The sequence below is a fragment of the Kocuria gwangalliensis genome (assembly GCF_039544365.1).
Classification (GTDB): Bacteria; Actinomycetota; Actinomycetes; order Actinomycetales; family Micrococcaceae; genus Kocuria; species Kocuria gwangalliensis.
In genome coordinates, this window is sequence record NZ_BAABLN010000001.1 from 230,687 (window position 1) to 282,338 (window position 51,652).

A 51,652-nucleotide genomic window follows, 5' to 3' on the forward strand; every position below is an offset into this window, starting at 1 on the left:
TATTTCTGCCTCGGTTCCGCGATATCTCGGTGTTCCAGCGGCTCGTGCACCGACACCTCGGGGTCACGGGATGCGGTTCCAAGCGTCTCGTTGACGGCCCGCACGAGGCTTTGCACGCGCGCCATCGCGTTGAGTTCCTCCAGCAGGACGTACTTTCCCTGCCCGTCCGCCAGCGGAACCCGCCAATTGGGATACTCGTCACTGGTGCCCGGCTGGTTCTGGATCCGCCGCTCCCCCACCGCGTCCACCAGGGACACGTTGAACAGCATGGACGGCGCTCGCCCCAGGTAGCGGTAGAGCGCCTCGATCTTGGCCTCTTCGCTGCTCTGCGCGCCGCCCGGGAGCAAGCCCTCGGCCTCCACCGCGGTGAAGAACGTTTCCAGTTGCTGCCGCGCCTGCCTACGCTCCTCCTCGGGGGAACGAGCGAGTAACCCCAGGTCCTCGCGGAGTTCGAGCTGCACACCCTCCAGATAACCTGCGGTGGGCGGCAAATCATGAGTGTTGACCGATGCCATACACAGTTCGCGGTACTGGGACGGGTCCAGGGGCTCGTCCTCGGCCATTTCGAACCACAGGATGGACGTACCCAGCACCCCTTTTTGTTCCAGGTACCGGCGCGCACTGGGTTCCACGGTGCCCAGGTCCTCACCGATCACCACCACGTCCGCCAGTTCGGCCTCCAGTGCCAGCACGCCCACCATGGCCTCGTGGTCGTAATAGACGTAGGCGCCCTCGGAGGCCTGGTTGCCGTCCGGGATCCACCACAGCCGGAACAACCCCACCACGTGGTCGATCCTGATGCCACCGGCGTGCCGGAAAATGTTGCGCAGCATGTCCCGCCAGGGTTGATAACCGGCCTCGGCCAGCCGCTGCGGGTGCCACGGCGGTTGGCTCCAGTCCTGGCCGAGCTGGTTGTACATGTCCGCGGGAGCTCCTACGCTCACACCGCTGGCCATGGTGTCCTGCAAAGTCCAGGCATCGGCGCCGTTCTTGCTCACACCGACCGCAAGGTCGTGCACCACACCGATGTCCATGCCCGCCAGGTGGGCCGCGCGCTGGGCGGCCTCGAGCTGTTCGTCGAGCAACCACTGCAGCCACACGTAGAAGTCGATGCGGCGCGCGAGGCGGGTACGCGCCTCGCGAGCGTAGGGCGCCACCGGTGAGGCGGCGCCGTCGCCCCATTCGGGAGCATCCTCGCCCAGTTCTTCACGCAGCGCGCACCACAAACCGAAGTCCTGCAACGTCTGTCCCCCGCGCGCCACGAAGGCCTCGAGTTGTTGCTGGCGGTACGGCGAGCGCCGCACGGTGAACAGCAGGTCCAGGCTCTTGAGCTTGGCCTGGTAGGCGGGGTCGCGATCGATCCGGTTGGGATCCAGCACGGTCTTGCGCTGCACGGCGGCCAGCCGCTCGATTACCTCGCGATCGTTGGGGCGCAGGTACGCGAACTCGGCCACGTCGGTGATCCGAAGGTAGAGCGGGTTGAAGAACCGTCGGCTGGAGGGTAAGTACGGGGACGGCTCGACGGGCGGTACCGGCTCCGCGGCATGCAGCGGATTGATCAGCACGTAGTCCGCGCCCTGTGTGCCGCTGATGGCCGCCAGCGAGGCCAGGTCGGACAGGTCACCCACGCCCCACGAGCGCGAGGACATCAGCGAGTAGAGCTGCGCCATGTAACCCCAGCGCCGCCGCCCGCGCAGCTTGTCGGTGGTGTTCAACCGCTGCGGGGTCACGGCCACGTGGATCGTTTCCGATCCGCCGTCATGGACCTCCGGGCTCTCGGCCTCCAGGAGGTACCACCCCAGCTCAAGATCCTCGGGCAGCTCGTAGCGGCGCCTCTCCCGCGTCACCCCGTCAATCTCGCGGGTGTCCGACGACGCCGCGGCGTCCAGTTCCCGCGCGGCCTCGGGGTGGCCCTCGGGCCACAACCGCACACGTGCATCGGCACCGGAGGGCACGGTCACGTCCACCGTGGTGTGCGTAGCGACCTCGGTGATCACCACAGGGGGCAGCATGCGCCGCCAGGGGGCCTCATCCCGAGCCCGGAGACTCTCCCGTGCCGCGGCCTCGGATGAGGCGTCCGCGCCCAGCGCGGTGAGCACCTTACGCAGGGTCTCGTCCGGCACGGTCTTGGATTCCCCGTCAAAACCTTGATAGTCGGTGGCCACGCCGCAGCGGGAGGCCAATGTTTGCAGTGGGGTCTCACCCGAGTGTGATGCGCTGTCCGCCATGGCACCACTCTAATCAGCCGGGTGACCATCTCCGGCCCACATGACCCGCCCTCGGTCGTTGCCGCGGGTTATGACGCGTCCCAGGCCTGGGCTGTGAGTTCGAAGCTGCGCGCGCGTACCTCCGGGTCGTAGGCGTAGCTGTTGAGCATCAACTCGTCCGCGCGGGTGAGCTCCACGACCTGTTCGAGCTGGTCGGCCACGTGCTGTGGGGTTCCCACGGCGGAGACCGCCAGGTGCTGCTCCACGAACGCGGCTTCGGCCGGGGTCAGGTCCACCTGATCCACCGGGGGCTGTAGCGGCCCCCGGCTGTTGCGGGCCATTCCGCGGACCAGTAGTTGGTGGGTGGTGAACTGCCTACGCGCTTCGGCCTCGGTATCGGCGGCGAGCACATTGGCGGCAACCATCACGTACGGCTCCTCCAGCGTGGCCGTGGGCGCGGACGCGTCGAAGGCCGTCCGGTAGGTCTCGACGGCCGCCATGATCATGGCCGGCGCGAAGTGCGAGGCGAACACGTAGGGCAGACCCAGGGACGCCGCGACCAGGGCGCCGTCGGTGGAGGATCCCAGGATCCACAGCGGCACGCGGGTGTTGCGAGCCACCGCGGCGCGAATGGGCTCGCCCTCCTGCCCTCCGAAGTAACGTTCGAGCTGGTGGATGTCCTGGCGGAAGGTGTCGTGACCTCCCTGACCACGGCGCAGCGCCAAGGCCGTGCGCATATCGGTTCCGGGTGCCCTGCCCAGCCCGAGGTCCACTCGCCCCGGGTAGAGACTTTCCAGCGTTCCGAAATTCTCGGCCACGGTGAGCGGAACGTGATTGGGCAGCATGATGCCGCCGGACCCCACGCGGATGGTGGAGGTGGCCGCGAGGGTCTGCCCCATGAGCAGGGCGGTGGCCGAGGACGCGAAGGACTCCGAGTTGTGGTGTTCCGCATACCAAACCCGTGCGTAGCCGGCGGCCTCCAGCCGCTGGGCGAGCGCCGTGGCATCGCGCACACACTGGGCGACCGGTCGATCTTGGATAATGGGCACCAGATCCAAGGCGGAGAGGTTCACGTGAGAATTCTGGGCTGCTACCACGGTGTGGTCCTTTCACCGGCCGTCCGCTGGGTCGTCGTCTTCGATGCTATTACCTGTTCCGTCCACCGCCGCTCCCGTCACGTGAGGATTACCCCATGAAACCGTCATTGCCCGCCCCGCCCGCAGACTGGCGCCCCACCGCCGCGGTATTCGACTGCGACGGCGTGCTCATGGACACCGAAACCGCATGGGCCGGCGTGCAGGAACAGGTCTGCGCCGATTACGACGTCGCATTCGGCGAGGCCTCGCTCAAGGAACTGATGGGACTCTCCGCCGCGGACGTCGCGCGCTGGATCACCGATCGTGCCGCCGAAGCCGCTGCCGAGAAGGGCCGTGAGGGGCCCGACCCGGATGAGGTCTACGAGCACCTGATCGAGGTCGAGGCCTCGGTGGTTTCCGGCATTCTGGAACCGTTGCCGGGCGCCCTGGAAACCGTGCGCGCCTTTGCCGAGCGCATGCCCGTGGCGGTGGCCAGCAATTCGACCGCGCAGGTCCTCCATCGCAAGGTGCATGCGCTGGGCCTGGAAGGGACCATCACCACGTGGGTCAGCTCGGACGATGTCACCCACGGCAAACCCGCACCCGATATCTACCGGGAAGCCGTTCGCCGCCTGGGTGTGGAGCCGGGGCAGGCCCTGGCCATCGAGGACTCCCCCGCGGGCACCACCGCGGCGTCTCGGGCCGGACTATGGGTCCTGGGGGTGCCCAACGGTCACGACGAACCCCTCTCCAGTCACTTCATTGCGGATTCGCTCGCGGACCCGCGCGTGCGGGAGTTCATGACCGGTTGGGGGCTGTGACCCGGTCGTGAAACGCACGGCGCCCCGCTCCCTGCCGCACGGCAGGAAACGGGGCGCAGCGGCGTCGTCGTGCTGGGGGCAGTCAGCTGTTCCAGAGACCGTAGGTCTCGGCCAGCTCCGAGACCTTCTTGGCCCGAGCCAGGCGCGGCAGGTAGGAACCGTCCGCACCGGTGTGACCGGAATTGGCCTTCTCGATCATTTCGCGGGCCCAGCGGATCTCCTGTTCGCTGGGGGCGAGCGCGTGGTTAATGGTGTCCGCCTGGTCGGGATACAGGGTCAACTTGCCGGTCATACCCATGGACTGAGTGACCTTGCACGCGTCTTCGAGCCCCTCGCGGGACACCCCGTTGCTCGGACCGTCAATGGGGCCGGGCAGCTCACCCACGCGAGACGCGGTGACCAGGGTGGAACGTGCGAACGCGAGCGCCATGGCATCACCCGAGGCACCCGTGTCCTTACGGAAGTCACCCACGCCGAAGGCCAGGCGGAACACACCGGGAGCACGCGCGATGTCATAGGCGTTCATGAGACCCACGGCCGATTCGATCAACGCCACCACCGGAGTGCCCGCGCGGCTCATCATGGCCGTCTTGGTGATGTGGTCCGGGTGCTCGGTCTTGGCCAGCACGATGCCGCGCAGATTGTCGACCTCACTCAGTGCGGCCAGGTCCTTCTCCCAGTGGGGGGTGGTGATGTCATTGACACGGACCCACGCGCTCGCGCCGTCCTTCATGGCCTGGATCATGTCGACCCGGGCGTTGTCCTTGTCCTCCTCCGGAACGGCGTCCTCGATGTCGAAGATCACCGAATCCGCCTCCGATGCCAGGGCCGGGGCGAACAAAGACGTGTTGGCTGCGGAGGTCAAAAGCCAAGAACGCGAGAGCCGAGCGGGCAGGTCTGCGGCGCGCTGATTACGGTACGGAGTCACTAACTCTGCCTTTACTTCAGGGAACTGTGCTGGACAGGGACTATCGCAGGGGCGTGTGCGCGGGATCAACCTCTTCACCGGAACGCACGGGGCCCGGCGCAGTAGCACCGTCCGCGAACGGGGAGCCACCCATATTTTCACGACCGTGCTCCGACAGCCAATTGCTCAGATCCGGGCCCACCGGAACGATCTGGGACGGATTGATGTCCTCGTGCACGATGAAGTAGTGCTCCTTGATCTGCTGGAAATCCACCGTGTCACCGAAGCCGGGGGTCTGGAACAAATCACGGGCGTAGCCCCACAGGTTGGGCAGCTCGGTCAGTTTCTGACGGGAGCACTTGAAGTGCGAGTAGTAGACCGGGTCGAAGCGGACCAGGGTGGTGAACAGTCGGACGTCCGCCTCGGTGATGTGCTCGCCCATCAGGTACCGCTTTTCGCCCAGGCGTTCCTCAAGCCAGTCCAAGGCCACCCACAAGCGCTCATAGGCCTTGTCGTAGGCCTCCTGGGAGCCTGCGAAACCGCAGCGGTATACGCCGTTGTTGACCTCGGTGTAGACGCGCTTCATGACGTCTCGCATCTCGTCCTCGAGCTCGGCGGGCCACAGATCCGGTGCGCCCGCGCGGTGGAACTCGGTCCATTCCTTGGCGAAGTCCTCCGTCATTTGCGGGAAGTCGTTGGTCACCACCTCGCCGGTGGGGATGTCCACGATGGCCGGCACCGTGATGCCGCGCGGGTAGTCGGGGAAACGCTCGAAGTAATTCTCCTGCAGCCGCTCGGTGCCCAGCACCGGATCCTTACCCTCGGGGTCCAGATCGAACTGCCATGAACGGGCATCGTGGGTGGGCCCGGGCAGGCCGATGGATATGGCGTCCTCCAGGCCCAGCAATCGACGCACGATCAGGGTGCGGTTGGCCCAGGGACAGGCGCGCGCGGCCACCAGGTGGTAGCGACCGGCCGCGACCGGCCAGGCTTGGGCACCCTCGCCGAGTTCGGCGTTCTCGGGCTCGGCCACGATCCGATCCTCGATGTACGTGGTGTCCCGATTGAATTCCTCACCGGCGTGGACATACGCCCCGGCAGTGGAGTGCTGATCTTTGTCCTGGTTCTTCGCGTCGGTCACGGCGCTCCTCACGTCTAAGATTTATTTTGATGATACGTCATCATCACCTTCACCTGCTATGACACAAACCACCGCTGTCGAAGACGATTGTCAGGACTACAGTTGCTGAATACAACCACACCTGATGTGGCGGCCCACCACTTCTTCCTCGGGGGTGAAGACCATGAGCACGACCAGCGATCCTTCCGAAAATTCTCGTCCCCACGAGACCGAACGTCCCCGGTACGGCGTGCGCGTCCCCGGAAGTGGGAACTCGGCACACCAGGCGTCACCACCGCCCGAGACGCCATCCCAGTACCGGGAGGTTTCGCCCAGGGCCGCCCGCCGCATGGGCCGCGGACTGTCCTTCACCGTGATTCTGCTGGGCGCACTGGTCGGCCTGGGGTTGATGGCCATTGGTTTCGCCGAGGGGTGGGTCGTGGGGGCCTCCTTGGCCCTGCTGGGTGCCCTGGGGTACATCATGGTCCAATTCCAGATCCTTACCGCCTTCAGGGACCCCGACGCCGTGGCCATCCGCAGGCGGTCCAAGCTCTGGCTGATCCCCGGTGCCCTCCTCCTGATCGGGCTGCTGGGAATCGGAGCGTCGTTCCTGGTGGAACCGGTGATGGGCAGTTCCATTCCGGAGGGCCTCGTGGATGATTACATCCTGGCGTTCATCGTGGCCGGTATGACCATGGTGGTGGGCTCGGGTCTGGGATTCGGGCTGGTGGCCATGGCCGTGTTGACCCGACCCGATGACGACGACTCCCCGCTGCGGCCCACCGATTACGCGGAGCGGGCCCGCGACCGCGATGCGCGGCCGAGCTACTACGATTTCGATTGGATCAAACACGGCCCGCGCGAGTAATCCGCAGCGCTCGACCCGTGACCCCGACCGGCCAGAACAGAAAGTTCTCCACATCATGCAGACGCCCTCATCCGCCAATTCCGTGCCCTGGTTATCGGAGCACGAGAACGCCGCTTGGCGTAGTTTCCTGGCGCTGTCGCGGAGCATGGAGCGCGCCATCGACAGGCAACTTCAACGCGACAGTGAGCTGTCGAGCTCGGAATACCACGTGCTCGTCCCCCTGTCCGAATCGAAGGACGGCAGCATGGCTTCGCGTGAGCTGCTGCGGCACTTGGACTGGGAACGCTCTCGCCTGTCACACATGCTGTCCCGAATGGAAAAGCGCGGCATGGTATGCCGCAAACCCAGCCCTCACGACGCCCGCGGACTCATCGTGGAAATCACCGACCACGGCCGTCAGGCGATCAACGCGGCCGCACCCGCTCATCTGGCCATGGTGCGCGAGGCGTTCGTGGACCATCTCAGCGCCGACGACATGCACGTGCTGGTGGCCATGGCTGACGATGTGATCCCCCGCCTGGAGAAGATGAATCTGCTCTGAGAAAAACCCCCTTAACAGGGGACGGGTCCTGTCGCTTGGGGGAATTGACAGGACCCGTCGGACATCCCGATCGGGGGAGATACGGGACGCCGGCCAGCCGGGGGAACGTCCGGACGCTCTTGGGGGGATGCATCCGGGCCACTTCGACTGACATCACCACTCTAGGGGGCAAATCCATCGAGATGCAAGTAACAAGTACGGTGATTTGCATGACTTCACATTATTGCTACCAGGAGATATGAGTACCGAGACCGGGTGCGGGAAACGGCACTTTCCCGGAACACTAACAGTACCGCCGTGATTCCGAGCCTCAGGGCCGGCCGACCCGCCCTGCGGCGCGCATGCGAAAGCGCCCCGATTCCTGCGAATCGGGGCGCTTTCGGCGTGGCTCAGCGCTCCGCGGGACCGGGATCGCCGCGGGCGGAGAGCTACTTACTTGCTTTCGTTTTCCTTGGCGAGCACGTAGTTGTACTCCACCTGGTTGCCCTGGCCGCCTTCGCGCTCCTTGACCTCCAGCATCAGCTCGGGTTTCACTGCCGAGGCAATGTCATCCTCGTTGTGCGGGTCGCCCGGGAAGTAGAGCTGCTGCGTGACCAGCTGGTAACCGGGAGCGGAAACCTTGATGTGGATGTGGGCCGGACGCCACGCGTGCCAACCTGCGGCGCCGATCAACTGGCCGCACGCGCCGTCGGTCGGAATCTGGTAGGGAGCCGGCTGCATGGTGTTGATTTCGAAGTAGCCGTTCTCGTCCGCCTTGACGGTGCCGCGGAAGAGCCACTCGGGCAGCCCGGGGGCGTACTGGGAGTAGAAGCCGGCCGCGTCAGCGTGCCAGATCTCCACCTGTGCGTCCTGGATGGGGTTGCCATGAGTGTCGGTGAAGTTACCGTGGAACAGCAGCGGGGTGCCTTCTTCGTCCTCGCGCATTTCCAGGGTTGCCGGGGTGGGCATATCGGGGGCGTTGGGAACGTAGTACGGGCCCTCGATGGTGCCCACGGTGCCGGGGCGTTCCTTGGAGTTGATGTCCTCAATGGTGTGTTCGAGCCACACGTCGAGGAACAGGGGCCATTCGCCGTCGGTGCCGACCTTGATCAGCCAGGCCTTGAGGGCGTTGTACTCCTCGTAGGTGACCTCGTGCTTGATGGCGATGTCGTTGGCGGCCTGGATCAGCTCACCTGCGAGCAGGGAGACGCGTTCCTTGGGAACTTCGAATTTGTTCAGCTTGCCGGACTGGGCGAAACGCTCGGTCGCGAGCGAGCCGGCCTCGACCGCGGTGCCTTCGTTTTCCTTGCGGGTATCAGTCATGGTGACCTCCACTTTCTCATCATTGAAAAGATGTACGCCCCGGGGGTGATGCGAGGACCCACCAAGAAATTTCACGCAACCCTGTGGTGGGTGACACACCCTGACGCTTGTCTCAAGCCTACGAACCGAATCCATATCTAACAAATATGTAATTGGCCGATATTGATTATGGGTGACGATAAGCCACCCCCTTACTTCACCCTAGGGTTTACCCTGATGTGAGTGGTATCACTAGAGGCCAGAATGAGACGTACGCAACCTGTGGTTCACCTGCGGGTTTAAGCATCATCACCCGCACCACAAGATGCGCCGGGTCCACCCGGTGCACCGAAGTCCAAGGAGTTACGTCATGACCGAAACCCTCAGCCACCTTCACCAGGTTCTTGAAACCGCGCTCGTCGACGACCGCGAGCAGGGCATCATCCGCGCCAACCGTGAGATCTTCACCGACCCGGAGATCTTCGAACTCGAGATGAAGCACATCTTCGAAGGCAACTGGGTGTACCTCGCCCATGAGTCCCAGGTCCCCAATGTGGGTGACTACTTCACCACCTTCATCGGTCGCCAGCCCATCGTGATCACCCGCGACAAGGAAGAGAAGCTCAACGCTCTCATCAACGCATGCGCACACCGCGGTGCCATGCTGTGCCGCCGCAAGACCGACAACCGCACCACCTTCACCTGCCCGTTCCACGGTTGGACCTTCCGTAACACCGGTGAACTGCTCAAGGTGAAGGATTCCCGCAACGCGGGCTACCCGGAGAACTTCAACAAAGAAGGCTCCCACGACCTCACCAAGGTTGCTCGCTTCGAGAACTACAAGGGCTTCCTGTTCGGCTCGCTGAACCCGGACGTCCTGCCGCTGGAGGAGCACCTGGGGGATTCCACCAAAGTGATCGACTCGATCGTCGACCAGTCCCCCGAGGGCCTCGAGGTGCTGCGTGGTTCGTCCACGTACACCTACGACGGCAACTGGAAGGTTCAGATGGAGAACGGCGCGGACGGCTACCACGTCACCGCCACCCACTGGAACTACGCCGCGACCACCTCGCGCCGCACCGCCGGTGACTCCACCAACACCACCAAGGCCATGGACGCCGGCAAGTGGGGCAAGGCCAAGGGCGGCTTCTACTCCTTCGAGCACGGCCACCTGCTGCTGTGGCAGGAGTGGGGCAACCCCCAGGACCGTCCGCTGTGGGACCGCCGCGAGGAGCTCGTGGAGAAGTACGGCGAGGAAATGGCCAACTTCATGATCAACATCTCTCGCAACCTGTGCCTGTACCCCAACGTGTATCTGATGGACCAGTTCTCCTCGCAGATCCGCCACGTCCGCCCCATCAGCGTGGACCAGACCGAGGTCACCATCTACTGCATCGCCCCCAAGGGCGAGTCGGACAAGTCGCGCGCACACCGTATTCGCCAGTACGAGGACTTCTTCAACGCCACCGGCATGGCCACCCCGGATGACCTCGAGGAATTCCGCTCCTGCCAGAAGACCTACCTGGCCTCGGCCGCTCCCTGGAACGACATGACTCGCGGCGTCGCCCACGAGATCCCCGGTCCGGACGAGCAGGCGGCGGCCCTGGGCATGAACAACGTGATTGCCTCCGGCGTTCGCACAGAGGACGAGGGCCTGTACCCCGTTCAGCACGGTTACTGGAAGCAGGTCATGGACCAGGCCGCGGGCGAGCTCGACAACGATCCGGCGACTGTCTGATCCACGTTCGCCCCACCGACACAACGAAAGATTGCGAGACCATGACTGAAACGTTGACCGAAGAGCGCACGTCCACCATTGAAAAGGTCCGGGCGTTCCTGTACCGCGAAGCCCGCCTGCTCGATGACCGTGACTTCGACGCCTGGATCGAGTGCTACGACCCGAGCGCTTCCTACTGGATGCCCGCCTGGGACGATGCCGGCCAGCTGACGGAGGACCCGCAGCGCGAAATTTCCTTGATCTACTACGACAACCGCGGTGGTATCGAGGATCGCGTGTTCCGCATCAAGACCGACCGTTCATCGGCCACGTCCTTGCCGGAGCCGCGCACCGGACACAACATCACGGATGTCGAGATTCTGGAGCACAACGGTGACGAGGTGAAGGTCCGGTTCAACTGGTTCACCTTGTACTTCCGTTACAACGTGACCGATACGTACTTCGGTTACAGCTTGTACACCATCAACATGGCGGGCGAGCAGCCCAAGATCATGGACAAGAAGGTTGTCCTGAAGAACGACTACATTCACCACGTAGTCGACATCTACATGATCTGAGTCCACTCGCTGTGACGGACGGTCCGGTGCCCGGCCCCCGCCTCAGGGGTCCGGGCACCGGTGCTGTCCGCACCGTTTGGCCCATTTACACACCACAGCTATGACGGTGAACGTACCCGTCCCATGATCACGGTTCACCGCCAGTAGGAGAAGATCACCCATGCCGAACCAGGTTGCACTAACTTTTGAAGATGGCGTCACCAAGGTCATCAAGGTCGATGACTACGAAACCATCATGGACGCGTCCTACAAGGCGCGCATCAACATTCCCTCCGACTGCCGCGACGGCGCGTGCGGTACCTGCAAGTCCTTCTGCGAGTCCGGCGAGTTCGATCCGGGAGACTTCATCGAGGACGCCCTGACCGACGAAGAGTTCGAGAAGGGGTACATCCTGACCTGCCAGACCGTGCCGGAATCGGACATGGCCGTGAACATTCCCGCAACGTCCGAGTCCGCCAAGACGTCGGCTTCTTCGTACACCTCGCGCATTACTCAGTTGGACCGTCATTCCGAGACCACCACATCCTTCACCCTGGAGATCGACAAGCGTTCGGAGCTGGCCTACCTGCCGGGTCAGTACATGAACCTCAAGATCCCCGGCGTCGATGTGGAGCGTTCGTACTCGTTCTCGAGCGGACCCAACACCGAGGCGGCAGCGTTCATGGTGCGTACCGCTCCCAAGGGCGCGATGTCCGAGTACCTGCGTGACCGCGCCCAAGTGGGCGACGAGATCACCCTCTCGGGCCCGTTCGGTTCGTTCTTCCTCCGCGACCCCAAGCGCCCGTTGTTGCTGCTGGCCGGCGGTACCGGTCTGGCACCCCTGCTGTCCATCTTGGAGAAGCTCTCGGAAAACCCGCCGGAGCACGCCGTGCACCTGGTCTACGGTGTGACCCGCGAGGAAGACATCGTGGGCCTGGACTGGATCGAGGAGTACAAGGCCAAGCTGCCCAACTTCACGTGGGACTACATTGCCTCCGAAGAGGGCACCTCGGCACCGCACACCGGCTACGTCACCCAGATCATCGAGCCGGGCCACCTCAACGACGGCGACGTTGATATCTACCTGTGCGGCCCCCCGCCCATGGTCAACGCCGTGGCCAAGTGGCTCGAGACCGAGGGCATCGAACCCGCCAACTTCTACTTCGAGCGCTTTGCACCCAAGGAGAAGACCGGCGGCGACGCCGAGACCGGCGCACCCGTCAGCTCCGCGGACGTGGCGGAGTCCGGTGATTCGATCTCCAAGTCCGAGGCCGTTTCGTCCATGGAGACCGGGCGGTTGTCCTTCGCCAAGGAAGATTCCTTTGCGCAGCTGGACGCCCGCATGGGTCTCGAACTGGCCATCACCGAGCTCATGATGCCCAAGATCACGGATGAGCAGGTCAAGAACCTGCGCCGCCTGGCCGATGCCACCGCGGACTGCGTGAGCGGCTCCGAGGTCAAGAAGCCCGAGGACTTCGTGCGCTACAACGAAGAGTTCCACGAGTACCTCTTCACCGTGTCCAACAACCCTTCGCTGCTGGAGTCCTACCGCCGCCTGGACCTGACCGATCAAATGCAGGCCACCTTCGAGTCCGGCACCGTGATCTTCGACCGGGTCATTCAGGATCACGTGGACTTTGTGGACGCCTTCGAGAAGAAGGACATCGAGCGTGCCCGCGAGGTCATCATGGCCCACGCACGAGATGCCAAGGAGACCATGGAAGGCGCAATCGTCAAAAAGGAGTCCGAGTGAACCAGTTGCCCGAACCGTTCAGTGCACTGAGCCCGGGCCGTTTCGACGGCAAGGTGGTGCTGGTGACCGGTTCCGCCCAGGGCATCGGACAGCGGGTGGCCGAGCGGATCGGTGCCGAGGGCGGCACCGTGGTTCTGGTTGACCGTTCCGAGCTGGCCGAGCAGGTGGCCGAGGGTATCAACTCGTACGGCCAGCAGAACGGTTCCAACGGTTCCGCGAGCGCGGTCACCGGCGTGGACCTGGAGACGTTCGAGGGAGCGGAGCATGCCGTGTCCGAAACCTTGGAGCGGCACGCTCGCGTGGACATCTTGATCAACAACGTGGGCGGAGCCATCCTCATGCGTCCGTTCGAGCATTTCGATGCCGAACAGATCCAGAAGGAGATCAACCGCTCCCTGTTCCCCACGCTGTGGATGTGTCGAGCGGTTCTGCCCGCCATGTTGGACGCGGGGTCGGGCACCATTGTGAACGTGTCCTCGAATGCAACGCGCGGCATCAATCGCGTGCCGTATTCGGCGGCCAAGGGAGGTGTCAACGGCATCACCCAGGCGCTGGCGATGGAGACCGCGGGCCGCGGCATCCGGGTCATGGCTACCGCCCCGGGTGGCACGGAGGCACCACCCCGCAAGGTACAACGCGGGCCGGGACCCGAGGGCGATCAGGAGCAGGCATGGGTCAAGGACGTGGTGGATCAGGTCACCGATTCCACGTTCTTCAAGCGCTACGGAACCCTAGACGAACAAGCCGCACCCATTGTGTTCGTGGCCTCGGACGAGGCTTCATACATGACCGGGTCGGTGATCCAGGTCAGCGGCGGTGACATGGGCTGAGTGACGGCCCGCATTCCTGACGCACCGGGTGAGTCTTTTCGACTCGCCCGGTGCGTACAGTATCCGCAGGTACTCACCCCAGCCGCCGACGTCCAGGAGTGATCGTGAGCCAGTCCCCGCAGCCCGTGGTGCCCACCCACGGCACCATGCATCGCGTGTTGATCGGACTGGATCCCGCCCTGGAGCGGTTGAGCGACCTGCTCAAGGACTCCCGTAAGGGGCGAGTGAACACGGTGGTCATCAACGGCGAAGCGGGCATGGGGAAAACGTCTTTGATCTCGGAGTTCGCAGCGCACGTCAGGAGTGGCGCCCGGCCACCGCGGACTCTGCGGGCGCAGGGCGACCAGTGGGAGGCCCAGTTGCAGCTGGCTGGGTACAGCCAGTTGATCATGGCCTCGCCCGTGCGCTCGGGTAAGGGATACGACATCGATATTGCCCGGACGCCCGTGGGCTCGCAGGCCTTGACCCCGGACCGGCTCATGAATCACGCGGCCACTCTGGGCACACATTTGGAATCAATGCAGGAACGCTCGCCCGTTCTGGTCATCATCGACGATGCTCATTGGATCGATGAGGCGAGCCTTCGCATTCTGTCCTTCGTGCTGCGCCGGTTACATGCCAAGAAGGTCATGTTCCTGTTGACTCTGGACCGCAATCAGGCCCAGGGCATGCCGGCCACGGTGCTGGATCAGCTCACCGGTCACGAGGTGCAGCAAATCACGCTGGAACCTCTGGATCCGCGCGGCACCCAGGAACTCGCCCGACGCCGCTTCAACATCGACTTGTCCTCGGCCGCCAGTTACGAGCTGGTTCGGCACACCCGCGGTAACCCGCAGCAAATCAACGAGTTGCTGCGAGAAATGCCTCGGGACACGTGGCATTCCTGGTTTCCCGCCCTTCCCGCGAGTAGTCGGGTACGTGCCCGCGTGGGAAGCATCATGGCCGCAGCGTCCGAGGACCTCGCCAACGTGGCAGAAGCCGTGGCGCTCATGGGCGAGGATTCCTCCCTCACCGAAATTGCGGAGGTTTGCGGTGTCACCGATCAGGCGCGTCTGCTCTCGGCCCTGGACGAAGGCCACCGCGCCGATTTGCTGACGTTGGAACTCAACCAGGCCAGCAGTCAGGTGAAGTTCTTCGAACCCTCCGCCGCGGGCGCCATTTACGAGCGCATGCTGCCCAGTCGCCGGGTGGAGCTGCATCATCGCGCGAGCAGGGTCGTGTCCGACGAGTCCCGCAGGCTGGGCCATCTGGTGAGTTCGGCGCCGTCGGCGAATCCCGAACTGGCTGCCCGGTTGCAAGCCTTCGCCACGGAACAAGCCTCCCAGGGTGCTTGGCACGACGCCGCCAAAGCCCTGCTGTCCGCGTCGCGTCTGACCAACGACACCAGGCTTCGCAATGACCTGTTGTTGCGCGCGGTGGACGCGATCATTGGTTCGGGAAACATTGCCGAGGCCAAGGCCTGGGCCGCCGCGGTGGACGATCTGCAGCCCTCGGCCCTGCGCTCCTCCGTGCTGGGGTACCTGTCCGTGGTGACCGGCCAGGATCGCAGTGCCGAAAATCAGCTCGGAGCGGCCTGGCGCAGCGTGAACATCAAACAGGATCCAGATACCGCGGGGCAGATCGCCCAGCGACTGGTCCTGCGTGGCGTGGCGCAATGGGACGGGCCTGCCATGATCTCGTGGGCGGAGAAGGCCATGTCCCTGACGGAACCCACCACCCCCGCCTACATCGAGACCGAGGCGATCTACGGCCTGGGGTTGTTCGCCACGGGCCAGTTGAAAGAGGCTCGCAAGGCGTACGCCAGGGCCTTCGAGCGATGCGAGGAGAACGCCCAGAAGCAGCGGATGGAAATGGGGGCCGGGTGGCTCGCGCTGCGCACGGACGAGGTGGAGACCGCGCAAGCCCAGTTCGAATCCGCCGGGCCCACCAAGTTCCGCGGTGGATCGCTGCGGATCTCGCTGTGGTCGGAGGCGTGGTTGGCACGCACCCAGTTGGTGCTGGGTCATTGGGACGCCGCCGCGGCGACGATTTCCCGGGCCGCCCCGCAGCTCGAGACCGCGCAGATGGACATGCTGCGCCCCCTGTTGTACTGGACGGCCGCCGAGTTGTACTCGATGCGCGGCGACTGGGAGTTGGCCCGCCATTACGTCTCCCTCGCGGCCGTCCCCGCGGACAGTTTCCTGTGCATGTCGGTGCCGTCACTGCTGGCCAAGGCCCGCTTTCTCGAGGCCCGCGGTGATTACGGGGGGTCCTTGGAATGCATGACCCGCGTGGCCGAGTTGGATCCCTGGACCAACACCCGCGTCTCGTTCTGGTCCTGGCAGGACACCTACGTCAACTCCCTGGTCATGACCAACAATCTTGACCGCGCCCAGGAGTTCCTGGACGAGTTCGAAGCCATTGACCGCCCGGAGCACATTCCCACCGATCAGGCCCGCCTCAAGTGGGCCCGCGGCCGGTTGCTGGCCGCCCAGGGAGACCCCGACGCCGCCCGTGATTACTTCGAGGACGCACTCCACGAGCTTCGCACGGTGAACCGCCCGTACCTGCACGCGCGCATCAGTTTCGCCTTTGGGCAGTCGATGCGCCGTGCCGGTAAGCGACGGTTGGCGTCGTCGGTGTTGCGCGCGGCCCGTGATCTCTACGAGATGCTGGGGGCGCACACTTACGTGCAGCGCTGCGATCGCGAGCTCAAGGCCACGGGCGTGGACCAGGGCACCGCCCCGGATCCGGCCGATCCCGTCCTCGCTGCCGTGCAGCGCGAGCGGGTGCAGCTCACCCCCCAGGAAACCGCGGTGGCTGAGCTCGTGGCGGGTGGTTCCACGAACAAAGAGGTCGCCAGTCACCTCTTCATTGCCGAGAAGACGGTTCAGTACCACCTCACCAGGATCTATACGAAGTTCGGCATCCGCTCCCGCAGCGAACTGGCCGCCCGTTACCGCGACAACGAATAATCCCCGTCGCGTACATCCTGCGATGTGCGCGACGGGGATTTCTCCGCAGAGGTGATTACTTGACGTCCGAGGGGTGCTTGGCCAACGGAATCACGGTGATGTCCATGTACGGGAACAGCGGCAGGTTCTGCAGGATGTCATGCAGTTCGCCGTTGGATTCCACGTCGAAGACCGAGTAGTTGGCGTACTCTCCCACCACGCGCCAGATTTCGGGCCACTTGCCCGAACGCTGCAGTTCCTGCGAGTAGGCCTTCTCGGTGGCCTTGATCTCGGCGACCTCGTCGGCCGGCAGATCGGTGGGAATGTTGACGTCCATGTGAACCAGGTACTTCACGGTGTTCTCCTCACGTGTCGGGTTGTACTTATTCGCCCAGCGCGCCACCGGGGGCCGAGGGCCCCGTGTTTTCGGCGAGCGTGCGGGCGGGATTTCGCCGGGCCCTCGCCAGGGACCGGCTGAAACTCAGTGGTTGCGGTAATGCGCGAGCTTGTCCTCATCGATTGCGGTGCCCACGCCGGGTACGTCTCGGACGAAAATTTTGCCGTCCTCGATGCTCAGGGGCTCGGCCAACAGGTCATCGGCCATATCCAGGTAGTTCGACAGCTCCCCCGCGCGTTTGGAGGTGTGCGCGAACGCGGCACCGAAGGTCACCGAGGCGATCGTGCCCACCTGGGTGTCGATCTGGTTGCCCACGTACACGTCGATCCCCATGCCCTGGGCCATTCCCAGAATCTTGGTCGCCTCGGTGAAACCGGAACGGGCGGTCTTGATCGCCAGGAAATTCGCACCGCCGGTCAAGATCTCGCGGGCCGCGGTGCCCAGATCCGGAGCGGACTCATCCGCGGCAATGGGAATGGACGAGTTGGTGACCAGGCGACGTCGTCCGAGGACTTCCCGGGCGTCGTCGGGTTCCTCCAGGAACTCCATGCCCAGGTCCGCCGTCTGGCGCAGCACCTCGGCGGACTCGTTGGCGGACCACCCGCGGTTGGCATCCATGTAGAGGTGCGCCTCGGGGCCGAGGCCCTCGCGAAGAACGCGGGCTGCCTCGATGTCCAGGGTGATGGGGTGGCGCCCCGTCTTGAGCTTGAATGTGTTGATTCCGTGCTTCTCGCGGAATTCCAAAGCCATTTGCAGCAGTTCCTGCGCCGGTTTGAACCCGAGCATGTGCGACACCGTCATGTGGTCCGTGTAGCCGCCCAGCAACGAAGACACCGGCTGGTTCAAATACTTGCCGATCACGTCCCACACGGCAATGTCCACGGCGCCCTTGGCCGTCTGGTTGTGCACCGTGCGGTCCATGACGGTTTGCATGCGATCGCGGGCGAAAATGTCCAGCCCGGAGAGCTGGGGCGAGAAGATGTCCTCCACGACCGCCATGATGGACTTCTGTGTCTCACCGTACGTGTAGGGGCGGGGCGGGGTGTCGGCGACCCCTACGATGCCCTCGTCCGTGTGCACACGCACCAACACGTGATCGGCCTCTGCCACCGAGCCCGATGCGAAGTGCAGGGGGTGGACGTAGGGAATCGAATAAGGAATCGCCTCGATGCGGGTGATTTTCATGCATGGCCTTTCGTGCCGGAGGTTGCCTCGCTGACATCCATCACGAGGTTCACAAAGTTGTGCAGCAGCGTGGAGCGGTCTTCCCTGCGCCACGCCACGGCGAGCTCACTGTCCGGAGAGTCCTCGAGCGGCGCGTAGACCACGCCCTCGAGCTGGAAGGAACGCACCGCCTCCGAGACCACGGCCACTCCCCCGCCCGCGGCCACGAAGGACAGCATGGTGGAGGTTTCCTTGGCCACCTGGCCGATGCGGGGTTGGAAGCCGCCCCGGCGGCACAGTTCGGAAACCATCCGGTACATGACCGATTCCGGCGGGTAGGTGATGAAGGGTTGTTCCTGGAGTTCATTGATGGCCACGGGGCGTCCGGTGGCCAAGGGACTGTGGGACGGCAGGGCCACCACGAGCTTCTCGCGTGCCACCACTTTGTACTCGATCTCGGAGGAGGCCACCGGCGGGCGCAGCATCGCGGCGTCCAACGTGCGATCGCGCAACCCGGCTTCCATGGCGGGCGTGAGCATTTCGCCCTGCAGCGTCATGGACAATCCGGGCAACGCCTGCTTCACGTGACGCACGATCTTGGGCATGACCCCGTAGGTCGCCGATCCGGAGAACCCCACTCGCAGCACACCGGTGGCACCGTTGCCCACCTGAAAGACGTCCGCTTTGAGGGTCTCCACCTCGTTGACGATCTTGCGTCCGCGGTCCAGCAGCTCCTGCCCCGCCGCGGTCAGATCAACGCGGCGCGTGGTGCGGTCCAACAACTTGACGCCCAGCTGTTCCTCGAGCTGGCGAATCTGCTGCGACAGGGGAGGCTGGGCCATGTGCAGACGCTTGGCCGCACGGCCGAAATGACGCTCCTCGGCCACGGCTATGAAGTAGTTCAGTTGTCGAAGCTCCATGGGGTCCCGCTTCTTCCCGACGTTGTTTTATTAGGATCCTATCTACAATCGGGGTGATTAGGAACATGTTTGGATAAAATAGTTTGGCAGCCTTGAAAGTTCGCCTCAGCGGGTCGGAACACAGTCAGGGGCGCTCGCGCAGCACGTGCTTTTGAATCTTGCCCGTGGTCGTTCGGGGTAGTTCAGCCACCACGTCGATCACGGCGGGTAACTTGTAGCTGGCCAGCCGGTCCTGGAGATGCTCCCGGATCCGTGGACCCGTCAGGCCTGCGGTGTCCGGGAAGAGCACCACGAATGCGCGGCCTGTTTCGCCCCATTTCTCGTCCGGGACACCGATGACCGCGGCTTCCTGCACTCCGGACACATCCAACAAGGCGTTCTCCACCTCTGCCGGGTACACGTTCTCCCCACCGGAGATGTACATGTCCTTGATGCGATCCTTGATGAACAAATAGCCGTCCTCGTCCTCCACGGCAATATCACCCGAGTGGTACCACCCGCCGTCCAAGGCCTTGGCGGTTTCCTCCGGCTTGTTCCAGTACCCCGCCATCACATTGGGCCCGCGAACAATGACCTCCCCGGCCTGACCCGGAGCCACGGGATCACCCAGTGGATCAACGAGTCCGGATTCCGTGAAGAAGTGCTGGCGCCCCGCGGAGCCCAACTTGACTACGCCGTCGCGCGGCTCGAGCATCCGCACGCCGGGGGCGGTCTCGGTCATGCCGAAGCCCTGCATCACGGCCACGTCCAGCTCGGCCCAGGTGCGCAGCATCCGTTCCGGCAGGGGTGAACCACCCACCATGAACGCACGAACGGAGGAAAAATCGGCGGTGTCGAAGCCCTCCGTATGGGAGAGCGAATCCAGCATGGCCGGAACCATGAACGAGGACGTCACGCGGGAATCCTCGAGCTCGCGCAACACGTCCACCGCTCGGAACTGACGATGGATGATGATCGTCCCGCCCAGCATGAACGTGGGCAGTGTCATCATGTTGAGCCCGGCGATGTGGAACAGCGGCGCCACCGCAAGGTGCACCTCGTCCTGACGTAGGTCCTGCCCGATCATCGCGTTGACGTACTGGTAGAAGAGGTTGTTGTGGGTCAACATGGCGCCCTTGGGCTTACCGGTGGTTCCCGAGGTGTACATGATGAGCGCCAGATCGTCGAGGTCGAGCTGCTCATCGACGGCCGCTTCCCCACCGGACTGCAGGAACGCTTCGTAATCCTGCCCCGGGCCTTCCCCGTCCACGCTCAGCCACGTGCGCACGTCCGTCAGCTCCGGCTCCAGTACCGTGGCGTTCGCGCCCTGATCCCGACCGAAGGCCACCGTGGTGGCACCGCAGTCGCGAAGGATGTAGTCGACCTCCGCCCGCCGCAAGCGCGGATTGATGAGCACCGCGGCAGCGCCGAGCAAGCCGGTGGCGAAGAACGTTTCGAGCAGAGACGGGTGATTGAACCCCATGTAGGCGACCCGGTCCCCGTGTTCCACGCCGGAGTCGCGTAGTGCGTTGGCCAGCTTGCGGACCCGCAGTTCGAAGTCCCGATAGGACACGGATCGCCCCTCGAACACCACAGCGGTTGCGTCGGGACGGACCATGACGCGGCGGGCGGGCCACGTGCCGATTCCAAGGTTCACGGTTTTCCTCCTCAGCTCCCCGCGGGGCGCGCAGCACCGCGACGAATGTCACGTGCAAACCATGGAATCGTCAATCGTTGTGATAGTCAATAGTTAGTGATCGCACACAATCACTCGTGTCAATTCACGCCCTCGCATGATGCAATGGTGACCATGAGCGAACCGATTGCCCAGGCCAAGGAAGAGCTGACCCCCGATGCCCGGGGCTCGTGGGCGGCCACGGTCAAGTCCTTGGTGATCCCCCGCCCCATTGCGTGGATCTCCACCCGCTCGGCCGCCGGCGTGGACAATCTCTCGCCCCACTCGTACTTCACCATGGTCTCCTCCGACCCGACCATTGTGCAGTTCGTCTCCACCGGGATGAAGGACACCCTGCGCAATGTGTTGGAGACCCGGGAGTTCGTGGTCAACCACACCTCCGTGGCACTCTTCGAGAAGATCAATGCCACGGGGACCGATTACCCACCCGATGTCAGCGAATTCGACCGGGTCGGTCTCACCAGGCAATCCTCCCGCACGGTTGCGGCCCCGCGGGTGGCGGAATCGCTGGCGAGCATGGAATGCACCCTGCATGGCGAGCCCCTGCGGGTGGGAAACGGTTACGTGGTCTTCGGTGAAGTCACGCACGTTGCCGTGATCCCGAGCGCATTGGGCGAGCGAGGACCAGTGGCGCGGGCGCTGGATCCAATTGCCCGCCTGGGGCACGACGAATGGGCCGGCCTGGGTGAGATCCGGTCAATCCGACGCATCCCGTACGGCAGCATCAAGAATCGCACCGACGGCGATCCCACCTGACGCACCGACGGGCTGCGCACTGCGCGGGAATGGCGACGCCGCCGCGAGAGTCTCGCGGCGGCGTCGCCCGTCGTAGCTGGTCGGAACCGCACAAGGAACCAGCCGTGCCCGGCCGCGAAGCACTCAGTGGTCCAGCAAGTTCTCCTCGAGGATCTTCTCTTTGACCGCCCGGCGCAGGGTTTTCCCCAGCATGGTGCGCGGCAGCTCGTCCATGGCCACGATCCGGCGGGGCACCTTGTATCGGGTGACCTTGTCGTAGCAGTGCTCGCGCAACTGCTCCTCGTTCAGGGAGGCCCCGGGAGCAAGCATCACCGCGGCCACCACGGTCTCGTTGCCGTTGTCATTGGGGATGCCCACGACCGCGGCGTCCTCGACCGAGTCGTGGAGTTTGAGCGCCGTTTCCACCTCGGTGGGTGCCACATTGAAGCCACCGGTGATGATGACCTCCTTGATCCGATCGACCACCCGCAGGAAGCCCCGCTCGTCCACGGTGACAATGTCCCCGGTGCGCAGCCAGCCGTCCTCGGTGAGCAGCTTGGCCGTTTCCTCCGGGCGCTTCCAGTACCCCTGGGTGACCTGAGGACCGGTGACCCACAGCTCACCCTCCTGATCCAGGGCCACATCCTCCCCGGACTCCGGATCGACCAACCGGATGTCGGTGCTGGGGAACGGAACACCGATCGACCCGGCGGTGCGCTGGTCGCTCAGCGGATTGCATGAGACCAGGGGTGAGCACTCGGTCAGGCCGTACCCCTCGATCAACATGCCGTGCGTGGCATCTTCCCAGGCCTTGACCAGTGGAACGGGCAGAGTCATGGCCCCGGAAACCGCTACGCGAATGCCGGACAGGTCCTTGCCCTGCTCCTGCGCCGCATCCAAAACCTTTTGGTACACCGGCGGCACGGCCGGTAGCACGGTGGGCATGGACTTCTTCATGGCCTTCAGGATCAAATCCGCTCGCACCGTGGGGAAGAGCACGAGCTTGGCGCCCAGGGACATGGCGAACGTCATGCCCAGGGTCAGACCGAACGCGTGGAACAGCGGCAGCACTGCGTACACGACTTCCTCGGAGGTGGTGCCGAGCCAGTGCTGACCCATGACCGCGTTGGACTCCAGGTTCCGATGTGTGAGCATTGCACCCTTGGGTGTGCCGGTGGTGCCCGAGGTGTACTGCAGTAGGGCCACGTCCGTGGCCGAGGGGCGGCGGTGATCCGCGCGAATCGGATCCGCGCTGATCAGCTTGCGCCACGGCACGGTGCCGGGGGCCGCCTCGGTGAGCTCAGCTCGTTGCTGCCTGAGTTTCTTGACGGGCAACCGGAGCGCGGTGCGCATGACCAGCGGCATCGCCGCCGTGATGTCCACGGACACGATGTGTTCGATGTTGAGGTCCTTGGGCATGGACGTGATCCGCGAGGCGATCTTGTCCCACACGATGGCGACCCGAGCACCGTGGTCCTCGAACTGGTGTCGGAGTTCGGGTGCCGTGTACAGCGGGTTGTGCTCGACCACGATGGCGCCCAGGCGCATGGCTGCATAGAACGCCACGATGTGCTGCGGGCAGTTGGGCAAGACGATGGCCACGCGGTCACCGGCCTCCACGCCCATGAGACGCAATCCCTCGGCCGCACGCTGGACCTGCTCACCCAGTTCGGCGTAGCTCACGCCCGCGCCGAAGAACTCCAGAGCGGTTTTACCGCCGTGGCGGGCCACGGACTTCTCAAGCATGTGGATCAAAGACGTGTCGGGGAGGAACAGATCGCGGGGGACGTCGGGGCCGTAGCTCCGCATCCACGGACGGGTTGTCAAGAAATCTCGGGAGGTCTCGCTGGGCATGGCTTCGAGGTTACCCGTTCCCGTGTGGGCCCCCACACCCCATGACGAACGGGTACCGCGCCGGGGCCACGTGTGAGCGGCCGACGAGTCGATAGACTTCGGGCAGTTGATATTGCCCCCACATGGATGAATCGAGCTCCCATGACGCCCTCTTCCGCTTCACGCGATCCCCTGGACACCGGCAACGCCCCCTGGACCGAACAGCCCACGGCACCCATCAATTCCACCGACGCCGAGACCACCAGGCCCCTTCCGCACGCCGACGCCGCCGGATCGTCGCGTTCCGGCGTGGCCTCCGGCCGGCTGCACCGCCCCGACCCGACCACCGGCGTCACGGAACCTATCGGCAACGAACACTTGACCCCGCAGGGCGAGCGCGTCACCGCGACGGCGGCATGGGACGGGGTGCGCCCGGCGGTTCCGGCATCCGGTTCCGGTGCCAGAAGGCCGATCACCGAGGATCTCCGCGGTGCGCAGAAGAAGCGATTCGGCGGGATGCAGTTGCTGCCCGGTCTTTTCGGCTGGTTGGCCGCACTCTCCGTGAGCGGAGTACTCCTGGTGGCCTCGGGTCTGTTCGGTCCCCAATGGGGCATCGAGACCACCCAGGGGATCGGTCGCGCCCTCGACCACGGTCTACTCAATCCTCAGGACGCGGCCGGGTGGTTCGCTCTGGCGGTGTTTGCGGTGATCGAGTTCCTGGCCCTGCTCGCGGGCGGCTACGTGGCCGGCCGCATGGCCCGATTCTCGGGTGTGGCCCAGGGAATCGGCGTGTGGCTGTGGTCCCTGTTGGCCCGCGCGGTCGCCTCCGTGGCGGCTCTGCTCTGGGCCGGTACCGTGGGGTTGGCCCCGCACAGTCTGGCAGCCCAGTCCGTGATCGGCCCGGTTCTCGGCTGGGGGCTGGTTGCTCTGGCCGCCGTGGTGGTCCTGGACCTCGTAGCGGCCATTCTGGGCGGCACGTGGGGCATGCGGTATCACCGGAAAGTCGACATGTGGACCAATTCGAATGTAATTAACGGCTAGACTCGCCACAAATAGGTCATTCCGGGGGTCGGAATTTCCTGGGGAGTAGTTGGAGGTCCAAACCCATGCCGTCCACTCTTGTCGCCATTGTCGACGATCATGAAGTGGTTCGCGAAGGTGTTCGCCTGGTTTCCATGACATCTCAGGCGGACGTCAAACTCGTGGGCTCCTCCGGTTCCGTGTCAACGCTGCTGGACCAGTTGGGCCGCGATCCCGAGAACCCCGCACTGACCGCACACGGGGCGAAAAGGATCGAGTGCGACGTCGTCCTGCTGGACCTGTCGCTCGCTGACCGCTCGCGCCCGGCCGGTAATGTGGAACGGCTCCGCAGCGCCGGGATGAAGGTGCTGATTTTCAGCATCGGCGAGAACGCCGGCTTGATCCGTGAGGCCCTTCGCGCCGGCGCCCTGGGGCTCGTCCGGAAGTCCGAGCCGCTGGAGCACGCCATCGAGGAAGCCCGCAATATTGCGGACGGTAAGCCTGTGATCACCAAGGAACTCGCCGCCGCTATCGACGGAGACGTGGAGTTTTCACGGGCTGCGCTCTCGCCACGTGAGCAGGAGACCCTGCGCCTGTATGCCTCCGGGTTCGCCCAGGTCCAGGTCGCGCGGCGCATGGGTATCAAGCAGTCCGCCGTGAAGACCAACATCGACCGGATCCGCGAGAAGTACGCGCGCATCGGCCGTCCTGCGCCCACCAAGATCGACCTGCGGATCAGGGCCATCGAAGACGGCCTGGTCGAACCGGAAGCGGACATCACCGCGGCCGAAAAGCACCTGTAATGATTCCGCGCCGCTAACTTTGAGGTGCGGAATGAGTAAACACGTCACCCCCGGAACGGGCCGAGTAAGGACTTACCGTAAGGTCCCCACCCGGCTCCGACGGAAAAAATTCTTGGCCATCACGTCCCCCGAAGAGCTCGGTCTCAATTCGTACCGCGCCTATTGGCTGTGGATGACCGGGATCGCGCTGCTCACCGTGGCGTTGTTCGTTGCAGCCTTGCCCATTCTCTGGCAACAGCAAGGGTTCTTTGCGCCCTGGTACACCTTTTTCCTGGCGGCCATCCTGGGGGTCGCCGCAATGCTCGCGATATTCGGTCTCATTCATTCGGTACAGCCCTGGATTCCGTTGCTCCTGGCCGCCGTGGTTGGTTTGGGGGTCCTGGCCCTGCCGCTGGCGTGGAACGGCGGGGTGTTGTTGCAGTACCCGTGGATCGGCGGGTTCATCATTGTGAGCCTCTGCAGTATCACGCTGGCGTGGAGCCCCTGGGTCGCGCTGCTGTACATGCTGGGTGTCGAGCTGGCCTACGGCCTGATCATGGCGCAACTCATTCCCGTGGATTCCCGCGCCGAATCCCTGGGCGCGGTGATGTTCGGCCGCATTTGCTACGGACTCATCTCGATCCTCACGGTCGTCATGACCACACGAGCGGTCGAGAAACTGGACCAGGACTACACCGAAGCGCTCTCCCAGGAACTCGCCCTCACCCGGAGCCGCTCCGAAACAGCGGACCAGGAACGCGTGGACCGGCTCATTCACGACAACGTGATGGCCGCCCTGCTGGACGCCTCTCGTGCGGAAGGACCGCTGGCCAGACGAACCCGGGAACTGGCCACCCGCGCCCTGGAGGTCCTCGACCACGAGAACGACCGGCTCTCCGGCAAAACCACCACCATGGTCCACGTGCTCATGGACGAAATCATGGAGTCCCTCTCGCCCTGGCGTGCACGGGTGCGTTTCAGCAACCTCCTCCCCCACATCCGGCCGGTGGGTGAACCACGCGTGTTCGTTCCCACGTTCGTGGCGCAGGGCCTCACCCAGGCCATCACCGAGGCCGTGTCCAACAGCGCACGCCACTCGGGCGCGGACGTGACCTACGTGTCCATGGACGGCGGGCAGAGCCCGCCCACCCCCACTAACCCCGAAGGCTTCTACTTGCGTTTCACCGTCCGTGACGAGGGCCGTGGTTTCGCCCTGCATGAGGTGGGCGCGCAACGCCTGGGCGTGCGAGTGTCCATTGTGGAGAACATTGAAACGGTCGGCGGCGATGCGCAATTGCGTTCCGCCCCGGGTCGCGGCACCGAGGTCATCCTCACATGGCCCAAGGATGCACTGCCATGAGGGGTTTCGGGCTCGGCCGTAGATCCCTCACGGCGCTGGCCATCATGGGTTTCGGTGTCTCCTTCGTCATTGGGGTGACGGAGCTGAAGTCGGTCGAGGACCCGGACGCCCTGGTGTTCTCGCTCGTGCTCTACGCTGCGGCCGCGGTGATCATTGCGCTGCCTCGGTGGACCACCCACCAGTTACCTCTGCCCTCCACCATGCTGGCCGTCCTGTTCTTCTCGCTCGCTGCCGAACGGGGCTACGCCGCGACGATGGCGGAGCCCATTGCCGGGCAGAGCCCGTGGTTCGCCATGGGTTTCACGGTCATGATTTTCTTTCTGTGTCTGCGGCGCAGGATCTGGTGGGCGGTGCTGTTGTGGGTGGTCGTCAGCCTCATGTCCTTGCGCCGTTGGACCGTGTTCGGTGACACTCTGGTCCCCACCGAGAGCTACCCCGTACTCACTCTGGGGATGTTGCTGGCCACGTGGATGGGTTATCGGGAGTTCTTACGGTTCACCCAACGCAACCGGGAGATCCAGAGCATGCTGCTCACCGCCCGCACTAGCGACGAGGCCGAGCAGGACACCAAGAACGCGTCGTACCAGCGCGTGCAGGACGTTCGCCGGTTGGCCGGCGGTTTGCTCGAACGGATTGCCTACGACCCCTCCGAGGTCACCGAGTACGACATCAACCAGTTCCGGCTCACGGAAGCGCAGTTGCGCGACACCATTCGGGGTCGTTCCATTGCTACGCCCTACATCCTGGAACTCGCCCGCACGGCCCGCGACCGCGGCGTGGTGGTGGACATCCTGGACGAGCGGGGCCAACCGTTGCCGCCCAGGGTCCTGGAGGCCACCACCGAGCAACTGGCCGAGATACTCAACCACGCCCACTGCGGCGTGGTCACGATTCGCGCCTTCCCCAAGGGCGATCCCACGGCCGTGTTCATCGTGCACGACAACGACAACGAGGACGAGGATCCCATCGCGATCGAGATTGCGGACGTCACCGGCGAGGTCTCGCGTTTCTAGCACCGCCGGGGGAAGCAGCGAGGACGCCACCGGGGTGATGCGCCTCGCTCACCCGTCCGGGATGACCGCCGCACGGGCCGTGCGGGTTTCATACCCGTACGACGACGCCGCGGCGAGCGCACTGCACGGATCCCTCGCCCAGCGCTCGTGACGGGTATTTCTCCGGATCTTGACCGCACTCGCTTCGGCCCCGGTCCACCGTTGCCTAGCGTGTGCCGTATGGAGACACTCACCGATTCCCCACTCAACCCGCCCGACCCGTTCGACCCTTCGGATCCGCAGGATTACCCGTACGCGGCGTTCGCGGCCGTTGGCTGCGCGGACGGGAAACCGCGGTGTCCGTGGGCTGTGGCAACTCCCGGCACCCTGATCGATCATGACCATGAATGGGCGGTGCCCCCGGGCAACTCCGCGCAGTACTTCCAGGCCTTGAGCATGGAACTTCTCGATTCCGGTTTGGCCCGCTGGTCCCAATCCGGGCGACACCCATCGTGGTATCTGTACATGGCGGAGCTGGAGCCGACCAGGGTGGCTCGGCTGGACGAGGACGACATCGAGGATCTGCTCCTCAACCCGGAGCTCATCCGCAACCGCGCCAAGATTGAGGCCGTCATTCATAACGCGCGCGTGTGCGAGGACTGGGCGATCGCGGATTGGCAGATGCTGGTGACCGAGGCGCAGGTGCCCGCGCCCGCAGGTCCCCCGCTGCGTTCCTTGGACCTACCCGACAGCACGCCCGAGTCACGCAGGCTCTCCGGCCTTTTCCGCGAACGTGGTTTCAAACTCATCGGCCCGGTCACTGCCCATCGCTGGTTGCAGCGCACCGCATTGGCACCCGGCCACGTGCGAGGTTGTTTCCGTGCGAACCCTACAGGCCCGGCACCGCATCCCGCTCCGGCGGGGTGATGCGGTGCCGTGACCTCAATCGAGCAGCAGGGCGGGTTCCTCCAGGATCCGTGCGACGTCCGCCATGAACCGTGCGGACAGGTCCCCGTCCACCACCCGGTGGTCGAAGGAGCCACCGAGCGTGGTGATCCAGCGCGGAATCACGTCGCCGTCAACGACCCACGGTTTCTGCTTAATGGTGCCGAAGGCCACGATGGCCACCTCGCCGGGGTTGATGATGGGCGTTCCCGTGTCGATCCCCAACGCACCGATGTTCGTGATGGACAGCGTGCCGCCCTGCATGTCACCCGGCTGGGTGCGGCCCTGGCGGGCGGTCTGGGCGAGCTCGTTCAGGGCAATGGCCAATTCACGCAGGTTCAGTTCCTGGGCGTCCTTGATGTTGGGCACCAACAGTCCGCGCGGAGTGGCCGCGGCGATACCGAGGTTCATGTAGCGCTTGATGATGATTTCGGAATCGGTCCATGTGGCGTTGACCTGGGGATTACGCGCAGTAGCCCACATCACGGCCTTGGCCAGGATCAACAGGGGCGTGACCTTGACGCCTTCGAAGTGCGGGGAGGTCTTGAGCCGCTTGACGAACTCCATGGTCCGGGAGGCATCCACGTCCACGAAGATCGATACGTGCGGGGCGCTGAAGGCCGAGCGCACCATGTTCTGGGCCGTGAGCTTGCGGACCCCTTTGACAGGGATGCGCTCATCGCGGGAACGTGCGGGGGCGTTGGTCGAAGTCCAGAAGGTATCCGGGCCGTCGTCCACTTCCCGCAGGTGGGCGGCGTAGGCCAGCAGGTCACGTTTGGTGACCTGGCCGCCCTCGCCCGTGGCGGTCACGTCCGCCAGATCGATGCCCATTTCCTTGGCGGCCTTGCGCACCGGCGGCTTGGCCATGCTGGGACGGCGCGGGATGGACGCCTGAGCCGCCCCCTGCTGCGGGACGGTGTCGTCCAGGGAACGTAGCCACGTTTCACCGCGGTCCTTGAACTTACCGGCCTTGTCCGCCAGGTCCTGGGCCGCCGTGCCCAGACCCGACTTGGACAACCGGTCGGCCCAGCCGGCGGCCACGCGGGCCGCGCCTGCCTTCGAGGATTCCGGTTCCTGACCGGCGGGCTTACCCTGCTCGTCCAGGCCCTGGGGCCGCTCGGCGTCAATGCGCATGGCAGTGCGGGTGCGCTGGCGGCGTCGAACGGGATCGGCCTTGGGACCCGCGCCCACGAGGGCCTTTCCGGAGTCAGTGGAATCCATGCTGCGCCCGGAACCGGACGTGGATTCCTCCTGGGGCCCGAGGTGCTCGGGGCGGGGTTCACCCTCCACGCCGTCCTTGGGTGCCGAACCGGTGTACCCGGGATCGGGCGTGCCGGACGGGGCGGATTCGGAATCACCCACGGTGATGATGGGCGTACCCACCTCCACCGTGGCGCCCTCGGACACCATGATGCTCAGAACGGTACCCGCGAACGGTGAGGGGAGTTCCACCACGGACTTGGCGGTCTCGATCTCACAGATCACCTGGTTGACGGTGACGGTCTGTCCTTCGGCCACCTTCCAGGACAGGATCTCTGCTTCGGTCAGGCCCTCGCCCACATCGGGCAACGTGAATACCTGGGACATGAGTTCTACCTCCTGCGACACCGCACGTGCGGGGTGGTTCGTGACTTCGGGCGATTTAGTAGGCGAAGGAACGGTCGAGTGCTTCCAACACCCGATCCAGGTCCGGAACGTAGTGGTCTTCCACCGCGGCCGGCGGGTACGGCATGTGGAAGGCGCCCACGCGCAGCACGGGGGCCTCCAAGGAGTAGAACGCCCGCTCGGTCACGCGCGCGGCGAGTTCCCCGCCCAGGCCACCGAAGGTGGGGGCCTCATGGGCGATGATCAAGCGACCGGTCTTTCGCACGGACGCCGTGACCTTGTCGAAATCAATGGGTGACAGGCTGCGCAGGTCGATCACTTCCACACTACGGCCGTCCTCCCGGGCTGCCTCGGCCGCCGCGAGCGCCACGGGGACCAGCGGGCCCCAGGCGACGATCGTGGCCTCTTGACCCTCCCGAACCACGGCTGCACTGAAGGCGTCCCCGGTTGGCCGCTCCTCATCCACCTCACCCTTGAGCCAGTAGCGGCGCTTCGGTTCGAAGATGATGACCGGATCGTTGCAGGCAATGGCCTGCTGCGACATCCAGTACGCGTCCTGGGCATTGGACGGGGCAAGGATGCGCAGACCCGCGGTGTGGGCGAACAATGCCTCCGGCGACTCCGAGTGGTGCTCCACCGAACCGATCACACCGCCGTAGGGGATGCGGATGGTCACGGGAACCGTGAGGTTGCCGTCGGAACGGGCGTGAATTTTGGCGAGCTGGGTGGTGATCTGGTTGAACGCGGGGAACGTGAACCCGTCGAACTGGATCTCACAGACGGGCCGGTAACCGCGCTGGGCCAGGCCCACAGCGGTTCCCACGATGCCCGCTTCACCCAGGGGCGTGTCGAGCACACGGTGGGCTCCGTAGCGGTCCTTGAGGCCTTCCGTCACACGATAGACACCTCCCAGGGACCCGATGTCCTCGCCCATGAGCATGACCTTGGGGTTTTCCGCCATGGCGCGGGACAACCCCGCGTTGATTGCCTTGGCAATGGTCAGTTGCTTCACGCGTGAGCTCCTTCCGAGCCGGAGACGTCCTGGTCCCCCTGCGGGGCGAAACCGGACTGGTAGTCCAGGTACTCGGCGCGCTCGGCGGTGACCAGGGAGTGCGGATCTGCGTACGCCTTGTCGAAGAACTCGTCGAAGGTCGGAGGGGTCATCCCCAGCACGTCCGTGCGCAGTTCGTCTGCCATCTCGCGGCCCTCGTTGGCCACGGACTCGAAGTACTCGTCACCCACGTGATGGGTTTCGCGCAGGAACATTTCCAGCCGCTCGAGCGGATCCAAGGTGCCCCACTGTTCTTCTTCGTCCCGCTGCCGGTACTTGGTGGGGTCATCGGCGGTGGTGTGGGCCCCCATCCGGTAGGTCTCGGCCTCGATCATCACCGGGCCTTCTCCCCTCCGGATCTTGTCCAGTGCGTAGCGGGTCGCTGCGAGCACCGCCAGGATGTCGTTGCCGTCCACCCGCAGGCCTTCAAATCCGTATCCGGCGGCGCGCGTGGCCAGCGGCACACGTGACTGGGTGGAGAAAGGAACCGAGATGGCCCACTGGTTGTTCTGGACGAAGAACAGTATCGGGGCGTCGTAGGAGGCGGCGAACACCATGGACTCGTGGATTTCACCCTCCGTGCTCGCACCGTCCCCGTAGTACGCGACCACGGCCTGGGTCTGCTCACCCGCCGGCTCCCCGGCGTCCTCGGCCGCCTTGCGGTCAAGGGCGGTGCCCATTGCGTAGCCCACGGCGTGCGGCACCTGGGAGGCCAACACCATCGTGTAGAGGTTCACGTTGCACTCGTTGGGATCCCAACCGCCGGCGGTGTGACCGCGGAACAACTGCAACAGCTGGCCGGGTTTGACTCCGCGGTGAAAGACCACGGCGTGCTCCCGATAGGACGGGAAGAGGCGATCGGTGGGTTCGGTGGCCCACGCGGAACCCACCTGCGCCGCTTCCTGACCGCGCAGCGGAACCCACAACACCAGTTGGCCCTGACGCTGCAGGGACGTGGCCTCCTCGTCCACGCGCCGGGCCAGCGCCATGGAGCGGTACAGTCCCTTGAGCTCCACCGTGTCGATGTCCTGGACGTACGGCGAGAGTTTGGGGTCCTCGTGGACCGCGCCCTGCTCGTCGAGCAACTGGAGCCTGGGCACGGTGCTCTCAACCGTCCCGGGGTGCGTCTTTGCTGCCATGGTTGGCTGGTCCTTCCGAGTGGCCTAGTTGGTGCTGCTCATGGGCATGGTGCTGGGGTGGGAGAACTGCGCGCAGAGCTCCAGGAGCCGGGTGTTGGCCTCCACCTCGCCGAAACTCACCCGCACTCCCTCCGATCCGAACCGCCGGACCGACAGGGCGTGCGCATCGCACAGCTCGCCGAAGGCCTCACTGCGTTCTCCCAGCGGGAGCCACACGAAGTTGGCCTGGGTTTCCGGATGCTGCCACCCGAGTTCGGCCAAGCCCGCCAGGACGCGTTCACGCTCATCGACCACCCGTTGGACACGCTCGTTCACCTGGTCAATATGCGCAATGGAGGCCACCGCGGCCAATTGCGCCACCTGGGTCACGCTGAAGGCCGGGGTCGCTTGTCTGAGGTACTGGCTCACGTGCGGTTGGGCCACCGTGTAGCCCACCCGCAGCCCCGCCAGACCGTGCGCCTTGGACAGGGTTCGCAGGGACACCACCTTGGGGTACTCCCGATAGAACTCAATGCCGTTGACCAGGCCTCGGGCGCGTTGGAACTCCCAGTACGCCTCGTCGATGACCACCAGAACGCGCGGGGGGACGCGCTTCATGAACTCGTGCACGTCCGCGGCACGGAGGCTGGGCCCGGTGGGATTGTTGGGGGTGCACAGCAAGATGACGCGGGTGCGTTCGGTGATCGCGGCCGCCATGGCCTCGAGGTCGTGGGAGCCGTCCGGACGATTGGCGATTTGAACGCTTTGCGCGCCGGTCAGCCCCACCGAAATCGGGTAGGCCTCGAACGATCGCCACGCGTAGATCACCTCGTCCGGTTGCCCGTCCGGCCCGGTTCCTGCGAACGCGGCCAACAGCTGGTTCAGGGCGCCCAGGCTGCCCGCACCGGCCACGATGTCCGTGTCGGGGACCGAGAGATAGCCCGCGAGCGCCTCGCGCAGCACGGCGGCCGAGGGGTCCGGGTAGCGGTTGATCACATCGAAGTCACGCAGGGCCTGGCGTACGGCGGGAACGGGGCCGTACGGGTTCTCGTTGGACGCCAGTTTGTACGCCACCAGCCCGGGGATCTCCGCAGCGGGTTTTCCTGCGACGTACGCGGGAAGTTGAGCCAGGGCGTCCCGGGGGCTGACCCGTTCCGCGTTCTGCTCAGCGCCCGATGAATCGGCTGGCGGCGTGGCGTTACTCATAGGCCCCATGCTAACTCTCGCTAACGATCCTCCGGGTTGTGGACAACATGATCCTCCATGACTTCGTACATGTAGGTTTCGGTGCGTGCCCCGGCGCCGGAGGCAATGGCGGCGCCCAACGCCCGTTCATGGTTCATGACCGCAGGTTCCGTGGAATTGCTGATTCCCTGGGCACCCAGCGCGTAGACGTACATATCGTGCGCGCCCACCCCGCTGAGGCTTCCCGCGGCCGAGAACTGGTCGTTGTACTGCGTGTCCACACGCACCGTGGAGCGGTTCTCACCGTCCGGGTTCTTGATGCCATCCAGGGGTGGCACCATGTCGTCGTTGTGCTCCACCGCCATGACGGAGGTTTCCTGGGAGAACTCGAAACCTCCCACCGGCGCCCCGAACGTGGTCAGGGCAGCCACCGAGTACAACTGCTGGAATTCCCGGTTCATCGCAAGCCCAGCGGCGTCGATTCCGCCCAGGCTGTGACCGCTCAGCACGACCGAATCGCCGGGTTGGATTCCGGCGTCCTTCAGGGCCTCATTCACGGCGCGCTGGGCCGGAGGCAGATCGCCCAGCGCGTCGTGCGGCTGTGCTTTCATGGCCGCGACGATGCCTGCGATGTCGTGAACGCCCCGGCCGTCGTGCCAGACCTCCGTCCCGGTGAGGACCACCGAGAACGCCGCCCGTCCCGATCGATCGGTGGTCTTCTGCACCAGCACCGTGCTGTTCTCCCGGCCCTGGACAACGTTCTTCGCGTCCTTGAGCGCCGCGGCCGTGCCCCCGACGGTCACCGGTGCCGCGCCGTCGAATTCGACGCCCGTGGGCAGTGGCCGCCTGGCCAGTGGTGCTATGCCGTGGGCGGAGGCATTGCCCGGTGCCATGCCCGTCATGGTCTCCCTGGCTTTCGGGCGCACGGCGTGAGCTCGCACGTACGGGTACAGCAGTCGCTCCGCCGGCGACAGGTTTCGGCCCGTGGTGTACGGGGCGAGCCACGTGAATCCGGGCGTGCCGCTGAGTCCGTTGACGGCGGTGCGCACCACCGGCCACGATGCGCCCAGCTCGGACTGCAGGCGTGCCTCCTCGGCACCAAGTTGTGCCTCGGTCTCGCCGATCCCCGTCAACAGACCGTCCGCCCACACTCGTGCGTACTGACCCAGAGTGAACTCGTCACCCGGTTGGCCGCCGAGCTCCCGGTAGGCCTGCGACCGACTCATGAGCGCCGATGGCAACGGGATGCGCAGACCGGAGTCGAGCATGTCGTCCAGCCCCACGCCACGGATCACCACGTTGGTGCCCTCGGGCCCACCCCCGGCCACCACCACTCCGAAGGACGTCACCCGAACCTTGGTCGCGAACTGGGCGGGAGTCGTGATGTCCGCTCGCTTCACGGCGGTGGTGAATTCGTCCAGGGCGGTGCGCATCCCGCGGGTGGCGGAGCCGGTCAGGTTCCACCCCGGCATGATCAGGATGCCCGGTCCGAACAAAGACCCCACGCTGGCCTCCACCATCTCGTAGTGGTGCTGAGCGCTCGCCACCCGAAGATGCGTCAACGTCACACGGGCCTGGGTCGCGACGAGCGCCGCCTTCGAATGCGCCGCCGACGCCGCCGCGGCACCGAGCAGCGGATGTCCCGTCATGGTCCACGCGGCGACTTCCATGTCCGCAACGGTGGTCCCCAGGAGCACGTCACCGACCCGTTCGTTCACGCGCGCCAAGACTCCGGCGGCCACCGCGATGGCTTCCGTGCTGACCTCCAGGGCTCCCGGTGCGGTGCCACCGCTCACCCGTATGGATTCCGTGGCGGACGCAATGGCCGCACGGGTGTTCTCCGGAAGGTTCGGGTGTTCCAGCACGGGTCGGCCACCGGACTCCGCGCCGAACAGCGTTGCCTGCAGGTTCTCGGCTCGCCCCGTGATCTCGCGCTCCACCTCCCTGTTCATCCGAACGATCCCGCGGGCACGTGCGTGGGAGCGGACAGTCCCGTCTGAGCCAGAACTCCCACCACCGATCTGCCCAGAGCGCCCAGGTCCAGGAACTGTTCGACCGCTCCGATCTGGGCCGCGAGCCCCGCGGCACCCGCGCGCAGCTCCGCCGCCGCTTGGTGGTAGCCGTGAGCGACGCTCCGGAGGTCGGCGGTCAGCGCATCCAGTCGGACCCGGTAGGCCCGCGCGGCCGGCCCTTTCCACTCGGGTGCCTCCGCCGCGGGGAGCTCCGCCGCCAGCGCCAGCAGCTCATCGGCCGCGCGTTCGTAGCTGCCGGCCAGCATGACGATGCGATCGTGGACGAGTCCCGCCACACCGGCGGGTGACGGACCGGAGGGCCCCGGCCCGTTCCAGGCAGTGGGTGACGGCATGGCCTGTTCCTTCCTGACGTGCACTCCGCGGAGAACCTCACGCTAGAACCACGGCCGCGGTCAACTCGGCCGCCCGTGCCCGGTTGTGGACACGGGACCGTGCGCCGCCGAACCGGCACGCCCGTGGAGAACCGGCACCGCGGCGTCGTCGTCAATTAACACCGTGCCGGAGCGCTCGCGGAGGCGTGGAACAATGAGGATCATGTCGAAGACTCCACACACTCTCCCCTCCGGACGCGTGGCCCTGAGCCAGCAGAACCCTCCGATCGCGTTGGGACCTTTGGACGGTCGATACCGACCCCAGGCCGGCATCCTGGTCGACTATCTCTCGGAGGCCTCACTGAATCGCGAGCGCGTTCACGTGGAGGTCGAATGGTTCATCCACTTGTGTGAACAGCGCGCGCTGCCCGGGTTGGAACCGCTCACCCAGGGACAGAAGGACGGCCTGCGGGCCATCGTCACCGATTTCGATGCCCAATCCGTGGCCGAGCTGGCCGAGATCGAGGCGGTGACCGTTCACGATGTGAAGGCCGTGGAGTACTACATCGGTCGTCGCCTGCCGGAGCTGGGGCTGGAGCACCTCACGTCCCTCGTGCACTTTGCGTGCACCTCGGAGGACATCAACAACCTGTCCTACGCGTTGGGCGTCAAGGATGCCGTGACGGACGCCTGGCTGCCCGCCGCCCGCACGCTCGTGGCCGCAATCAGTTCCATGGCCCGGGGCGCCAAGGCAACGCCCATGCTGTCGCGCACCCACGGTCAGCCGGCCACCCCCACCACGTTGGGTAAGGAACTCGCGGTGTTCGCGCACCGCCTGAACCGTCAGCTGCACCGCATTGGCGCCACCGAGTACATGGGTAAGATCAACGGCGCCACCGGCACGTTCGCGGCCCACGTGGCCGCGGCCCCGGACACCGATTGGCCCGCCGTGTCCCAGTCCTTCGTGGAGGGTCTGGGGTTGGACTGGAACCCGCTGACCACCCAGATCGAGTCCCACGACTGGCAGGCCGAGCTCTACTCGGACATGTCCCGCTTCAACCGGATCCTGCACAACCTGTGCACGGACGTGTGGTCCTACATTTCCATCGGCTACTTCCAGCAGATCCCGGTCGAGGGCGCCACCGGTTCCTCCACCATGCCGCACAAGGTGAACCCCATTCGCTTCGAGAACGCCGAGGCCAACGCCGAGATCTCGTGCTCACTGCTGGACACCCTGGGCGCCACGCTGGTGACCTCGCGCTGGCAGCGTGACCTCACGGATTCCTCGTCACAGCGCAACATCGGCGTGGCCTTCGGCCACTCGATGCTCGCCATCTCCAACGTGGTCAAGGGCCTGGAACGCCTGGACGTGGCCGAGGACCTGTTGGCCGAGGACCTCGACGAGAACTGGGAGGTACTGGGCGAGGCCGTCCAGACCGCCATGCGCGCCGAGGCCATTGCCGGGCGTGAGGGCATGGACAACCCCTATGAGCGGCTCAAGGACCTGACCCGCGGCCACCGCGTGGACGGTGAGCGCATGCGCGAGTTCATTGGTGAGCTGGGCCTGTCCGAGGCCGCCGAACAGCGGCTCAAGGGTCTGACCCCGGGGCAGTACACCGGTTTGGCCGAGCAGCTCGTGGAGCGCTACGCGAACTGAGCCTCGTGACGCGTGGGAACACCGGCGGAAGCATCGGCAACCCAGCCCAGCACCTGCGCCGGAACGTTGGTGGTGATTTGTTGAACCCCCAGGGACAGGCACACGTGGGTGTCCGCGAACGAGTCGACCGTCCACACTCGTAGGACCGACCCGTTGGACCGCCACGCGAGCACGTCTCGGGGGTGATCGCGCACGTACTGGATCCCGGGCCCGGCCAGCTCCACCTCACCGTTGGTGATGATCGGGACGGCCGGGGGCACCACGAGTTTCATGCCGGCCCGGTAGACCACGGCAGCCGCGGGCCCCACCCGCATGCTGTGCCGCACCGTGCTCACGGTGGTGTCCGCGACCAGCTGGCACACGTGCCGTGGTGAGACGGACTGGAGAAAGTAGCGAACGCCGTCGGGATGAAAACTCATGACGGACACCTTGATGTTGCCCAGCCACCCGGTGTCGGGGTCCCAGCCGCGGCGCATGAGCAGCACCAGAACGGCTTCTTCCAGGCCCTGGCCGAACGCACTGGGATGTTTGGTCTCCACGGCCAGGCCCAGGGTGCGGCCCACGGATTCCAGCAGGTCAAGCAGCTCGTCGAGAGTCAACAACTGCTCGTGCCGGCGGCCGTGGGATTCCGGGATCGGCACGGCCTTCCACGAGATGAAATCCAGGGCCCGCAGTTGTTCCAGGGTGTGCTGCGATACCGGCCCGGTGCCGTTGGAGGTGCGGCCCAACTGAGCGTCGTGGTGGAGGACCAGGTGCCCGTCCCGGGTGAGCTGGACATCGCATTCCACTCCGTCAGCGCCGTCCAGGATCGCTTGGACGTACGCGGAACGGGTGAGTTCGGGAAATGCCGCGGAAGATCCTCGGTGCGCGTAGATCAGGGGGCGATCGGCGGCCCGCGCATTGGGGCGCTCAATGCGGTGTACTTGCTCCGGGTCGGTGCCGCGGAGGAGCGGTTCGGAGGATTCACGTGTGGTGAACACACGGCTACCGTATCCTCCGGACCTGAGGCGCCCGTGATCTCCCGGCCAAGGGCCCGTGACGGGCAGATGAACACCCCGGGGCCGCACCATGCGCTGCGGCCCCGGGGCGTTCATACCAACTGCTGCCGATCGCAGCAGCGGCTTACTTCTCGATCGAGTCCGGGTCCTTGACCTTGGTGCCGTCCCCGAAAGCCTTGGCGCGCGCAGCCGCATCGAGGGTGGCCGGGAACTGCGCGGGGAACTCACCAAAGGCTTCCTCGGTGGCCTTGATGACCTGGCGGGACATGGCCAGGTTGGCGCCCCCGCCCACCACGGCACCGATGCCGAACGGCAGGGCCCGGCCCATCACGGCACCGGTCTGCTTGGCCAGGAACCGCTTGACGAACATGTTGCGGATCGTGCGCCCGGCGTCGAACTTCTTGTTGCCGTCGCTCTTACCGAGCATGAGCCCCCACTTGTTGGTGAGGCCCTTGGAACGGCTGGAATTCGCCAGGATCTGGCTCATCAGCTGGTTCCCGTCTTCCCCGAGCATCAACGCCATGACCATGGTGCGGTTCTGCTCTTCGTCATCGGGGTGCACACCGTGCAGTTCGGCCATGGCCTGCGCGTACAGCGCGGTGGCCTCCAGGTAGCCGACCACGGCCACCGAGGACAGACCCAGCGACGCAATGGTACCGATGCCGGGAACCAAGGCTGTGGCACCCACTGCCCCGCCGCCCACGGTCACCGAACGCTTGTAGGTCTTGGTCAGGCGCTTGGCGATCTGAGCGGGCGTGTCCTTGGGGTGCTGCTCGCGTTCACGCTGCAGCATTTTGATCACCATGGGGCGCTGCACCCGCAGCACGTGGTTCAAAAACTTGTTGACACCCGGTTTGGGCTTGCCGTCCTCGTCAAAGGCCTTGTTCAGCGGGTTCATGTCCATATCGGTGCACTCCTCGAGGCGTACTCAATCGGTCGGGGCTGGTCTCACCTGTCACTGGCGTCAACTATTGCACAGCCCGCTGATCACCGCGCGGGCGTTCGCTCTCCGACGACGCCGCACGAGCCGGGTTCCGCGTATCTCACCCTCCCGGGTGGTTCCCTCTCTCGCTCACGAACTCGTCCCACGCGTTCAGTTTGCGCAGCAGGTCCGTTTTCTTGATCACGTGGCCCGACATCCGCCCCAGGATCGAGGACAGGGCGGCAATCGTGTCAATGATGAACGGCCCCTTATTGAGCATCACGCACTCGGCGCGCTGGCCCTGGGCGGCATCCGTGACCTCCGCGCGGGAAGGAATACCCTTTTTCGCCAGGCTCTCCAGCACCTGGGTGGCCCAGATGACCGGCACGTGGGCGGCCTCACACAGCCACAGGATTTCCTGTTGAACTTCCGCGAGGCGTTCGAACCCGGTTTCCACCGCCAGGTCGCCGCGCGCGATCATGACCCCGGCGTCCTTCCAGCGCATGACCTCCAACAACATTTGCGGCAACTGCTCGAACCCGCCCACCGTCTCGATCTTGAGGGTCACGTCCACGTCGGTGGCGCCCAACCGGGTGAGTTCGTCCAACAAATCGGTGACGTCCGTGCGACTGCGGACGAACGACATGTTCACGATGTCCGCGTTGCGGGCCACGAACTTCAGGTCCCGGCGGTCCTGCTCGGTGAGTGAGCGGATCCGTAGCTCGGTGTCCGGGAAATTAATGCCCTTCTCCGCCTTCAGATTGGAGCCATTAGGCCCGGCATGCAGGACGTCGATGTCCATGCTGTCGGGGGTCACGGAACGGACGACTCCGCCGATCTTGCCGTCGTTCAGCCACACCCGATCCCCCGGTTCGACATCCTCGAACGCCTCGGGGAGGGTGCACCCAATGCTGAACGGGGAGTGGCTCACCGCGGGCACCGGCTCCAGGCTGCGCACGAGCCGCAGGGTGTCACCGATGTTCAGCCGCAGCGCCTGCTCGGTTTCGGGCAACTCGCCCAGGACCGCCCGGTCCCCGTTGGCGGCCGTGAGGACCAAATCGGTGGCGAAATACACGGTTTTGGCGAATTCCACCAGCACACCACCGTCCTCCACCGCCACCACGTGCAGGGAGCGCCCGGATTCACGTGCGTCCCGCAGCCGGATCCGCTCCCCCACCGAACGTTGCGTCAACCACGACGCCGGGCTCACCGGCACGCTGGGCAGCAAGTCATCGTGGGGCGAGCTCCCCAGCCAGAGTCGAGCGCGTTCCGTGATGTGCCCCCTCGCGTCGCGCGTGGGTTTGATCTTCTCGACACGCGGCCCCGGCTCGATCGGCCCGGTGCGCACCTTGGGCCCGCCCAGATCCATGGAGATCCTTAGATCCTTGTCCGATTCCGACGCCGCCGCGCGCACGTGCTCGATCATGCGCGCCCATTCCTCGGGCCCGTCATGCGCGCAGTTGACGCGGGCCACGTTCATCCCGGCGGCCACCATGTCCCGGACCAGGGCGGGGTCCCCGGCGGCCTCGGAAGGTAACGTGACCATGATGCGGGTCTCTCGGTCCTCGGGGGCCCGCCCCAGCAGGTGCACAGTGTTGCGCACCAGCGTTTCCTGGCCACCGCCCTGGTCCTCTCCGGGGTCGATTCCCACGTCGAGCATGTCCAGATCGGGTTCGGGCTTGTCTGCAATGGCCGCCAGGCTCAGCAGCACCGCCTTTAGGTGGTCCTCCACCCCGGCCTCCATGCGGCCCAGCGATGAGAGCCCCAGCTCCGAGAGGTCCGCCTGCAACTGGCGGACGTCCTGGCTGCGCACCGCGGCGTAATCGACCAGATTCACGGCGGACCAACGGTGGCGGGGGCGGACACGGTTGATGCGATCCAACTGCGCGGTCCGTGCCTTGCTCACCACGCGGAATAATTCCTGCACCGCGTCCATGGCCTGCGCCGCCACCTCGCGACGCTGCTGGAACACACGGTCTGGCACTTGGCTCATGCTCTGGTCAACCCCCTGGTCCTATGGTGTCCGTCCAACGTAGTGACACCACATTTACGGACGGTTAACGGCCCTGACGTCAGTGTCGACTGAAATCCGTGAATTTGCCGGTGACCGGACCGTAATGGGCGTCCACGGTCATAACGACACCCGGGGTGTCACTGGAATTGAGGGACGTGAGCAGGTCACGCACCGCCCAGCGAGGACCCTCCACCATGATGGTCACGGTGCCGTCGGAATTATTGGTCGCGTGCCCGACCAGCCCGAGCTTCTCGGCGTGTCTCCAAGCCCAGTAGCGAAATCCCACGCCTTGCACGGTCCCGTGGACCACCGCAGTCATGGCAAGGGGTTCGTTGACATCGAGTTCTTCGGGTTCACGGTCGTCGGACGCGCGCGGGTGCAGTGATGGCATCTCCATGGACCCAGATTAGGAGATACTTCTGGAAGAACATACTGCTGTTGTTCGGCAGCACGCGTGAAAGGTCACCTCACCCATGTCCGAAACCCCCGCACTCGACCCGCAGGATCGGCTCGACATCCTGGAAACCCTGCATTTCTTGTCCCATGTGATCGACAACCGTGAATGGGATCATTTGGCGTACGCGGTGACCGAGGACGTCGAATACCTGGCCCCTCGCATGGTCACCCCCACATCGGTGGCGGACTTGGCACCCGCCATGGCCTTGCACGGGCCCGCGGGGATCCGGCAGGGCTACGAACTGTCCCAAGTGGCCCAGTACGGCAGCGTGCACGTGCTCAACACCGTCATCGAACCCATTGACGAGGACACCGCGGTCACGTGGAGCCGAATGATCCTGGTGTCCTTCGATCAGCGGGCCGTGGGTACCGATGTGGTGGACACGGTGGTGCGCACCCCGGACGGCTGGCGCATTTGCCGACGTGTGCTCCACGCACGGAACATGGTGCGCGAGGCGGAGCGTTCCGGTGCCGGGTACGTTCCGGGTCCTTACACGTTCGTGCACTTCAACGAGGCCATCGTTCGTGCCCAGGAAACCAACGCGACCACCGGTCACCCCCGTCGTGAGGAGCAGACCCGATGAGTGCCGCTCGGTGGGAGCGCCCGGCCGCCGTTGATGCGCTTGAAATCCATGAGGTCCTGGCACGGTACGCGCACTGCATCGACAACCGCGACTGGGAACAGCTCTCCCGTATTTTCACCGCCGATGTGAAGTTCGGGGGCCCGGGTCACTACACCCGATCCCGGGATGATGTTCCGGGACGCATTGAGCAGGTGAGCCCGTATCACCCGCACTACACCACGGACACTGTGATCCACAGCCTCCCCGTCGATTCGGAGGGCAGGAAACGTGCTCGGTCGTGGAGTAAATATTTCATCGTGCGCCACGACCGGACCTTGGCCTCCGGGGATTACCTGGACGAATGGGTGCGCACGGAAGCGGGGTGGCGCATCCTGCAACGCCGGGTGTCCCGAGGGCAGCGCTGGGAGAACGACCCCGGGGGTGCCTCCCAGCGTGACCTGGGAATGGGAGATTTTCTGGCGCCCGCCTCCTAGGAGAGCTCCGCCAGGCCCTCGGTGATCACGGTGTCGCCGTCCGCGAAATCAATCTTTTTCCCCACCGTGGTGTCGGGTGCGGCCAATGCGGCGGCGGCAACCAGGGCCACGTTGCCGCGTGCCGTGTCGACGGCGTCGTCCCCCTGGCCCGGGTCGGTGGTGATCATGCCGGTTGTTTCGTCATCGGTGAGCTTGCCCGGACCCAGAATGGTCCATTTCAGGGAGCTCTCGCGCAGGTGGTCGTCCGCGTCCGCCTTGGCCTGCGCGTACGCGTAGAAGGAATCATCCTCCGGGACGCCGTGATCCTGGCCCGCGCCCATGTAGGAGACCATCACGTAGCGCTCGACGCCCGCGGCCTGAGCCGCGTCCATGGAGCGGATAGCGGCATCACGATCCACGGCGTACGTGCGCTCGGGATCGCCGCCACCGGCGCCAGCGGACCACACGACGGCGTCCTGGCCGGCCACCAGTTCCTTGAGGCCGTCCGTATCGAGTTTCTCGACGTCCGCGACCACGGCGGTCGCGCCGCGGTCCTCGACGTCCTGGACCTGTGACTCGGAGCGAATCACCGAGTTCACGCGGTGTCCGTCTCCCGAGAGGATTTGGCTCAGCTGCAGGGCCACCTTGCCGTGGCCTCCGATGATCATGATGTTCGACATGGTTAGTCCTTCCGTAGCCGGTAGTACTTCCGTGCCGTGGTCGTTCCGTTGATTCGGATGGCCGCCCACACCGCTACCAGCAGCAGGGCGATGACCACGGCGGGTGCCACTGTCCATAGCGCGATGAGCACCAAGATCATTCCCACCAGGGCCGGAATCATGGGCCAGCCGTACTGCACCATTTCCACGGCCATGTAGTCCTGGACCCGCAGATGCGCGGTGTCCTGCGGCAAACGGCCGGTTCGAGCGCTCGCACGGACCCCTTTGGAACCCATGGAGCGTTCCTCCATCATTCCCACCCGCGGCACCTGGTCGACACGCATGAGCGACAGGATCACGCCCCCCAGCGACGCCGCCGCGCCCGCCAGCAGTACCGGCCACTGCCAGGCGCTGTGGAGGATACCGGTTTGGTTCAGCCGATCACCGGCCACTATCCCCACAATGCCCGCACTGAGTGCCACCACCGCCACCACGGCCAGGCGACGTTTCCACACCTTGTCGACCCATGCCAGCGAGGGGATGGGGACATTGGGTCGGTCGGCTCCCGTGAGTCGGTATTCCTGTGTCACGACGAGTCCTCCTTACGAGTTTTTGTTGGACGCCCCCAACTCTTTGTACAACCTGCTCACCACGGCATGCAGATCGGCGCTGTCATGTTCCACCAGCGCCTCGGTCAACACACCCAGTAGACCGTGAATCATGAACCGGTCATAAAGGCTTGCAGGGCTGGGCTGATGGTGTTCGTTGCGTAGTTGCCGGCACGCCGCGGCAAGTTGGAGCACCAGGGCGTTGCCCGCCAGATAGCCACCCGGACCGGAGAGCACGGCGGAGTAGTACGCCCGATACTCACTCACGTGCTCAACCACGGTGTGGGCGAGCCGCTCCATCACATCACCGTTTCCGGTGGTACCGGCGCCCTTCAAGGACAGCTCTGCGCGTAAGAGATTCACGGTGGTCTGGAGTAATACCTGCTCGCGTGAACCGAAGTTCTCGTACACGGCCTTGCGACTCACGCCGGCGGCCTGAGCGATTTCGGTCATGCCCACGTGGGATCCGCGGCGGGCCACCAGATCGACCGTGGCATCCACCACCGCTTTACGCGTTCGCTCTCTTCGTCGATCCATGAGGGTCTCCAATATCCAATGAGAAACTAAATAATACGCTCACTTCCTATTGAACGACATCCTCGGAGTTGGGAGCACCCCCTTTAGGGTTGGGTCCCCCGCTCACCACGAACACCAGGCCCTCGCCGTCGAACTCCACGAACCCGGCTGCACCGGAGTACAGCAGTGAATGCCCGGCCCGCAATTCATGATCCGAGGTCCCCGGCTCGCAGATTCTGGCCGTCACATTTCCCTCGGCGACCAGCACCACGGAGGTCCCCGGGATCCGCCGGCGTAGGGCGTGCTCACGGTGCACCTGGACGGCCACCATGCTCAGGGAGGCGTCCCACAAGGGGTAGCACACCGACCCGTCGGGGCTGGAATCCGGGTCGAGGATCTCGATCGGGGCCTGCTGCGGAGCCAACACGGACAGTAGCTCCGGCACGTCCATGTGCTTTTGCGTGAGTCCGGCTCGCAGCACATTGTCCGAACAACCCATGATCTCCACGGCCGTTCCGGAGATGTACGCGTGCAGTTGTTGGGGCGGGGTGTGCACCGCCTGTCCGGGGTGCAGGTGCACGAGGTTCATGCACAGGGCCACGAGCATGCCCGGGTCACCCGGGTAGTGATGATCCAGCAGCTCAATCACGTGGACGGCCCGTTCCAGCTGGGTGGCCGTGGGGCCCAAGGCCACGTCGTCGTTGGCTTCGGGCAGGTGCGCCAATCGTGTCCTGCGCAGCCGGGCTGCTGCGCTCACGCACGCTCGAACGGAATCCGCGGCGTGCTCCTCGGACAGCGTCAGCGCCGCTCGCAGCGCCGAGGGCTCGCCGGCCGCCCACGACAGCCAGTTCAAGCGCAACTCCTGCGCAAGCTCACGCAACTGCGCCCCCGTTTGTTGTCCCGCCAGTAACCACATATTGGTGAGAGCCACCACGGTTTCCGGTTTGGCTCGGTCGTCCTTGTAATTGCGGGACGGGGATTCGAGGGGCACCCGCTGATCGTTGTCCCGCGCAAAACCCTCCTTGGCCTGCTGGGTCGACGGGTGGACCTGAATGGACAACGGAGCGGCAATCGCGAGAATTTTCAGCAGGAACGGCAGATCCGGCAGAACCTCGACGAGGCTCGTGGAGTGGCCCCCCACCTCGATGACGGATGGCGCACTCGGGTGGGCGCCCATCCACAGTTCCGCCTCCGGCTGCTCACTGGGTACAGGCCTACCCTGCATGGTGGCCAACACGGATCGTGATCCCCACGCGTAATTCTGAATCGGATTGTCCATCCGAAAGAACTCTGCCATGCAGATCATCCAATCACAGCGGACTTGAGGATTCGTGTGGACCTTGCCGGGGCACCGGCCCGTCTCACGTAGAATTCGGCCCTGTGACCATAGATCTTTCTTCCTCGTTCAAGGCCTACGATGTGCGCGGCATTGTGGGCTCCACCATCACTGCGGACAGCGTGCGAGCCACCGGCGCCGCATACGTCGATGTGCTCGGTCTGGCAGGCACCACCGTGGCCGTGGGCGGAGACATGCGCCCCTCCTCCCCCGAATTCATCGACGCGTTCGCCCAGGGTGCCATGGCGCGCGGCGCGGATGTGATCAAGATCGGCACCATCTCCACGGACGAGTTGTACTTCGCGTGCGGCACGCTCAACTGCGCCGGCGTGACCTTCACCGCGAGCCACAATCCCGCCGCCTACAACGGCATCAAGATGTCCATGGCCGGAGCAGTCCCGGTGTCCTCGGACACCGGACTCTTTGAGATCCGTGACCTCGCCCAGCAGTACCTGGACTCGAGTGACATTCCGCAGGCCGAACGGCAAGGTACGGAAACCAGCCGGGATGTCCTGGCCGACTACGCTCGCTACCTGCGTGACTTGGTGGACCTCAGCAAGATCCGCCCCCTCAAGGTGGTCGTGGACGCGGGTAACGGCATGGCCGGCCTGACGACTCCCGCGGTCCTGGGAGACGCCGAGCTCAAGGCCTTACCCCTGGAGATCGTGCCCCTGTACTTCGAGCTGGACGGCACGTTCCCCAATCACCCCGCCAACCCGCTCGAACCGGCAAACCTCGTGGATCTGCAGGTTGCGGTCCGCGAACAGGGTGCAGACATCGGATTGGCCTTCGACGGGGACGCGGATCGCTGCTTCGTGGTGGACGAGCGCGGCGAGCCCGTCTCTCCGTCGGCCATTGCCGCCATCGTGGCCGAACGCGAGATCGCCCGGGCCCGCGCCGGGGGCGACGAGCAGCCCGTGGTGATCCACAACCTGATCACCTCCAAGGCTGTGCCGGAGCTCGTGGAGGCCAACGGTGGCCGCGCCGTGCGCACCCGTGTGGGGCACTCGTTCATCAAGGCCGTGATGGCCTCCGAGAAGGCCGTGTTCGGTGGTGAGCACTCCGCCCACTACTACTTCAAGGACTTCTACAACGCGGACACCGGAATGCTCGCGGCCATGCACGTGCTGGCGGCCCTCGGTGAGCAGCAGGGCACCCTGAGCGATCTGATGGACCGTTACGACCCCTACGTGGCGTCCGGCGAGATCAACTCCGAGATCGAGGACAAAGCCTCTGCGGTGGATCGTGTGCGCGCACACTACGCCGAACACGGCCCCGCCGTCACGGTCGAGGACATGGACGGCACCACCTTCACCCACCCGGGTGAGGGCTGGTGGTTCAACCTGCGTCCGTCCAACACCGAGCCGTTCCTGCGGCTCAACGTGGAGGCTCCGGATAGCGCCACCATGGAGCGCGTCCGGGACACAGTGCTGGGTCTGGTGCGTCAGGGCTGAGAATCCGGGCCACGTTCGCATTGGATACGACGACGCCGCGCGGGACTTCCCGTGCGGCGTCGTCGTTTTCGGGCGCCCCGGCCGGCCGGGGCAGCGAGGGAGAGAAAACCCCTTAGACGTTGGCCTGGCGGGCTTCGTCGTGCAACATCCACTGGTCGGGACCGAAGATTTCGTAGTGAATGTTCCGGCCCGGGACACCCTTTTCAATGAGCTGCGAACGCAGTCCCTTCATGAAGGGCAGGGGCCCGCACATGAACGCGGTGGTGTCCTCGTCGACGTCCAGGTCGACCTCGGAAAGGTCCATGAAGCCCTCGTGATCGCCTTCACCGGGCGTCTCCATCCACGTGATCATTTGAGCATTGGGCAGGCTGTCCACCAGGCGCTCCATGATCTGGCGACCCGGCCAACGGCCCAAGGAGTGGTCTGCATGCAGCACGGTGACCTTGCGCTGCGATCCTTCCTTGGCCAGGCGATCCAGGAACGAGACGATCGGGGTGGTACCGATACCGGCCGAAGCCAGCAACAGCGCGCTGTGCCCCTCATCCAGGACCACGTCACCGTAGGGGTTGGAGATCTCCAGAATGTCCCCCTCGTTGATGTCCTCATGCAAAATGGGGGTCACCTCGCCCTGGGGGTCCTTACGGATCACCACGCGACGGTGGCCCTCCTGAGAGGGCACCAGGGTGAACTGGCGAGGCTGCCGGATGCCGTCTTTGACCTTGACCTGGATGGTCACGTACTGGCCGGGGATCGGGCGGGTCAACGGGGTGTCATCAGCGGGTTCGAACTCGAACGCGATGACGTCCTTGGCGATGTCTTCCTTCGAGATCAGCTTGAACGGTGCAAACATCACGTCATTGGCCTGCTGACCGTAAAGACCCTTCTCCAGCTTGATCAGGGCGTCCGCCATGAGCCAGTAGACCTCGTCCCACGCGGCAACGACCTCGGGAGTCGCGGCATCGCCCAGGTCGGCTGCAATGGCACCGAACAGGTGCTCGTGCACGGTGGAGTACTCATCGGGCAGCAGACCCAAAGACGTGTGCTTGTGGGCCACGCGCGAGAGCACTTCGTCCGGGTAGGAATCCGGATTCTTCAGCAGGTGCGAGGCAAAGGCCGCGATGGAACCGGCCAGCGCCTGCGGCTGAGTGCCGTTCTTCTGGTTGGAGCGGCTGAACATGCCGTCCAGCAGATCGGGGCGGGCGTTGAACATGGACTTGTAGAACTCGGGCGTGATCGCGGGGATCCGCTCGGCGATCACACCAATGGTTTGTTCGATGACGGGGCGAGACTTTTCAGACAGCACGGCTGCTCCTTAGGTGGGAAACCCTGTGTTCCGAAATCTAGCATCCTAAATACAAGTAATCTAACTCTCAGATGAAAGAGTCTTCCGGGGGTGCCAGCCCGATGCTGACCGCCACCTTGCCTATTTGGCGCTCGTTGACCAGATCGGCAATGGTGACATCGTCCAGCTCGCGATAAAAGGCCTCGCGCGCCCCGGCCAGTGCGGCGCGCAACCGGCAGCCGTGATTGAGAGGGCAGGCCGCCTCATCGGCTTCACACTCGACCATGGCGGTGTCGGCCTCGAGCTCGCGCAGTACGGAACCCACACTTGATCGCAGGCCCTCTTCCGTCACACTCACACCCCCGGACCGGCCACGGAGGGAGACGAGCAGACCCATGGAGCGCAGTTTCGCCACGGTTTTGGTCACGTGGTGATAGGGGGCACCCACCCCTTCGGCAATGCGCTGGGTGGACAGCAGAGTGCCCTCCGGCAGACCACCCATCAGGAGCAGCACTCGCAGGGAAATATCCGAAAAAGCCGTCAGCTTCACGTCGCGGGCCTCCTCTCCGGGCTTGAATCCAGTAGATGTAGCAAACCTTGTCATAACCGTTAGTTGCACTGGAAAATTCCGCGGCGCTGACCCGCCCGCATCTTCACTGACGTGTCATTGCGCTCCGCGCTACACAGGTGGTGGCCTCCGTAGCGGATCGCCACCCGCGAGCGGTGACCGGAAACGCACATGGAAACGCCGCGCCCGCCACTCCTCCGCAGAGTGACGTGCACGGCGTGACTACCTCACGGGGACAGTGGCCGGGCCGGGCCGGTCCACGTCCGGGTCAGGAGCTCTTGAGGCGCTCCTCGAGACCCGCGCGCTGCTCCAGGATGACCTCCGGGACATCGCCGAGCTTGTGGAACCACTCGTCGATACCCGGCAGCTCCGCCAGCCACTCGTCCTTGTCCACGCGCAGTGCGGCGTCGAGTTCTTCATCGGAGATGTCCAGGCCGCTCAGGTCCAGGTCCTCCTTGGCGGGAACAACGCCCACGGGGGTTTCCTGACCACCCGCGGTGCCCCTGAGCCGCTCGACGATCCACTTGACCACGCGGGAGTTCTCGCCGAAGCCCGGCCACGCGAAGCCACCGTCCGCGGTGCGGCGGAACCAGTTCACGTAGTAGATCTTGGGCATGTTCTCCTCACCCACGCGGGCGCCGGTGTCGAGCCAGTGCTCGAGGTAGTCATTGGCGTTGTAGCCGATGAAGGGGAGCATGGCCATGGGGTCGCGACGAACCACACCCACCGCGCCCTTGGCCGCGGCGGTGGTTTCGGACGAGAGTGTCGCACCCTGGAAGACACCGTGTTCCCAGCCGAAGGACTCGGAGACCAGGGGCACGGTGGTCTTGCGGCGGCCACCGAAGATGATGGCAGACAGCGGTACACCTTCGGGGTCGTCGTACTCTTCGGCCAGGATGTCGACCTGTTTGATGGGGGTGCAGAAACGTGAGTTGGGGTGCGCGGCCGGACGCCCGGACTCCGGGGTCCAGTCGTTACCCTTCCAGTCGGTCAGGTGCTCGGGGACCTCGTCGGTCATACCCTCCCACCACACGCCGCCGTCGTCGGTGAGCGCAACGTTGGTGAAGATGGTGTTGCCGCGCGCCACTCCGCGCATGGCGTTGGGGTTGGTGGACCAGCCGGTACCCGGAGCCACACCGAACAGGCCGGCCTCGGGATTGACCACGCGCGCCTGACCGTTCTTGAAGCGGATCCAGGAGATGTCGTCTCCGACCATCTCGGCCTTCCAGCCGTCGATGGTGGGTTCGAGCATTGCGAAGTTCGTCTTACCGCAAGCGGACGGGAAGGCCGCGGAGATGTAGCGAGCTTCGCCTTCCGGGTCGGTGATCTTCAGGATGAGCATGTGCTCGGCCAGCCAGCCCTCGTCGTGCGCGATTGCAGATGCGATGCGCAGCGCGTAGCACTTCTTGCCGAGCAGCGCGTTACCGCCGTAACCGGAGCCGAAGGACCAAATGGCGCGATCCTCGGGGAACTGCACGATGTACTTGGACGGGTTGCACGGCCACGGGACGTCTTCTTCACCGGGCTCGAGCGGAGCGCCCAGGGAGTGCAGGGCCTCGACGAAGAACGCGTTGTCGCGGGTCATCTTGTCCAAGACCGGAGTGCCGATGGTGGCCATGATCCGCATGGAGCACACCACGTAAGCGGAGTCGGTGATCTCCACACCGTACTTGGGATCCTCAGCCTCCAGGCTGCCCATCACGAACGGAATCACGTACATGGTGCGCCCGCGCATGGACCCGGTGAACTTACCGATCAAGGTTTCCTTCATGACCGCGGGGTCTTCCCAGTTATTGGTGGGACCGGCTCCCTTGGGAGTCTTGGTGCAGATGAAGGTGCGCTCCTCGACACGGGCTACGTCATCCGGATCGGAGAAAGCGGCGAAAGAATTGGGGAATCTTTCCTCGTCCAGCCGAACGAACGTGCCGGCGTCCACGAGCTCGGTGGTCAGCGTGTTCCATTCTTCCTCGGAACCATCTGCCCAGTGAATGGCGTCCGGCTGGGTCATTTCAGCCATGTCGCGAACCCAGTCCAGGAGGCGCTGGTGCGTGGTGGGTGCGTTGTCGAGCGCTTCACGCGCAGCCTGTTTGAGTCCGGTGGATTCGCTGCTTGCAGTGGTGTTGTCAGCCATTGACATGTCTCCTCGTTGAGGCCGTCTTGCCGCGCCCGTGGTCGGCGATGCAGCTGCCCGTCGAACGATCTCCCAACTACATCGTTGGATGAGACCCGGGGGACTAGCTCCGGCAGGGTTATGCGTGTGTTTCCAGTCTATCGCGGCAACGCCGCCGCCCGATGAGCGTTACATCACACCGCTGGTCGGCTCCCTAATTTTCAGGGCTATTTCAAAGTCGGTGAGTGTGGTGTGGATTTTCGCGCGGGCTTGTGGGGTCCCGGCGTGGCTGCTGGTCA

45 protein-coding genes (1 of these 45 only partly in view) are annotated in these 51,652 nt (G+C 64.9%); 18 read left to right on the forward strand and 27 right to left on the reverse strand.

The window, feature by feature from the left end; genetic code table 11:
- Positions 1 to 2,228, reverse strand: the 5' portion of a protein-coding gene (gene malQ / locus ABEA06_RS01050; protein WP_303382162.1) for a 4-alpha-glucanotransferase. 1 nt of this gene lie to the left of the window's left edge; 2,228 of the gene's 2,229 nt are visible here — the first part of the coding sequence; it begins with the start codon at positions 2,226 to 2,228; the stop codon is cut by the window's left edge — 2 of its three bases fall inside, at positions 1 to 2.
- A 68-nt stretch (positions 2,229 to 2,296) separates the two neighbouring features.
- On the reverse strand, positions 2,297 to 3,280 hold the full coding sequence (locus ABEA06_RS01055; RefSeq protein ID WP_303382161.1) for an LLM class flavin-dependent oxidoreductase: 984 nt from the start codon (positions 3,278 to 3,280) through the stop codon (positions 2,297 to 2,299).
- A 119-nt stretch (positions 3,281 to 3,399) separates the two neighbouring features.
- On the opposite strand from ABEA06_RS01055, the gene ABEA06_RS01060 reads away from it, so the two are divergent.
- The gene (locus ABEA06_RS01060) at positions 3,400 to 4,104 is read left to right on the forward strand and encodes an HAD family hydrolase (protein ID WP_303382160.1); all 705 of its coding nucleotides are present in this window, start codon (positions 3,400 to 3,402) and stop codon (positions 4,102 to 4,104) included.
- Between the two features lie 82 nt (positions 4,105 to 4,186).
- Here the strand turns inward: ABEA06_RS01060 and ABEA06_RS01065 are convergent, their stop codons facing one another.
- Positions 4,187 to 5,032 carry an HpcH/HpaI aldolase/citrate lyase family protein gene (locus ABEA06_RS01065; RefSeq protein ID WP_345310278.1) on the reverse strand — a complete coding sequence of 282 codons (846 nt, stop codon included), beginning with the start codon at positions 5,030 to 5,032 and terminating at the stop codon, positions 4,187 to 4,189.
- Positions 5,033 to 5,072: 40 nt separating this feature from the next.
- The gene (locus ABEA06_RS01070; protein ID WP_345310279.1) at positions 5,073 to 6,152 is read right to left on the reverse strand and encodes a glutathione S-transferase family protein; all 1,080 of its coding nucleotides are present in this window, start codon (positions 6,150 to 6,152) and stop codon (positions 5,073 to 5,075) included.
- A gap of 163 nt (positions 6,153 to 6,315) precedes the next feature.
- Between ABEA06_RS01070 and ABEA06_RS01075 the strand changes: the two genes are divergently transcribed.
- Both ABEA06_RS01075 and ABEA06_RS01080 read left to right on the forward strand, forming a co-directional pair.
- Positions 6,316 to 6,999: a hypothetical protein gene (locus ABEA06_RS01075; protein ID WP_345310280.1), complete on the forward strand. Its 684-nt coding sequence runs from the start codon at positions 6,316 to 6,318 to the stop codon at positions 6,997 to 6,999.
- Positions 7,000 to 7,054: 55 nt separating this feature from the next.
- Positions 7,055 to 7,540 (forward strand): MarR family winged helix-turn-helix transcriptional regulator, encoded by a 486-nt coding sequence (locus ABEA06_RS01080; protein ID WP_303382156.1) that lies wholly within the window; start codon positions 7,055 to 7,057, stop codon positions 7,538 to 7,540.
- Between the two features lie 432 nt (positions 7,541 to 7,972).
- On the opposite strand, the gene catA is transcribed toward ABEA06_RS01080, so the two are convergent.
- Positions 7,973 to 8,842 carry a catechol 1,2-dioxygenase gene (gene catA, locus ABEA06_RS01085; RefSeq protein ID WP_303382155.1) on the reverse strand — a complete coding sequence of 290 codons (870 nt, stop codon included), beginning with the start codon at positions 8,840 to 8,842 and terminating at the stop codon, positions 7,973 to 7,975.
- A gap of 349 nt (positions 8,843 to 9,191) precedes the next feature.
- Between catA and benA the strand changes: the two genes are divergently transcribed.
- From benA to ABEA06_RS01110, 5 genes are all read left to right on the forward strand, one after another.
- Positions 9,192 to 10,559, forward strand: a complete 1,368-nt coding sequence (benA, locus tag ABEA06_RS01090; RefSeq protein WP_303382154.1) for a benzoate 1,2-dioxygenase large subunit — start codon at positions 9,192 to 9,194, stop codon at positions 10,557 to 10,559.
- Positions 10,560 to 10,600: 41 nt separating this feature from the next.
- A complete protein-coding gene (gene benB / locus ABEA06_RS01095; protein ID WP_303382153.1) occupies positions 10,601 to 11,116 on the forward strand; it encodes a benzoate 1,2-dioxygenase small subunit in 516 nt (171 codons plus the stop codon).
- A 160-nt stretch (positions 11,117 to 11,276) separates the two neighbouring features.
- Entirely contained in the window at positions 11,277 to 12,848 is a 1,572-nt protein-coding gene (gene benC, locus ABEA06_RS01100) for a benzoate 1,2-dioxygenase electron transfer component BenC (protein WP_345310281.1), read from the forward strand.
- Positions 12,845 to 13,678: a 1,6-dihydroxycyclohexa-2,4-diene-1-carboxylate dehydrogenase gene (locus ABEA06_RS01105; protein WP_345310282.1), complete on the forward strand. Its 834-nt coding sequence runs from the start codon at positions 12,845 to 12,847 to the stop codon at positions 13,676 to 13,678. The genes benC and ABEA06_RS01105 overlap by 4 nt, the downstream gene beginning before the upstream one ends.
- Before the next feature lie 104 nt (positions 13,679 to 13,782).
- Positions 13,783 to 16,632 carry a helix-turn-helix transcriptional regulator gene (locus tag ABEA06_RS01110; RefSeq protein ID WP_345310283.1) on the forward strand — a complete coding sequence of 950 codons (2,850 nt, stop codon included), beginning with the start codon at positions 13,783 to 13,785 and terminating at the stop codon, positions 16,630 to 16,632.
- A 55-nt stretch (positions 16,633 to 16,687) separates the two neighbouring features.
- Here the strand turns inward: ABEA06_RS01110 and catC are convergent, their stop codons facing one another.
- From catC to ABEA06_RS01130, 4 genes are all read right to left on the reverse strand, one after another.
- The gene (catC, locus tag ABEA06_RS01115; protein WP_303382149.1) at positions 16,688 to 16,966 is read right to left on the reverse strand and encodes a muconolactone Delta-isomerase; all 279 of its coding nucleotides are present in this window, start codon (positions 16,964 to 16,966) and stop codon (positions 16,688 to 16,690) included.
- 126 nt (positions 16,967 to 17,092) lie between these two features.
- Positions 17,093 to 18,193 (reverse strand): mandelate racemase/muconate lactonizing enzyme family protein, encoded by a 1,101-nt coding sequence (locus tag ABEA06_RS01120; protein ID WP_303382148.1) that lies wholly within the window; start codon positions 18,191 to 18,193, stop codon positions 17,093 to 17,095.
- The gene (locus ABEA06_RS01125; protein ID WP_345310284.1) at positions 18,190 to 19,092 is read right to left on the reverse strand and encodes a LysR family transcriptional regulator; all 903 of its coding nucleotides are present in this window, start codon (positions 19,090 to 19,092) and stop codon (positions 18,190 to 18,192) included. Before ABEA06_RS01125 ends, ABEA06_RS01120 begins: the two co-directional genes overlap by 4 nt.
- Positions 19,093 to 19,216: 124 nt before the next feature.
- On the reverse strand, positions 19,217 to 20,728 hold the full coding sequence (locus tag ABEA06_RS01130; RefSeq protein WP_345310285.1) for an acyl-CoA synthetase: 1,512 nt from the start codon (positions 20,726 to 20,728) through the stop codon (positions 19,217 to 19,219).
- A gap of 153 nt (positions 20,729 to 20,881) precedes the next feature.
- Here ABEA06_RS01130 and ABEA06_RS01135 point away from each other — a divergent pair, with 153 nt between their 5' ends.
- Complete coding sequence (locus tag ABEA06_RS01135) at positions 20,882 to 21,523, forward strand: flavin reductase family protein (protein ID WP_345310286.1); 642 nt, start codon at positions 20,882 to 20,884, stop codon at positions 21,521 to 21,523.
- Positions 21,524 to 21,646: 123 nt separating this feature from the next.
- Here ABEA06_RS01135 and ABEA06_RS01140 read toward each other — a convergent pair whose 3' ends face one another.
- A complete protein-coding gene (locus ABEA06_RS01140; protein ID WP_345310287.1) occupies positions 21,647 to 23,356 on the reverse strand; it encodes a long-chain-fatty-acid--CoA ligase in 1,710 nt (569 codons plus the stop codon).
- Positions 23,357 to 23,497: 141 nt separating this feature from the next.
- On the opposite strand from ABEA06_RS01140, the gene ABEA06_RS01145 reads away from it, so the two are divergent.
- From ABEA06_RS01145 to ABEA06_RS01165, 5 genes are all read left to right on the forward strand, one after another.
- Positions 23,498 to 24,376 (forward strand): hypothetical protein, encoded by an 879-nt coding sequence (locus ABEA06_RS01145; RefSeq protein WP_303381923.1) that lies wholly within the window; start codon positions 23,498 to 23,500, stop codon positions 24,374 to 24,376.
- Between the two features lie 65 nt (positions 24,377 to 24,441).
- Positions 24,442 to 25,158, forward strand: coding sequence for a LuxR C-terminal-related transcriptional regulator (locus ABEA06_RS01150; RefSeq protein WP_303381924.1), 717 nt, complete (start codon positions 24,442 to 24,444; stop codon positions 25,156 to 25,158).
- Positions 25,159 to 25,270: 112 nt separating this feature from the next.
- Positions 25,271 to 26,497: a sensor histidine kinase gene (locus ABEA06_RS01155; protein ID WP_312395616.1), complete on the forward strand. Its 1,227-nt coding sequence runs from the start codon at positions 25,271 to 25,273 to the stop codon at positions 26,495 to 26,497.
- Positions 26,494 to 27,510 (forward strand): hypothetical protein, encoded by a 1,017-nt coding sequence (locus tag ABEA06_RS01160; protein WP_303381926.1) that lies wholly within the window; start codon positions 26,494 to 26,496, stop codon positions 27,508 to 27,510. The genes ABEA06_RS01155 and ABEA06_RS01160 overlap by 4 nt, the downstream gene beginning before the upstream one ends.
- Before the next feature lie 219 nt (positions 27,511 to 27,729).
- A complete protein-coding gene (locus tag ABEA06_RS01165) occupies positions 27,730 to 28,416 on the forward strand; it encodes a DNA-3-methyladenine glycosylase I (protein ID WP_303381927.1) in 687 nt (228 codons plus the stop codon).
- A 15-nt stretch (positions 28,417 to 28,431) separates the two neighbouring features.
- Here ABEA06_RS01165 and ABEA06_RS01170 read toward each other — a convergent pair whose 3' ends face one another.
- From ABEA06_RS01170 to ABEA06_RS01195, 6 genes are read right to left on the reverse strand one after another with little or no spacing between them, the layout of a single operon-like run.
- Positions 28,432 to 30,021, reverse strand: a complete 1,590-nt coding sequence (locus tag ABEA06_RS01170; RefSeq protein WP_303381928.1) for a dihydrolipoamide acetyltransferase family protein — start codon at positions 30,019 to 30,021, stop codon at positions 28,432 to 28,434.
- A 55-nt stretch (positions 30,022 to 30,076) separates the two neighbouring features.
- Positions 30,077 to 31,051, reverse strand: coding sequence for an alpha-ketoacid dehydrogenase subunit beta (locus ABEA06_RS01175; protein WP_303381929.1), 975 nt, complete (start codon positions 31,049 to 31,051; stop codon positions 30,077 to 30,079).
- On the reverse strand, positions 31,048 to 32,229 hold the full coding sequence (locus tag ABEA06_RS01180; protein WP_345310288.1) for a thiamine pyrophosphate-dependent enzyme: 1,182 nt from the start codon (positions 32,227 to 32,229) through the stop codon (positions 31,048 to 31,050). The genes ABEA06_RS01175 and ABEA06_RS01180 overlap by 4 nt, the downstream gene beginning before the upstream one ends.
- Before the next feature lie 24 nt (positions 32,230 to 32,253).
- Positions 32,254 to 33,414, reverse strand: a complete 1,161-nt coding sequence (locus tag ABEA06_RS01185) for a histidinol-phosphate transaminase (protein WP_345310289.1) — start codon at positions 33,412 to 33,414, stop codon at positions 32,254 to 32,256.
- A gap of 20 nt (positions 33,415 to 33,434) precedes the next feature.
- Complete coding sequence (locus tag ABEA06_RS01190; RefSeq protein ID WP_345310290.1) at positions 33,435 to 35,345, reverse strand: alpha/beta hydrolase family protein; 1,911 nt, start codon at positions 35,343 to 35,345, stop codon at positions 33,435 to 33,437.
- Positions 35,342 to 35,758: a hypothetical protein gene (locus ABEA06_RS01195; RefSeq protein WP_345310291.1), complete on the reverse strand. Its 417-nt coding sequence runs from the start codon at positions 35,756 to 35,758 to the stop codon at positions 35,342 to 35,344. Before ABEA06_RS01195 ends, ABEA06_RS01190 begins: the two co-directional genes overlap by 4 nt.
- A gap of 202 nt (positions 35,759 to 35,960) precedes the next feature.
- Here ABEA06_RS01195 and purB point away from each other — a divergent pair, with 202 nt between their 5' ends.
- A complete protein-coding gene (purB, locus tag ABEA06_RS01200; protein WP_312395620.1) occupies positions 35,961 to 37,394 on the forward strand; it encodes an adenylosuccinate lyase in 1,434 nt (477 codons plus the stop codon).
- On the opposite strand, the gene ABEA06_RS01205 is transcribed toward purB, so the two are convergent.
- The 4 genes from ABEA06_RS01205 to ABEA06_RS01220 form a co-directional block, all read right to left on the reverse strand.
- A complete protein-coding gene (locus ABEA06_RS01205; RefSeq protein WP_396415695.1) occupies positions 37,382 to 38,308 on the reverse strand; it encodes a glycerophosphodiester phosphodiesterase in 927 nt (308 codons plus the stop codon). The two genes, purB and ABEA06_RS01205, sit on opposite strands and share 13 nt — an antisense overlap.
- A 208-nt stretch (positions 38,309 to 38,516) precedes the next feature.
- Entirely contained in the window at positions 38,517 to 39,296 is a 780-nt protein-coding gene (locus ABEA06_RS01210; protein WP_303381935.1) for a di- and tripeptidase, read from the reverse strand.
- Positions 39,297 to 39,435: 139 nt separating this feature from the next.
- Positions 39,436 to 41,307: a pyruvate kinase gene (locus ABEA06_RS01215; RefSeq protein WP_303381936.1), complete on the reverse strand. Its 1,872-nt coding sequence runs from the start codon at positions 41,305 to 41,307 to the stop codon at positions 39,436 to 39,438.
- A gap of 79 nt (positions 41,308 to 41,386) precedes the next feature.
- On the reverse strand, positions 41,387 to 41,725 hold the full coding sequence (locus ABEA06_RS01220; RefSeq protein ID WP_303381937.1) for an acylphosphatase: 339 nt from the start codon (positions 41,723 to 41,725) through the stop codon (positions 41,387 to 41,389).
- Positions 41,726 to 41,801: 76 nt separating this feature from the next.
- Here ABEA06_RS01220 and ABEA06_RS01225 point away from each other — a divergent pair, with 76 nt between their 5' ends.
- Together ABEA06_RS01225 and ABEA06_RS01230 are read left to right on the forward strand one after the other, a co-directional pair.
- A complete protein-coding gene (locus ABEA06_RS01225) occupies positions 41,802 to 42,368 on the forward strand; it encodes a nuclear transport factor 2 family protein (protein ID WP_303381938.1) in 567 nt (188 codons plus the stop codon).
- Positions 42,365 to 42,841: a nuclear transport factor 2 family protein gene (locus ABEA06_RS01230; protein ID WP_312395624.1), complete on the forward strand. Its 477-nt coding sequence runs from the start codon at positions 42,365 to 42,367 to the stop codon at positions 42,839 to 42,841. The genes ABEA06_RS01225 and ABEA06_RS01230 overlap by 4 nt, the downstream gene beginning before the upstream one ends.
- On the opposite strand, the gene ABEA06_RS01235 is transcribed toward ABEA06_RS01230, so the two are convergent.
- The 4 genes from ABEA06_RS01235 to manA are packed head-to-tail and all read right to left on the reverse strand — an operon-like array spanning position 42,838 to position 45,900.
- Positions 42,838 to 43,500 carry an SDR family oxidoreductase gene (locus ABEA06_RS01235; RefSeq protein WP_303381940.1) on the reverse strand — a complete coding sequence of 221 codons (663 nt, stop codon included), beginning with the start codon at positions 43,498 to 43,500 and terminating at the stop codon, positions 42,838 to 42,840. The genes ABEA06_RS01230 and ABEA06_RS01235 overlap by 4 nt on opposite strands.
- Before the next feature lie 2 nt (positions 43,501 to 43,502).
- Positions 43,503 to 44,069 carry a hypothetical protein gene (locus ABEA06_RS01240; protein WP_345310292.1) on the reverse strand — a complete coding sequence of 189 codons (567 nt, stop codon included), beginning with the start codon at positions 44,067 to 44,069 and terminating at the stop codon, positions 43,503 to 43,505.
- Positions 44,070 to 44,081: 12 nt separating this feature from the next.
- Complete coding sequence (locus ABEA06_RS01245; protein WP_345310293.1) at positions 44,082 to 44,624, reverse strand: TetR/AcrR family transcriptional regulator; 543 nt, start codon at positions 44,622 to 44,624, stop codon at positions 44,082 to 44,084.
- 46 nt (positions 44,625 to 44,670) lie between these two features.
- On the reverse strand, positions 44,671 to 45,900 hold the full coding sequence (gene manA, locus ABEA06_RS01250; RefSeq protein WP_345310294.1) for a mannose-6-phosphate isomerase, class I: 1,230 nt from the start codon (positions 45,898 to 45,900) through the stop codon (positions 44,671 to 44,673).
- Between the two features lie 83 nt (positions 45,901 to 45,983).
- Between manA and ABEA06_RS01255 the strand changes: the two genes are divergently transcribed.
- Complete coding sequence (locus tag ABEA06_RS01255) at positions 45,984 to 47,393, forward strand: phosphomannomutase/phosphoglucomutase (protein ID WP_345310295.1); 1,410 nt, start codon at positions 45,984 to 45,986, stop codon at positions 47,391 to 47,393.
- 112 nt (positions 47,394 to 47,505) lie between these two features.
- Here ABEA06_RS01255 and ABEA06_RS01260 read toward each other — a convergent pair whose 3' ends face one another.
- The 3 genes from ABEA06_RS01260 to ABEA06_RS01270 all read right to left on the reverse strand — a co-directional run bounded on the left by ABEA06_RS01260 (position 47,506) and on the right by ABEA06_RS01270 (position 51,374).
- On the reverse strand, positions 47,506 to 48,696 hold the full coding sequence (locus ABEA06_RS01260) for a globin domain-containing protein (protein ID WP_345310296.1): 1,191 nt from the start codon (positions 48,694 to 48,696) through the stop codon (positions 47,506 to 47,508).
- Positions 48,697 to 48,763: 67 nt separating this feature from the next.
- Positions 48,764 to 49,225, reverse strand: a complete 462-nt coding sequence (locus ABEA06_RS01265; RefSeq protein ID WP_303381946.1) for an RrF2 family transcriptional regulator — start codon at positions 49,223 to 49,225, stop codon at positions 48,764 to 48,766.
- A gap of 286 nt (positions 49,226 to 49,511) precedes the next feature.
- On the reverse strand, positions 49,512 to 51,374 hold the full coding sequence (locus tag ABEA06_RS01270; RefSeq protein ID WP_345310297.1) for a phosphoenolpyruvate carboxykinase (GTP): 1,863 nt from the start codon (positions 51,372 to 51,374) through the stop codon (positions 49,512 to 49,514).
- Positions 51,375 to 51,652 lie beyond the last annotated feature (278 nt).

What these genes read in the sequence shown, in the direction of transcription:
- ABEA06_RS01220 (WP_303381937.1), bottom strand. Translation starts at nt 41,725, where the DNA reads ATGGAGATGCCATCACTGCACCCGCGCGCGTCCGACGACCGTGAACCC.
- ABEA06_RS01125 (WP_345310284.1), bottom strand. Translation starts at nt 19,092, where the DNA reads ATGGAGCTTCGACAACTGAACTACTTCATAGCCGTGGCCGAGGAGCGT.
- ABEA06_RS01210 (WP_303381935.1), bottom strand. Translation starts at nt 39,296, where the DNA reads ATGGACATGAACCCGCTGAACAAGGCCTTTGACGAGGACGGCAAGCCC.
- ABEA06_RS01230 (WP_312395624.1), top strand. Translation starts at nt 42,365, where the DNA reads ATGAGTGCCGCTCGGTGGGAGCGCCCGGCCGCCGTTGATGCGCTTGAA.
- ABEA06_RS01215 (WP_303381936.1), bottom strand. Translation starts at nt 41,307, where the DNA reads ATGAGCCAAGTGCCAGACCGTGTGTTCCAGCAGCGTCGCGAGGTGGCG.
- ABEA06_RS01190 (WP_345310290.1), bottom strand. Translation starts at nt 35,345, where the DNA reads ATGAACAGGGAGGTGGAGCGCGAGATCACGGGGCGAGCCGAGAACCTG.
- ABEA06_RS01075 (WP_345310280.1), top strand. Translation starts at nt 6,316, where the DNA reads ATGAGCACGACCAGCGATCCTTCCGAAAATTCTCGTCCCCACGAGACC.
- ABEA06_RS01270 (WP_345310297.1), bottom strand. Translation starts at nt 51,374, where the DNA reads ATGGCTGACAACACCACTGCAAGCAGCGAATCCACCGGACTCAAACAG.
- catA (WP_303382155.1), bottom strand. Translation starts at nt 8,842, where the DNA reads ATGACTGATACCCGCAAGGAAAACGAAGGCACCGCGGTCGAGGCCGGC.
- ABEA06_RS01080 (WP_303382156.1), top strand. Translation starts at nt 7,055, where the DNA reads ATGCAGACGCCCTCATCCGCCAATTCCGTGCCCTGGTTATCGGAGCAC.
- ABEA06_RS01145 (WP_303381923.1), top strand. Translation starts at nt 23,498, where the DNA reads ATGACGCCCTCTTCCGCTTCACGCGATCCCCTGGACACCGGCAACGCC.
- ABEA06_RS01165 (WP_303381927.1), top strand. Translation starts at nt 27,730, where the DNA reads ATGGAGACACTCACCGATTCCCCACTCAACCCGCCCGACCCGTTCGAC.
- ABEA06_RS01245 (WP_345310293.1), bottom strand. Translation starts at nt 44,624, where the DNA reads ATGGATCGACGAAGAGAGCGAACGCGTAAAGCGGTGGTGGATGCCACG.
- ABEA06_RS01195 (WP_345310291.1), bottom strand. Translation starts at nt 35,758, where the DNA reads ATGCCGTCACCCACTGCCTGGAACGGGCCGGGGCCCTCCGGTCCGTCA.
- ABEA06_RS01185 (WP_345310289.1), bottom strand. Translation starts at nt 33,414, where the DNA reads ATGAGTAACGCCACGCCGCCAGCCGATTCATCGGGCGCTGAGCAGAAC.
- manA (WP_345310294.1), bottom strand. Translation starts at nt 45,900, where the DNA reads ATGGCAGAGTTCTTTCGGATGGACAATCCGATTCAGAATTACGCGTGG.
- benB (WP_303382153.1), top strand. Translation starts at nt 10,601, where the DNA reads ATGACTGAAACGTTGACCGAAGAGCGCACGTCCACCATTGAAAAGGTC.
- ABEA06_RS01235 (WP_303381940.1), bottom strand. Translation starts at nt 43,500, where the DNA reads ATGTCGAACATCATGATCATCGGAGGCCACGGCAAGGTGGCCCTGCAG.
- ABEA06_RS01170 (WP_303381928.1), bottom strand. Translation starts at nt 30,021, where the DNA reads ATGTCCCAGGTATTCACGTTGCCCGATGTGGGCGAGGGCCTGACCGAA.
- ABEA06_RS01180 (WP_345310288.1), bottom strand. Translation starts at nt 32,229, where the DNA reads ATGGCAGCAAAGACGCACCCCGGGACGGTTGAGAGCACCGTGCCCAGG.
- ABEA06_RS01160 (WP_303381926.1), top strand. Translation starts at nt 26,494, where the DNA reads ATGAGGGGTTTCGGGCTCGGCCGTAGATCCCTCACGGCGCTGGCCATC.
- ABEA06_RS01135 (WP_345310286.1), top strand. Translation starts at nt 20,882, where the DNA reads ATGAGCGAACCGATTGCCCAGGCCAAGGAAGAGCTGACCCCCGATGCC.
- benC (WP_345310281.1), top strand. Translation starts at nt 11,277, where the DNA reads ATGCCGAACCAGGTTGCACTAACTTTTGAAGATGGCGTCACCAAGGTC.
- purB (WP_312395620.1), top strand. Translation starts at nt 35,961, where the DNA reads ATGTCGAAGACTCCACACACTCTCCCCTCCGGACGCGTGGCCCTGAGC.
- ABEA06_RS01150 (WP_303381924.1), top strand. Translation starts at nt 24,442, where the DNA reads ATGCCGTCCACTCTTGTCGCCATTGTCGACGATCATGAAGTGGTTCGC.
- ABEA06_RS01225 (WP_303381938.1), top strand. Translation starts at nt 41,802, where the DNA reads ATGTCCGAAACCCCCGCACTCGACCCGCAGGATCGGCTCGACATCCTG.
- benA (WP_303382154.1), top strand. Translation starts at nt 9,192, where the DNA reads ATGACCGAAACCCTCAGCCACCTTCACCAGGTTCTTGAAACCGCGCTC.
- ABEA06_RS01060 (WP_303382160.1), top strand. Translation starts at nt 3,400, where the DNA reads ATGAAACCGTCATTGCCCGCCCCGCCCGCAGACTGGCGCCCCACCGCC.
- ABEA06_RS01140 (WP_345310287.1), bottom strand. Translation starts at nt 23,356, where the DNA reads ATGCCCAGCGAGACCTCCCGAGATTTCTTGACAACCCGTCCGTGGATG.
- ABEA06_RS01120 (WP_303382148.1), bottom strand. Translation starts at nt 18,193, where the DNA reads ATGAAAATCACCCGCATCGAGGCGATTCCTTATTCGATTCCCTACGTC.